Genomic DNA, 53,803 nt, shown 5'->3' on the forward strand with positions numbered 1-53,803 from the left:
CTTTTCCTCCGCATCGGCCTGCGCGCGTTCTGAATCGCGCACCGTCGCAGGGTCAATCTGCTGGACCAGCGGGGTGGAATTGCCAAGGCGGGCGCGGTCCTGCGCAAGCTGGGTGAGGGGTGTCTGGGCGTGGGCTTCGGGACTGCCGGCAGTGCAGCAGCCCAGTAATATGATGCGGGGCAGGTACCTGCGCACCCGCAGGGAATGAAAGAATTTCATCTACAAAAACATCCCGTCAGGATGGGTCTGGTCATAACCGGCCACCACGCGGCGTTAACCGGGTGTCTGGTCGGTGCGGAACTGGCAATACGGGATGTTAACTGGTCGGATACATTCTTTTATGCCCATCTCCGGGAATACCCGCCCGGCGATATGGTAGGTGGACAACGGCAGGTCTCCTGGCTTGCGGGTCATTGCATTTCATCTACCTTCCCGGCCGGAGCCAGTGGTTGCCGCCTGATGGCGACGCCAGATGAAATACTCTCCGCCTACAGTTGCGGGTACAGCTACCGACTGCGACCCCGGGCATTGCACCCTGCCGGGTCTACGGCATTCCCTCTTTTACCCGCTTGCACGGGACCGTTGACTGATGGGGCGGACTATAATGCCTGCCGCCCTGCATGCAAGCTCAGCCCGGTGTCCGGTCAAGCAGGCATGCGACTTCATCGGCGGTCGGTGCCGCTTCGGCCGCACCCGCTCGGGTGGTGGCCAGCGCCCCGCAGGCAGCCGCGTAGCGCACGGCTTCGCCCAGCGTCGCCCCACGCGCCAGCGCAGTCGCCAGTCCGGCGTTGAAACAGTCCCCGGCCGCGACCGTATCAATCGCCCTGACCGCGAAAGGTGGTACGAAACCCCGTGTCGTGGCGGTGGAATATACCACGCCCCGGTGCCCCAGCTTGATGATGGCCGTGTGCGTGCCGCGTTCATGCAGGATCCGGGCGGCGTGCAGGGCGGTAGCTTCATCGACGGGCAGGATACCGGTCAGTTCGCGCGTTTCGTTTTCATTGGGGGTCAGGATATCCGCCAGGGCGAATAAGGCGTCGGGCAGACCGGTTGCAGGCACCGGGGCCGGGTCCAGCACGACCGGTATGTTCCGGTCACGGGCCTGTCGTGCGACGGCCTGCACCAGCTCCGCATCCATTTCCATCTGCATCATGACTACTGCCGCATTGTCCAGCACCGGGGCCAGATGGGAACAGGCTTCGGCCCCATGGGCCATGTTGGCGCCGCCATCCACCAGAATCTGGTTTTCCCCCGCATGGTTGATGGTAATGAAGGCCCGGCCCGTGCCCGCCTGCGGATCGGCCAGAAGCCAGCGCGCGTTCACCCCGGCATCGTGCAGGGTGGTGCGCGCCATTTCGGCCAGCATGTCGGTTCCGGTCCAGCCAGCCAGTGCCACGTCCTGTCCCAGCCGCGCCACCGCAACCGCCTGATTTGCGCCCTTGCCCCCCAGCCCGGTCGTGGAGGAATGGACATGCAGCGTTTCACCGGGATGCGGGAAACGCTCGACATGCGTGACAAAATCAATGTTCGTGCTGCCGATCACGGCAATATGGGCGGGGGACGTGGACATGGCGGACCTGACATGATGCAACGGATGACAACAGTCATATCAGCATGTCGCCGGACAGAAAAATATATGGTGCTGGCATGATGCCGCCATGGGGGATGGGAAATCATGAACGTATTGCCGGTTGCAGCGGGCGATCCAGCCCCACGGTTTGTGCAGCGCTGTACAACGCGGTGGGGTCATTACAGCTTTGACATGGCGGCGGGCCGATACAGCATTCTGTTCTTCTTTCCCTCCACCCTTGATCCGGGCGCTGCTCGCGCCCTGTCGGTCATGCGGGCGCGGGCCGCGCAGCAGGCGGACGGTGCGGTCGGTTTTTTTGGCGTCAGCGCGGACAGTGCGGATGAAACCCGTATCCCGGTTGTAACAGGCGGGGAATCCATCCGGTTTTTCCGGGATGCCGACCGCAGGGTGCATGACCTGTACGGGATCGGGGTGGGGCAATGCTTCTGGGTCGTGGTCGATCCCATGCTGCGTGTATGCCTCAGCATGCCCGATGCGCCGGATGTGGCGGCGCGCGTGCTCGATCATGTCATGCGCCTGCCGCCCGTGCAGGATGGGCCGGTTCCCGCACTCATGCTGCCTGCCGTGCTGGAACCGGCGTTCTGTCAGGTACTGATGGATTATTACCACACGCACGAATCCCGTCCGTCTGCCGTGCTGACGCGCGGGGCGGATGGAAAGCCGGTCAATATAATTGATTCTGGGTTCAAGAGCCGACGTGACTGCCTGTTACGCGACGGTGATCTTGTCCGGCAGTTACAGGCGCGCATCATCCGGCGTGTGGTGCCCGAAATTACCCGTGTGTTCCAGTGCACCGTGACCCGCATGGACCGCATGGTGCTGGGCCGGTACGATGCGGCGGAGGGTGGATGCTTCGGTCCGCATCGTGACAATACGGTGCCGGGGGCAGCCCACAGGCTGTTCGCCATCTCGATCACGCTGAACGATGATTATGGGGGCGGGGAACTCTCCTTCCCCGAATTTTCGTCGCGCGGCCTGCGGCCGCCTGCTGGTGGCGCGGTGGTGTTTTCATGTGCGCTGCTGCATGCGGTCCGCCCGGTAACGCAGGGGGTGCGGTATGCGTGCCTGCCCTTTGCGTTCAACGAGGCGTCCATGGCGGCGGCACGGGAAGCTAGCGCTCCGCTTACGGGTTGAGGGCGGACTGGAACCTGCGTTCGCGTATCCATGTATCAAGTGATTCAGCATCCATTGGATGGGCGAAATAGTACCCCTGTATCACGTCACAGCCGATGGCGCGTAGCTGGATGCACTGTTCGGCTTCTTCCACGCCTTCGGCAATTACGGTCATGCCCAGCGTATGGCCAATGCGGATGATGGCGGTCACCACCTGCCGTACATTGCCGGTGCTGCCGAAGCCCTTCATGAAACTGCGGTCGATCTTGACCTCGTTTATGGGCAGGCTGGCAAGGTTGGCCAGGCTGGAATAACCGGTTCCGAAATCATCCATGGACAGGCCGATCCCCAGATTGCGGATCGCGACCGCCGTGGTCATGGTCTGCTCGAAATTCTCGATCATGGTGGTTTCGGTCAGTTCCACGATCAGCCGTTCCGGCGGGACGTTGGTCTGGTGCAGCACGGTGGCAAGCTGGGAAACCAGTTCGGGGTCCTGAAACTGTATGGCGGACAGGTTGACCGACACGGTCGGCACCGCCACGCCGCGTGCAATCCATTCGGCCATCTGTTCACATGCCACCCGTAACGACCATGCACCCAGCGCGCGGATCTGGCCGGTTTCTTCCGCCACGGGAATGAACCGCCCCGGCGGGATCGTGCCCAGCACCGGGTCGGTCCAGCGTGACAGGGCTTCCACCCCGTGCAGCCTGCCGGTCAGCACGTTCACCTGCGGCTGGTAGACAAGGTTCAGCCGTCTGTCGGCAATCGCTTCACGCAGGCTGGATGCCAGTATGACATGGTCATCGGCCTGCCGGGTCATGGACGGATGGAAGAAACGGTAGCAGCCGCGGCCCGCCTTCTTGGCCTGTGCCAGCGCGGTATAGGCCTGACGGAGGGTTTCCTCCATGTCCTGATCGTCGATATGGGTGCAGATGCCGATACTGCCCGAAATGCTGACCGGGATGCCATCCACGGTAAACGGTTCTTCAAGGTTATGGATGATGCGTTCGGCCAGAAGGGTAACGTCGGGCGCGTTTTCTTCGGTAATGATGACGAACTCGTCCCCTTCCGTGCGGATCAGGACATCGCGCCCGGCAATGCCGTGGCGCAGGCGGCGGGAGAGTTCCAGAAGTAGCTGGTCGGCCCGGCCCTGTCCCAGTGCCTCCACAATCTTGCGGAAGCGGTCGAGATCGATGATCATGAGGCTGATCGGGGCGGCGGGCTGGCGGTTATCAAGTTCCTGCATGCGGCGGTTGAGCCACATGCGGTTGGGCAGGCTGGTCAGCCGGTCCGTATAGGACAGGCGTATGATGGATTCACGGCTGCGCTGCTGTTCGATGGCCAGCATGGCCAGATGCACGCAGGCGCTGACGATGCGGCGGTGCCAGACATCAGGTGCGCCGGGATTGCGGAAATACAGTGAAAAACTGCCCGCCACATCGCCGTTGCGCAGGATAATGGGCACGGCCCATTCCGCTGCAATCCCATGCGCGCGCATGGTGGCGCGCAGTTCGGGCCAGCGGGTTTCGGTGGTGAAATCCGCCACGACCACTTCTTCCGCCGTGGCCATGGCCGTGCCACAGGCCCCGCCTGTCGTGCTGGCCTCCAGCCCCTCAAGAGCGTGGAGCATGGGCAGCGGAATATTGCCATGACCGCCCGGACGCACCGTCGGGCCACTGCCCAGCATGGCCACGGCCATGCAGTCGGGCGCGATCAGTTCGATCCGGCGGCACATGAAGTCCAGCATGACATCCAGCGGGAACTGGTCCGTCAGGGCTTCCACCACATCGCGTTGCAGTTCGCGTAACTGCTGGTCATGGGTGATGTCGTGCAGGACGACGATAATATCGCTTAACGTTTCATTCGTCGCGTAATGGGGGGTGACCGCGCAACGCAGCCGCAGTTCCCTGCCCTGCGGGGTGCGCGTGCGCATATCCAGTTCGAAGCCGGTGCGGTGCGAGAGGTGCTGCTGGAACTGGCGCAGGGTTTCGATATCGCCCTGCGTGTCGGACAGCAGGGAACTGAAGGCCATGCCGTGCAGCACATCCGCTTCCGTGCCAAGCAGGGCGAGGATGGCGCGGTTGGCATGGGTGATGCGGTATTGCGGGTCAAGAACCAGAATGCCCCGGTCGGTCGCATGGACGATCAGTTTGCTGATCTCCACTTCCTCGCGGTTGCGTTCCTCCTCCGTCCGGTCGTGCAGGCAGACCAGTTCGTAGGAATGGCCGTTCCAGTTTATGCCCTCACGGCACAGATGCACCGGCACGCCCAGCCCGTCCCGGCGGCGCAGGGTGGTGTGGCATTTGCGCGCCCCCTCCACCGGCATGGGTTCGCAGGCGTGGGACAGGTCGGGAAACAGCCGGCCCAGCCGCGTGTCGGCCATTTCGGCCTCATTATGGCCGGTCATCTCGCGGGCCGGGGAATTGCTGTAGACGATACGACCCGACCCGTCCGCTATCATCACGGCAAGCGACAGCTTCTCCAGCAAGGGTGAAGACATCTGTGAGATGTCCGACATGGTCGCCTCTTTCACTATGTGTCGTCTCACTTCACCAGGGGTAGCGGATGGGGTCGTCACGGCATGAAGGGCAGGAGTGTGGAACGGCGCAGGCTGTCAGGCAACAGCGATCACCAAAATATATTTCCTGTTGCCCTCACGGAATCGTTTTCGTGTACCTTGTTGTTTTTTAAACACAAATAACGTTATTGCGATTTCGCAACAGTCTGTATCAGTATTCCGGTTTTTCCCCTTTTGCGGGAACGGAGGTCGGTGTGCCCGGTGTGCCGGCATAGGTCAGCAGCAGGACGGTCCGTGTTTCCCCCGTTTCGCCGCGATGGGTATCGTTGACTGATTCGGCAAAGGCCTGCCCTTGATGGAAGGTCTGCGTTTTGCCCGTTTCCCGGTCATGGATTGTCAACTGCCCTTCCAGCACATACCCCGCGTTCGGTACCGGATGGGTATGCCATGGCAGGGCGGTATGCGCGGGAATGGTCAGCCGGATCATGGTCAGTTCCGGTTGTGTGGTGGGGTATTTTTCATACGTCATGCCATTCCATGCGTGATCGGCCTGAAGCAGGATATCCCGATGGCCGGACGCAACCGACTGCGCATGTCCCGCCGTGCTGGCGGTAACGGCAATTGACAGACAGGCGGCAAGAATGGGGATTGACCGTAGCATCTGTATCTTTCCATTTGGTTGTCATTCTGAAATATAGCGCACGGTATGGTCAGGCGTTGCCATAATAATAGGAAAATGGTCGGCCCTATCGGATATTATCGGCCAAATACTTAAAATATCATTATATTACAATATGTTACAAACAATATAGAAATAATGATTCGTAGAGTAAAATAATGGTTCATTCTGGACGGAAATATAATCGACAATATTAAGTAAATATCAATCAATGCAGAAGCGAAGTTATGGGAATAATTTTCATAAATTCATTCGGAATGGAAGGCATCTGATGGGATGTATCGTTTTCATTATGTCAAAAAAATGAAAACGAAGGAAAAATTCATAATCTGACAGTAATGAATGGCGCGCACGGGGTGTATCCCGCGCCTGCGCAGGTTGCATGACCGAAGTCGTCCTGCCCGTCAGACGTGGATTCCGTGTGTACCGCCCGTGCCCCACGTGCGTTGCCGCCACGGAACGGCCCTGCGCATGGATTGCTGCCAGACCGTTACCGGCACAGGTGAGCGACCGCGTGTAGCGGTAAGACCTGATATTATATTGAGAAAGGAGAATGGTGGAGGGAGTTGGATTCGAACCAACGTAGGCGTACACCAGCGGATTTACAGTCCGCCCCCTTTAGCCACTCGGGCATCCCTCCGGGTTGGCGGGGTAATTAAGGGGTATGGCGGGGGGTGTCAATAGGTTTGGCGAAAAACTTCGCCCGCGTGCATTTCGGGGAATGACGCAGCCCGTCGTTAGGCTTAAAGAACGGGCATGAACATGCGCGCTCCCCGTCGTCGCGGCCATTCGCCTGCGGCCCCTTCCGCTTCGTCTTCCCGATCCGGACCTGACCGGGGTGGTCGGGGGGGGCGTGGGGCGGCCTCAGCCCCGCGTGGCACCTGCTGGCTGTATGGGCTGCATGCCGTACAGGCGGCGCTGGAAAACCCGGATCGCAAGCTGCGCCAGCTTCTGGTGACAGCCGAAGCCGAGGAAACGCTGGCCGAAAAGCTGGAAGGCGGTTTTCCCATCCAGCCCGTGCGGACCGAACGCGCGCGGCTGGACATGCTGTGTGGCGCCGATGCGGTTCATCAGGGCATGGCCCTGCTGGCCGATGCCCTGACCGCGCCTGATCTTGATACCGTGCTGGAACAGCCCGGACCGGTTCTGGTGCTCGATCAGGTGACCGACCCGCGTAATGTGGGGGCCATCCTGCGTTCGGCGGCGGCGTTTGGTGCGGTGGCTGTTGTCATGCAGGACCGTAACGCGCCGGAAGAAACCGGCACGCTTGCGCGCGCGGCATCCGGTGCGCTGGAAATCGTGCCGCTGATCCGTGTGGTCAACCTGTCGCGCGTGCTGGACGCGCTCAAGACCCGTGGGCTGTGGGTCGTGGGGCTGGATGCGGGCGGTGGCGTACTGGATGGCGCATCCTTCCATCAGCGTCGCGTCGCACTGGTGCTGGGGGCCGAAGGGGCCGGACTGCGACGGCTGACGCGCGAGCATTGTGACGAGATTGCCGGTCTGGCCATGAGCAGCCAGATGGAAAGCCTGAATGTATCCAATGCGGCGGCGGTCGCGTTGTACGAGATGTTCCGCCACCGCTGATTCCCGCCCGCGCAACTGTCACGAGGTTTCGCTTGCGCATCGGGTGGGCAGGGGTGCCAGGCGGGTGACGCACCAACTCATATCGTTTCCATCCACGCCATGATCGGTTAGGCCAGCAGGGGCAGCCATGCCTGCGAGCATAACGAATCCCAGCACGGAAGGACCTTCATATGACCATTACACGCCTGCAACCCGAAGAAAGGCTGACCGGCGCCGTCGTGCATGGTGGCGTGGTCTATCTGGCCGGACAGGTGGCCGACGATCCCGACCTTGATGCACAGGGCCAGACGGCGGACATCCTGCGCCAGATTGACGCCCTGCTGGTGGAAGCGGGCACAAGCAGTGCGCGCCTGCTGTCAGTCCAGATTTTCCTGAGCGACATGAACGATATGGCGGCCATGAACCGTGCATGGGATGCGTGGCTTGATCCCGCGTGCAAGCCCGCGCGCGCCACGGTGGAAGCCCGCCTGGCCGATCCGCGCTGGAAGGTCGAGATCACCGGAATCGCAGCCCTGCCCTGATCCGCACGCAGGCAGAAAACGCGCCCGGCAGGCAACCCTGCGGCGGCGAAGGGTGTTCTGGTCTGTAAACAGGGTGTCAGCACCCCACAGACAGGGAGCATTCCATCATGCCTGATGACATGCATCATTCTTCATCCCGCCGGACGGTCCTGACGGGTGTGGCGGCCGGTCTTGTCACGGTCGCCGCCGCGTCGGGCCGGGCGCAGGGCGCGGAAATGACCGCCCCGCACGCCGCGCTGGTCGATCCGGAAAACGCCTATCCCCGCCCCCCGTTTCCCGAACAGTCACAGCCATGGCCCGGCCTTGCGGGCAAGATGACGCCACGGCCCGACCATGGGGAAACCAGCTATCGCGGGTCCGGTCGGCTGGCGGGGCGCAAGGCGCTGATTACGGGCGGGGATTCCGGCATCGGTCGTGCTGCGGCCATCGCCTATGCGCGGGAGGGGGCGGATGTCGCCATCGCCTACCTGCCACAGGAAGAACCCGATGCGCGCGAGGTTGTCGCCCTGATCCGGGAGGCCGGACGGAAAGCGGTGGCACTCCCCGGCGACCTGCGGGACAGGAAATACTGTACCTCGCTGGTTGAACGGGCGCATAGCGAACTGGGCGGGCTGGATATACTGGTCAGCAATGCGGGCCGCCAGCGTCATCAGGATTCCATCCTTGATATCAGCGACGAACAGTTTGACGAAACCTTCCGCACCAATATCTATGCGCTGTTTTACCTCAGCAAGGCGGCGATCCCGCTTATGCCGCGTGGCGGCGCGATTATTGCCACGGCTTCGGTCAACGCGTTCAATCCGTCCGAAATCCTGCTGGATTATTCCGCGACCAAGGGGGCCATTGTCGCCTTTGTCAAATCACTGGCCAAGCAGATGGTGCAGCGCGGCATAAGGGTCAATGCCGTCGCCCCTGGCCCGTTCTGGACCGCACTGCAGATCAGTGGTGGCCAGACGGAGGAGAACATCCACAATTTTGGCGGCAATACCCCCATGGGCCGTGCCGGGCAGCCTGCGGAACTGGCCCCGGTCTATGTGCTGCTGGCATCGGCCGAGGCCAGCTACATTACCGGTCAGGTCTACGGGGCAGCGGGCGGTACGGGCGTGGGTTGACGGCAGGTGGCCACCGCGTCTTGTCGCCTTACGGGATCGGTGGCACATGGCATGGATGCGTGTGATCCTGTCCTGCCTGCTGATGCTGCTGGGTATCGTGGTGTGCTACTTTGCCATGGGCATGGTGGTGGATACCGGGCGTTTCATATCAGACGCGCACCCCTGGTAACGGGTGCCGTCCTGCCCTTGCGGAGGGTGTGATGCACTGTCAGTGGATGAATACGCATGGCCTCGCCGGCCTGTTATGGCCCCGTCGGCGTGGGTGCTATCAGCGGGTTTCGCTATGGTTCCGGCCGGATATGGCATGGATGGAACGCCCGCGCCCGCTGGATATATAAGGGGCCTGCGTACCGGGTCTGATAATGATTTGTATTGCATGACCGGTACGTTCATGCATCACATAAACATTCACTGCGTAAACATTACATCAACAATAAAGTATTGCATGCAGGCAGTATTCTGTAGTGGAGGTTGATATGGTCCGTTTTTTCGCCCTGCCCGCCCTTCTTGCGGCGAGCATCGCGGTCGCTTCTCCCGTTATGGCGGCAACCATGCGGCTGGAAGGTCATTTCCAGCCCGAACATGCAACGACCTCCCACCCCGAAGGTACGGTCCGGGCCACGCTCGATACCCACAGCAATCTGGTCAAATATACGCTGACATGGACCGGGCTGAGCGGGCCGGTCGTCGCCGCCCATTTCCATGGCCCCGCTTCGGCCAGTGAGGAAGCGGGCGTGCTCGTGCCCATTCCCGCCCCCTACAAATCCGGCCAGCACGGCTCCGTCCTGCTTTCATCCGAACAGGCGCAGGCCCTTCAGAACGGACAGGTTTACGTGAACCTGCACACAGCGGCCCTGCCCAATGGGGAAGCGCGCGCGCAACTGGCCCCGGTCACGCCCGGCGGGGCGAAATAAACTGAAGCTGAAGCGGTACATGTCCATGATATAATTTGCATGGCTGGTATTTGTGCGGCACTCTCAACGTGTGACATGGAAACCATGTCGGCCATGTAAGGATATGGGGCGACACCGTTCGCCGGAAGTCATGGAGTCTGCTTTGCGCCTTGCATCTCTGGCCGCCGCGGCGGTCGTTATGTCCGTGTCCTCTATCGGCCCTGTCACGTATGCTCATGCAGCCGATGCGCTGGGTGATCACACGGGAACCATTGCCTTTACCCTGTCAGCGGCGGATCTGGGGGCGGGTGTTTCGTGGGGGAAGGGTATCCTGACGTTTGAAGGGCACGACTATCCCTTCCGTATTCATGGTGGCTCCGGTGCCGCCATCGGCTTTTCCAGAACACGGGCTACGGGCACCGTCTATAACCTGTACCGCCTGCAGGATATCGAAGGGACATACTGGTCCGTTCAGGGCGAAGCGACGGTGGGCGCGGGCAAGGGCGGCGCCGTCATGGAAAACAATAACGGCATATACATCAAGTTTACATCCAGCAGCAGCGGGGCGCGGCTGGCCTTTTCAGTGGAACGCCTGACCCTGAAACTCAGACCTGCCAATGGGGACAAAGGCGCGCCTGCTCCGCTCACATCTGCTTCAACCGCGCATCAGTAGGCAGGGACCACCCTGATCGTGCATGGTGGCCCATCATGAAATGGATGGAGCCACCGGCATGACTGACGATACCCACACATTCGGCGATGGTGTTCTGGGCGCAACCGTAAGCGCCCACGGGGCGGAACTTCGTGCCCTGCGCGCCGGTAGCCGCGACCTGCTGTGGAGCGGGCAGGAACCGTGGCGGCGGCATTCCCCCGTGCTGTTTCCCATTGTGGGGCGGCTGGTGGATGATACCGCGTGGATCGACGGGCGCGGGTATCACATGACCCAGCACGGTTTCGCACGCGACAGTGCCTTTCGCTGGCTGGAGCGTGATGAAACCGGTTGCCGTCTGGAACTGGTTGATACGGCGCAGACGCGCGAAGTCTTTCCTTTTGCCTTCAGCCTCGTCATTGAATACCGCATCACGCAGGGCAGGCTGTCCGTGGGGTATTGCGTCACCAACCCTGATGTGCAGCGCGTCCTGTCCGCATCGCTGGGGGCGCATCCGGCCTTTATCTGGCCGCTGGCGCCCGATGTGCCCAAGGATCGCCATGTCATCGAATTCGATCAGCCCGAACCTGAAGACGTACGCAGGCTGGACGGGGGGCTGCTGCTGCCCGATCCACTTCCCACCCCGGTACGGGGGCGTATGCTCCATCTGGATGAGGCGCTGTTCACGCATGATGCCCTGATTATGGACCGCCCCGCCAGCCGGGGCCTGACATACCGCATTCCCGATGGTCCCGGCCTGCGGCTGACATGGGAAGGGTTTGCGCAACTGGGCATATGGATGAAGCCGGGGGCTGATTTCCTGTGCATCGAACCGTGGTACGGGCTGGCCAGTCCTGTCGGATTCAAGGGTGAATTTTCCACCCGTCCCGCAGTGTTCCATCTACAGCCGGGGCAGGAATGGCGGGCTTCGTGGCAGATTGGCTGTATCTGAGGAAACGGACGTTCCGGCAGGTGCATTTTTCATGCAACACCTGCCGGAAAAAGCCCTGCGAAAAAAGCATGGATCGGCCCGGAAATCTGCGAAAATATTATATTTGCAAGCATCGGGTTGCGGCGTAGCGTGCGCGGCAGGAGCAGCATGCGGCAAGCGCGCCCGCTAGGCTCACGGGAAACGCCTCGATGCGTAGTTTTTCTCCTGTCCCTGCCATGGGATTTTCCCCGTCTCCCGCCTTCCTTTCCATCCGTACCAGGGCCCGGCGCGTCGTCGCGTGGGTTGGTGCCGCGTATCGGAAACAGGGAATGATGCTGCTGGCCACGCTGCCCAGTATCGCCGTGCCGTCCGGTTGCCATGCCGGGATTGAGGGAGCGCCTTCCCTGCTGGCCCTGCGGGGTTGGGACCGGAACTGACCTGCGGCGGTGGTCAGTCCTGCCGGATATATTCTGATATGGCGGCGCATTCCGGTGCGCCGCCATATTCATATCTGCACGGTGGCATCCCCATATGGCGGGCGTGCCGTGGCCACCCAGGGATTGGGGACGTGACAGACGGGCCGCAATGAACGAAAGAGAACGGCATGACGACCATGCCCGAATTCTCTCCCGTCTTCATGGACCAGTTGGACGACCTGTTTCGCTGGCGGCGGGATGTACGGCACTTCCGCCGCGAACCCGTGCCCGAACCGGTTCTGGATGAATTGCTGCGTATTGCCTGCCTCGCGCCATCGGTCGGACTGAGCGAGCCATGGCGTTTCGTCCGCGTGGACGACCCGCAGCGGCGTCAGGCCGTGCGGCAGGACTTCATGCGCTGCAATGCCGAAGCGCTGGCCGATCGCACCGGGCCGGATGCGCAGCATTACGCACGCCTGAAACTGGCGGGTCTGGACGATGCCCCGCACCATATTGCCGTGCTGTCCCACCCCGAACCGGCGCAGGGACGCGGGCTGGGGCGCGGCACCATGCCGCAGACGACAACATGGTCCACCGTCATGGCCATCCATACGTTCTGGCTGGCGGCGACGGCAAAGGGAATCGGGGTTGGATGGGTGTCGATCATCGACCCGGACCAGATCATGCGCGTACTGGATGTGGAACCGACGCTGGAACTGGTGGCGTATCTATGTGTCGGCTACCCGGCGGAACCGGCCAGCACGCCGGAACTGGAACGCCGGGGGTGGGAGCGCCGCGCACCCGAACGGCGGGAATGGATACAGCGGTAAGTGATGCGGCAGGGTTGCTGTGCCGTTTTCTGAAACTTTTTGAAAAAAGCTTCACCAAAAACGTCTTTATGATTTGTGGCATGACCCCTGTTGCGCTGGCGCGGTTCGGTGCGATCCAGAAAACGGGGGGCAGATATTCACTAAATCCGGTTTTGCTCCGGGGCCGTTTCACCCATTGTGCCAGCCGGATTTCAGTCGGGTAATCGACATGCGCAGTTCCGGTGACCGCATGCCGGGCGGGGTTCAGGTCCGGCGCGCAATTCCTGCTCCGGCGGGGCTGGCATATGAAGCCGTGCATGATTTTCCCGAACGGAGGAGCGGACACTGCTGCATCATTTTGAATATCTGTTCCAGCACTACGGTTACGGGGTCATTACCCTGATCGTGATGCTTGAAAGCATGGGGCTTCCGCTACCGGCCGAGACCCTGATCATTTCAGCCTCCATCTACTGTGCCGCCACGCAGCGGCTAGATATCCAGTGGGTCGCGCTGGCGGCGGTGACGGGTGCCGTGATCGGGGACAATATCGGCTATCTCATCGGGCGGAAGGTCGGCCTGCCCCTGTTGCAGAAATACGGCCCGCGCATTCGCCTTACGCCGGACCGGCTTCTGCTGGGCCGTTTCCTGTTTCGCCATCATGGCAGCGCCATCGTATTCTTCGGTCGGTTCGTTGCCCTTCTGCGCGTTTTCGTTGCGCTGCTCGCGGGGGCCAACCATATGCCATGGCCGCGTTTCATGCTGTTCAATGCGCTGGGCGGGCTGTGCTGGGCCGGCGGGTATGCCACGGGCGCCTATTATCTGGGCCGCAAGGTAACGCAGGTTTCCGGCCCGGCCAGTATCGCAATGGGTATCGCGGTGGCGGTGGGGCTGATCGCCAGCGCGCTTTTCCTGCGCCGTAACGAAGAACGCCTGACGCAGCAGGCCCTGCGGGAAGCCCGCATGGACGATGCGGCGAAGGGGGCTGACGCGGCGTAATCGGGCGTAGGGCGGGAACGGATCAGGTAATCCGTTTCAGTGCGCGTCCGGTTTCACGCTTTCATGCCGCGCCGGTGCGGCGGGCGCTTCCATCATGCGGTCCATCATCGCCAGCATGAGACCCGATACGACAAAGGCCAGATGGATGCCGACGCTCCATGCCAGTGTCCGGCTTGGGATCGTGTCCACCCGGATGAAATCCGCCAGAACATGAATGGCGGACATGGCCACGATGGAGGCCATGAGCTTGATCTTGATGTCCCCGAACGTGACGTGGCCGATCCAGTCCGGAAAGTCGCGGTGGTTGCGCACATCCAGCTTGGAGACGAAATTCTCGTACCCTGCGAACATCACGATCAGCAGCAGGTTGGCCAGCAGCACAAGGTCGATCATGTCCAGGATGCCGACGAATACATCGTCGAATTGCAGCGTGTAGCTGTCGCGCAGCAGCCCCCACATGGTCTGGAGGAACTTGACCAGAATGACCACCAGACCCGCTGTCAGGCCCAGATAAAGCGGCGCGCATAACCACCGCGCGCGAAAGAAAAGCTGTTCCAGCGTGCCTTCCAGCCACGGCGTTTTCTGCGCGGTGGGGGATGGGGGCGTTACGGCGGGTGGATGGTCGTCGTGCATGACCATCATATAATCACGCCCCCATCCCGACAGGTAGGCGCATCTGCGCGCATGGATGATTTTTCATCCATGCGGCGCGTCCGCGTGTTCAGCTACGCGACAGGGCGGTGCGCAGCTTCGTGTCCAGCACGTCGAGGAAGGGCTGGGTATCGAGCCATTTCGTATCGGGGCCGACCAGCAGGGCCAGATCCTTTGTCATCTGGCCCCCTTCGACCGTTTCGATGCACACGCGTTCCAGCGTGTTGGCGAAGTGGGTCACATCGGGGGTATCGTCAAACCGCCCGCGATAGGCCAGTCCGCGCGTCCATGCGAAGATGGAGGCGATGGGATTGGTGCTGGTCGGGCGTCCCTTTTCATGTTCGCGGAAATGGCGGGTCACGGTGCCATGTGCTGCTTCCGCTTCCACCACGTCGCCCGTCGGGTTCAGCAGGACCGATGTCATGAGACCGAGGCTGCCGAAACCCTGCGCCACGATGTCGCTTTCCACATCGCCGTCATAGTTCTTGCACGCCCAGACATAACCGCCCTTCCACTTCAGCGCGCAGGCGACCATGTCATCAATCAGGCGATGTTCGTAGGTCAGACCCAGCTTCTCGAAATCGGCGCGGAATTCCCGTTCGTACACTTCCTGGAACACATCCTTGAACATGCCGTCATAGGCCTTGAGGATGGTGTTCTTGGTGGACAGGTAGACCGGCAGCTTGCGGTCGCGCCCGTAGGACAGCGATGCGCGCGCGAACCCTTCGATGGATGCACGGGTATTGTGCATGCCCAGCGCCACGCCGGGGCCGGTGAAGTCATGCACGTCCAGCACCTGTTCCGGGCCGCCATCGGCCGGGGCGTAGCGCAGCGTCACCTTGCCGGGGCCGGGAATGCGGGTTTCGGCGGCGCGGTAGATGTCGCCATAGGCATGGCGGCCGATCACGATCGGCTGGGTCCAGTGGGGGACAAGCCGCGGCACGTTGGAACAGATGATCGGTTCGCGGAAAATCGTGCCATCAAGGATGTTGCGGATCGTGCCGTTGGGCGAACGCCACATCTTCTTCAGGCCGAATTCCTCCACCCGTGCCTCGTCAGGGGTGATGGTGGCGCATTTCACGCCCACGCCGTAGCGGCGCACGGCTTCCGCCGCCTCCACCGTTACGCGGTCGTCCGTCTCGTCACGATGGCGGATGCCCAGATCATAATATTTCAGATCGATGTCCAGATACGGCAGGATCAGCCGTTCGCGGATGAAATGCCAGATAATGCGGGTCATCTCGTCGCCATCCATCTCGACAACGGGATTCCTGACCTTGATCTTTGCCATAATACGTTTGTCTGCCTTTATGATTCCGGTTTTCTGGTAACCGTTTTTTATCAACGACTGTTCTTCTGGCACCCGTCTGCGCGGGCCTCCCGGGGGGCGCATTATTAGGCGTCCGGACGGGGGATAAAAAGCGTTGCCGCGCGCCGGTTCATTCACAAACGTGCCATCGCCTGTTCTCGCCCCGGTACCATGGGGCTACCGGCAGGGGCCGCCCCATGGCATGAAACGTCCATGACGATCCCGCCCAGCCCGCCTGCCAGATCCCGCTGGCGTCTTCCGTGCCGACAGGCATGGCCTGATGCGTTGCTGGCCATCATGGGAGTACTGGCCCTTCTGCCCGCCTGTACGGCGTTGCAGGGCGTCATCCGCGCGGTGGTGCTCTGGGCGGTCGTGGCGCTGCTGTTCAACAGCAGGCGGGTGCTGCTGGCGCTGTTCCTGCCGGTGGTCATGCTGTTTCCGGCCGCCGTGTATTACATCAGCATAAGCGGGACACCGCCGGGCTATCCGCTGTGGCTGATCCTGTTTTACTGCTCCGTGCCCGTTGTTGTGGGTTATGTGCGCCCGGTGCTGCCGTGGCTGTGTGTGTGGATCGGGATATGGACGGTGCTGGCGGGGTTCTATCTCGCCCGCCCGCGCGGGCCGGTGGTGCGATGGGGGATTCCCGCGCGTCTGGGTGCGGTCGCCGCGCTGCTGACATGGATTGTCGTGCCGACGGTGCGGTTATGGCAGCATCTGCCGCCCACGCGCGGGGGCACCGAAAATCCCATGGTGGCCATTCATTCACGTTTCGACCGGGCATGGCCGTGGGGCATGGCGACGGGTTATGTCGCGGCGCGGCGCGAAACCCGCCGTGTAACCGACATGGCGCGGCGGATCAGCCATGAACCGATCCATTTCCTCACGCCCCCGCGTATGGAACCGCGACAGGTTATCGTGCTGGTGATCGGGGAAAGCGCGCGCCGCGACCATCACCACATTTACGGCTACGGACCGCCAACCACCCCGGAAATGGAGCAGGTGGACAGCCTGCTGCATTTCGATGACATGGTGACACCCTTCGACTACACGGTCGGCGCGGTGCCGGTCATCCTGTCGGGCTATGACCGGCTGCGGCCGGGCAGTGGGCCGGGGCATGATCTGGTCTCGGTCTTCAACGCCGCGGGATATGATACCTGGTGGATCAGCAACCATCCCCGGCTTGGCCCCTATGACAGCGTGATCGGCGCCTATTCGGAACAGGCGCACCACATCGCCTATACCACCGTGCATGACGGACTGATGAGCAGCCCGGTGCTGGATGAACGGATGCTGCCGGTAGTGGATGAGGCGATTACCGGCGCGAAAGGTCCGGTCTTTATCGTGCTGCACCTGTTCGGCAGCCATGAAAACGCGGGTGATCGTTATCCCCGCGGTTTCGGGGGGTTGGGCACGGCCTATGACAACAGTATTGCCTATACCGACCATATGCTGGCCCATGTCGTATCCACCCTGCATGCCCATGGCGGTCCGGCAGTGCTGTTTTACGTCTCGGACCACGGGGTGCGCGTAAGTGAGTGTTCGGGCGGGATTCCGGCGCATGGGGATGTGCGCGCGGCCTATGAAATCCCGTTCTATCTGTGGGCGTCCGCCGCGTGGCGGGCAACCCATCCGCAGGCGGATCAGGCGGCGCACGACAACCTGCACGCGCCCTTCATGCTTTCCGCCATTCCCGGCAGCGTGCTGGATGCAGCCGACCTGCATTACGTGGGGGACGGGCGGGAGCAGTCCGTCCTGTCAGCCCGTCCCGCCCGCCCGCGCCGCATCATCCATGGCGACAGCAGCGCCAACCAGAATGTTGATTACGACCACAGCCATGATGACGAGCGCTGCCATATCGCCCCGGACTGATGTGGGGCAGGCGGCGATCAGTGTCCCGCCGGATGCTTTTTGCGCCATGCTTCGTAGCGGCGGCTGTCCAGACAGTAGGCAAGGTTCTTGTATAGCTGGATGTGGCGGATATGGGTCACGTCTTCCTGACAGGCGATCTTGTCGCTGTCCGTATATTCATCCCATGCGGGCTGCAGGACCAGCGCGCGTTCCTTTTCCCCCGTGACGCAGGCATTGGTGACCGCATCGCCGAATTCGGTCGTGCAGTCATCCACCACCGGATAGTTCGGGAAGGAAAGGGCAGGGGCGGGCAACTGCACTTCGGGGCGGATATACAGGGAATTGAGTTCCCCTTCGGGCACATCGGCGCGGGCGGCGGGAGCGCAGGCCACGGCCAGTATGCCCAGCAGGGCACAGGGGATGATCTTTTTCATGTCTGCATGCCTTGTTTCAGAAAACGGAACCAGCCGTCATGGCGGGTAATGTGGCAAGCATGGCCGCTGCTGCCAAGCGTCATGATGGGACGCGCAGCGGGGACACCGCGCCCATCCATTTCCGCCATGCGGGCCAGTCGTGAACCAGCCGGGCCAGTTCGGCATATCCGCCGCCCGTGGGATGGAATCCGTCGCCGCGCGCGATTTCCGCACACCACAGGGGGCGCGCGCGCAGGGGTTTCCATATCGGCAGGAAGGGTATCTTCATATCCGCGCATAGCCGGGCCATGGCGTCCGACAGGGCGCGGATGCGCCAGTCATGGTCCTCATGCCCCACGGGCGGCGGCCCGACCATAAGCACGGGCCATGTCTGCCGCGCCTGTTCCAGTATGCCCCGGGTGGCGCGCATGCTGTCCGCCCATGTAACCCGGGTCTGTCCACGCGGCGTGGTGGTGCAGTCATTGACCCCGAAGGACAGGACCACGCCGCCATCATGCCGCCCGTCCAGCCGGGAGCGGGTTTCGGTCAGCCAGCGCCGGGCGATGTCGCAACTGGTCTGTCCGCGCACGCCCAGATTGTACAGCGTGACATCCCGCCCGCCCCGCCGTTCCATGGCGCATAGTCGTCCGGCCCAGCCCTGGCAGGTCTGATCGCCCGTTCCCGTGACATAGCTGTCACCGATAAAGCAGAGTCGCATGTGCGGTATATTACGCGCCTGACGGCCCTGATGCCATGGCGTAAGTGACTGGGGTTTCCGTACTTTCCTATTTTGTTCTCATGCTCTAGTCTCGCCCCGTAACCAAAGCCAGGGGGCGATAACGGAAAGATGGGTGCAGGGATCATGCCATGGCTGTGGTGCGGGTTGCTGCTGGCCCCTGTTCCCGCGCGCGCGGCGTCGGAAGCCTGTTACGTACCGCCCGCATCCGTGGGCTGCGCACAGCCGGGCGCGCTGCACCGGGCGGATAATCTGCCCGCCGGGCCGGGGCAGGCCCATGCGCTGGCCCAGTTGCATTGCCAGCGCGTGGCCACGGGCGGGGAATGGGAACTGCTCGGTCATCATGCGGATACCGTGCTGCTGCGCCATCTGCCGGCGTCTCGTGGCGCGATCTCCCTCTATTTTCTCGCAAGTACTGTCCGGCCTGCGTCGGGTCTGGCGGTGGGGCTGATGCGGCTTGTGCTGGTCGGGATCGCGGCCACGCTTCTCTGGCCCTTCATGCGGTATGGCTGGCGGTGGCTGCGGCGTCGCCGGGCATGGCGGCTGTGTATCCGCATGGTCAACCGGCATGCCGACGCGCTGCGCATACGGCGCAGGCAGCTTGTACAGATCAACAGCTATGGTGTGGAACGCACGGGCCGGTGGCGGCGTGAACAGGCGGAATTCATCAAGACGGTCATCCAGCCAGCCCTGCGCCGCAGTCGGCTGGAAGGCGTATGGCCCAGCATTGCCTGGACCGTGCTTGCCCGTATCGAACAGGTTGCCCGCCAGCCGCTGGCCGGTGCGGGTAACAGGCATGAGGACGCCCGCTATACGCCTGACATGGACCCCATCGCCTATGAACGCTTTTGCGCGGCCAGCCTGCGGGCTGCCGGATGGGACGCGCGCGCAACCCAGCCGGGCAGCGATCAGGGGGCGGATGTGATCGCCACGCGCGGCAGGCTGCGGCTGGTCGTGCAGTGCAAGCTGTATCGCAGTGCTGTGGGGAATGAGGCGGTGCAGCAGGTATCAGCCGCGCGGATGCATTACCGGGGTAATGTGGCGGCTGTCGTTTCCAATGCTGATTATACGGCTTCGGCCCGTGCGCTGGCGCGGTCCAATGACGTGTTTCTGCTCCATCATGAGGAACTGCCCGCCTTCGCGGCCCGTCTGGCGCGGGCACGCGGCAAGGCGTTCATGTCATAACATGTCAGATAGGGGATGGCCGCCCCGTCCCGGCTTCGGTTCATCAGCCCTTTCGGGGCTGTGAAACCGGCACGGAAGGCTGATTGCGCGTACTCAGACGGGCCGTGATCAGCAGATGGGCGATCATACGTGCAGAGTTGCTCATGTATCATACCTCCTATCTTCCCTATACATGAAGCGTTTCGGGAAAGCGAAGGTTTCCTGCAACATTGCAAACAGTTTCCGCGCCGGTTGCGATTCAGGCGTGGCCTGCCCATCTTTGTTGGCAGATAATGGCCGTATGGGGGAAAAGTTGCGACGACATCGTGTAATGCTGGACGGACGCGAACTCTATGCAGGGGCACAGTGGACCCATGTCCAGCGCTTTGCCGAAGCCCTGCGCACGCGCGGGCAGGATGCGGTGGCGATTCGTGATGAAACGCCCCGTCCCCCACGCCAGCCGCGCCCCCGTATGGCCGGGCTGCCGCCGCGTGCCACGCCCGCGTCCACACAGGACTGAACGGCATGGCCTATTTCTATCTGGCCCTCGCCATCGTGGCGGAGGTTACGGCCACGTTCTGCCTGACGCTGTCCAATGGTTTCACCCGGCTGGCGCCGTCCTGTGTGACGGTGGTGGGCTATACGGCGGCTTTCTATTCGCTATCGCTGGCTTTGCGCAGCATTCCTGCCGGCATGGCCTATGCCATCTGGTCGGGCGTGGGCACCGTGCTCATCACACTGGTATGCCGTGTGGTGCTGGGGCAGAAGCTGGATATGGCCGCCGTGCTGGGCATGACCCTTATCGTGGGCGGGGTGCTGGTCATGAACCTGCTGTCAGGTGCGGGAGAGCATGGATGAAAAAGGCTGGCCCCGTCGGGAGCCAGCCATCAGGTCAGTGTCGACCGCCGCCGCCGTGACCACCACCTCCACCGTGACCGCCCCCGCCGCCGGGTCCACCGTGGCCACCACCACCGGGTCCCCCGCCGGGGCCACGTCCACCGCCCCCGCCACCGGGACCGCCCCCGGGACCGCCATGTCCGCCACCCCCGCCGGGGCCGCGTCCGCCAAAATGTCCCCCGCCACGCGGGCCGCCACGACCGCCCCGTCCCATATATATGGGAGCGCCCCCGTAATAATCGCCATACCCGCTGTAATAGCCGCCATCATAACCATAACCGCCATATCCCCCGTAATAGTAGGGCGGCGGACCATCGGCGCAGGCGGCCAGAGTGCTGGCCAGCGCCAGTGCGCCCAAGGGCCGGATCAGTCGTTTCATGGGCAGGCAGTTCCTTTTTTCCAATACGGCGTTCCGTCCTGATCTTGTCAGGTTCATTCTGTATAAAGAAAAAAGGTGGCAGGACGATGCAGGCCGATTTTCATGAAAATCGGCCAGACGACAGGGGCGATGCACATTTGTCCGTACATCGCCCCCGCGCTGACCGTTATGCAGGCTTATTTCAGCCCGTCGGCCTTGGCCAGTTCCTTGACCCGGCGCAGAAGGGAGACGGCGTAATCCTCCCCTTCCATCTTGGAGCTGAAACCGGAGATGGTGCCGGTCAGGCCACCAATATTGACCTCAAGACTGAATTTGCCCTGCGCATCGGGACCACTGGTCGTGACGTTGCTCATGATCGTCTCCTGTCGTGTTGTGACATGCGGGTCCCATATTGGGGTCCGGTTTTCTAGACATAGGATGAATGGGCCGCGATCCAAGATCTCCCCCCGCATGCCTGCATACCGGTCGGCTGGCTTGACAGGGCAGGTCAGGATACCGGTCCCGCCTGTCATGGTCATGCCCCACGGTTTTGCACTGTCTGGCATGTTTCTGTTACAACCCTGATCCTCTCATGGCGTGGCTGAAGGCGGCGTCCTTCATTCCTCAGACCTTTGGCCGCTTACGCTTATGATGACACGCCTGCCCGGCTTTTTTCAGATGGCCCGCCTGTTCGACCTGTTCGAGGAGGGGGTGATGCTGATCCTGACCCTGCTGATCGTCGCCATTGCCGGGACATCGCTTGTGCATGTGGTGGTGGCGGTCTGGCGCATGCTGGTTTCAAGTGGTCTGAACCCAACCAGCCCCGATGTGCTGCAAAGTATTTTCGACATGTTCTTTACGGTGCTGATCGCGCTGGAATTCAAGCATTCCATTCTGGTGCTGCCCGATGCACAGCCGCACAGCATGATCCGCATGCGCTCCGTGCTGCTGATCGGCATGCTGGCCACGGTGCGTAAATTCATTGTCATCGACCTCAAGGAGGTCAACGTGATGGAGTTGCTTTCGCTGTCGGCTGCCATCCTGTCACTGGGTATCGTCTACTGGCTGGTGCGGGCGCCACAGCCCGCCACCGTCAGAACGGATGACCAGGCAGCTTCCGTAACCGCTGGCACCGGGAACTGACGGATCAGGCCCCGGCAACCGGTCACGCCATTATTTCTGGCGCGCCAGTTCGGCTTCCAGCTTGTGGATGCGCTGTTCGAGCGCGCGGGCGTGTTCCGGTCGGTCCTTCAGCGCAATGTCATGCTCACGCCGGACCTGTTCCAGTTCGCGTGCCAGATCGGTGGCGGAAGGAAGATGATGTTCTGATGCCATTGTTCAGGTTCCTGTATGAAAAAGGGTTTCCTGACATGTCGGCACGTATCCGCCCGTCACAACCTGCTGTTTATGCGCAGGAGATATGTCGGGGCGGGTCAATGCTTGCAGCGCCCGATATGACTGGCATGATAACCGCGGCCATGAACCCGGAACCGGGGTGCCGGAGCGTAGGCAGCAAGTACTCCGGCGCAGGCCACCGTCACGACCGGAAAGGGAGATCAGCGGATGGATTTCAAGATGGGCGATATTGTCGCAGTCAGGGATGACGCGTCAGTCAAACCCCAACTGCGTGGCGTCAAGGGCACTATTGTCGAAATGATCGATAATGGTCAGGTCCGCGTGCGCAATGACAGTACCGGTAATGACGAATGGTTTCCCGCAAACGCCTTGCAGCAGGAATAGGCGGCCGGGTGGACTCAGTCCCCTTCCCAAAGGTGTATGAAGGCGTAAGGGTAGGTCAGGCAGGTCCGGACAAGATGCCGCATCTGCGTGGTCCACTGCTGTGGGGTGCGCAACGGTGTCATGATCTGGCCTCCTTGTCGTGTAACGGTAGCGCGTCGGGGCAGGGGGACCATGCCCCTCGTCGTGTGCCGTAAAGACAGGGAAGCATGGAAAATGCAGTGGCAGGGATCACGTATGCATGAGCATGCGCCTGTTGCGCGGCAGGCGCATTGCCGCTGCGCATGCCATGTTTGGACGATTGTGTAACCACGGTGATACAAGGCAGGGAGAGGGTTCCCGTCGGAAACCGGACCGAGAGACAGCGAAGAGATTGATGAACCGCGGCAAGATTGTGAAATGGGCGACCATCGTGTCCCTGCTGCTAATGATTGGCAGCGTTGGCGTTCTGGTGCGTGGTATGACGGCCGACGGGATCGGCCCGGTTTCGTGGATGGTGGCTGAAGGGCTGGCGGGTCTGGGCCTGCTGGGCCTTGGTCTGGTCAATATCAGTGGCGGGCGCGATTAGGCTCCACGCGCCCGCATGGGCATGCCTTATCCCCCCATGCCCGGTCCGCCGGAGCCACCAGGGCCATCACCGGGTCCATCCTGACCGGGGGAACCGGTCATCCCGCCCACGCCGCCGCTCTGGCTCGGGTCGCTGGGTGCATGGCCGGATTCGCACGCCGTAAGTCCGGCCAGAAGCAGCAGCACGGAAAATATCCTCATGGGGTCCTGTATCCTTCGATCACGCTTGAGTGATGTATTTAAGGGGTCATCCCGAGGAATCAACGTTTTCGTCCCTTATCGCTAAGGCTGCATGCGCCCGGTCGGTTCCACGCCAAGACGGTATATGGTCGTTTCGTCGTAAGTCTGCCCCGGCCTGAGTACGATGCTGGGAAAATCCGGATGGCTGGGACTGTCGGGGTAATGTTCGGCTTCCAGCGCCACGGCATCGGTCTGCCGGTAGGTATGACCGGAAGGACCGGCGTACCGCCCGTCGAGCGCATTGCCGGTATAGACCTGCAGTCCCGGCTGCGTTGTCAGCACATCCATCATCCGCCCCGATGCGGGATCAGCCAGACGGGCTGCAAGTACCGGCGTGGATGAAAGCTGTCCGTTGACGATCCAGTTCTGGTCATAGCCATGTGTGTACATCATCTGTGGATCGCTACTGCGCAATCCGGCGCCAATGCGGTGTGGCGTGCGGAAATCCAGCGGTGTTCCCGCCACCGATGCGATGGTGCCAAGGGGCAGCGAGTGGGAATCGGTCGGGGTGTAGGTCCCGGCATTGATCTGCAGGATATGGTTTTCGACCGATCCGCTGCCTTCTCCCGCCAGATTGAAATAGCTGTGGTTCGTCAGGTTCACCACGGTCGGGCGGTCGGTCGTTGCGCGATAATGCAGCACCAGCGCGTTGTGCTGGTCCAGCGTGAAGGTGACATGTACCCGCAATGTGCCCGGAAAGCCTTCATCCCCGTCCGGGCTGACCAGTCCAAGTGTGACGCTGGCATGATCCGGCGTGGTGTCCGTGTCCTCCACCGTCCAGACATGCTTGTCGAACCCCTTGCGGCCACCATGCAGCGCGCTGGTCCCCTCGGTCTGGGGGATATGGTGGATCTGGCCATCCAGCCGGAAACTGCCATTGGCGATGCGGTTGGCCACACGTCCGACGGTCGATCCGAAAAACAGTCCGCCCTGTGCGCTGTCCCTGGTGTAGCCCTCCAGTGTCGGGAAACCCAGCACCACGTCATCGACATGGCCGTTACGGTCAGGGGCATCAATGGCGGCCACGGTCGCGCCATAGGTCAGGATCTTCACGCGCATGCCATGCGTGTTGGAAAGCGTGAATGCTTCCACCTGCTGTCCATCCGGCGTGAGGCCGAACGGCGCGCGTGTGAGTGTGGGGGCGTCCGGCGCGGCATGGGCATCGGGTAGCATCACGCCGATCAGCATCGCCAGTAACAGGGTGCGGTTTATGTGTGAAAAACGGGGGTACATGAACGCTTTCCGTCATTATGGGTTCAGGATGATCCCGTATTGTCCAGACATGCCTTGCTGCTACTGGCCCGATCCTGCAAAACAGTGACAGGAATGCGGGGCCCGGATGGTGCCTGCGCGGATGAAAGGGAGAAAATGGGATACAGGGTTGTGGTGGCGGTGCTGGCCGCGGGTATCGCCTGCGGCGGCATGGCGGACGATGCGCGGGCGGCACAGGAGCAGCCGCTTTCCCCATCCGCGCATCCGGCGGCGAATTTGCAGAAACTGCCCCCCTACCAGAACAAGGTGAACGAATATATCGACCTTGCTTCCGTTCAGGTACACGGCACGCATGCCACCGCCGCCTTCATTCAGGATTTTGACGAGGAGATGATCCGTCACGGCCTGCCTTTCGCTTCGGTCAGGTTTTCGGTCGTCTATAACTGCGCGGCGGATACCTATCGCACCCTGTCCTATTCCACATGGTCGGCCCATATGGGCACGGGCCACAGGATAGCCGATGGCCCGGTGCCGCGTGGCGAGATGGCTGTGGACCCGTCCCTGCGGGATGGCAGGCGGATTGCCTGTTCCCATGTGGCGGGAAAGCATGAAGGGGACAATTGAGTCCTCCATCTGTGGATAATGCGGTAAATCATGTGGATAACGGCGTGGATGAGTCGCATGCTTATCCCATGAATGGCCGGGGAAACAGGTAAAAACAGGCATTCCCCCTTCTGTGGACAGACGCTGGCCTGACCGGGTTGCGCGGGTAAGACCCTGCGGCGTTGATGCAGGGCGGCTGGTCCCTGCCATAACGCATCTGATTGCGTGCGGGTTTGACGCGCCTGTTTTTATGTATGGGCCATCAGGGGGAAGTCAGGGCCTGGGTGTGGCGGCGGCATTGCCGTTCTTGGCGGGCAGGATGTCGTCACTGCCGCTGGACCCGGACACAAGCTGCCACTGCCGGCGGTCATCCTGATAGCGTGACAGGCACATGAACAGCGCCTGATATTTTTCCAGTCGTCCCGGATCGGTCACAAGGGAAAGGCAGGCCGCGCGCAGGTCGCTGTCATACTGCGTCCACTGGGCGGTCAGGCTGGCCTGACTGCCCTGTTCGGCGGTGATGCATTCTCCATCCGTGTCCTGCATTTCGATATGGGCGCGGTCGCAATTGGCGGCGATGTCGTAATGCGGCAGCGCGACCCGGCGACCATGCTGGGTGTCATACGGGTGGTGGGCCAGTTTTTCTATGTCCAGTCCCGGTGTGGCGGCTGCCTGCGCGGGGGCTGGTTCCAGCGGCGGCGGCAGGCTTTCGCCATGCGCCAGCGCGTATTTCGCCATATCGTCCAGCGCCGCCCATCCGCCCTTGAGGGAGAAGGAAACGGGGTCATGTTCAAAGGGGATCAGCGTGCCCGTTTGCGCCGTTTTCAGCGCGTTGACCAGATCGAGCATACTGTCCGCCTTAAGGTCGCCACCCGCCGTGTCCCATTTCTGGCCGGTCTGGAAGGTCTGTAGCGCTACGCTGAATTTGGGGCCGATCATGACCACGGCTGTCTGTATGCCCGCCGGGTTGCGGTAGCGGCCATGGCGCTGGTGAACGGCAAGGCCGAGTGTCCCGCTGGCGGAGCGGTAGAACATGATATCCAGCGAACCCTGATGGGACATGATCATGGGCTGGCCGCCCGCACCGCCATTGGCGAAAACCCAGTCCGGGTCAGCCGCCCGGGCATGCGATGTGGCGCAGAGGGTCCCGATTGCCAGGATGGCAGCAGGTAACAGGCGCATCCCGGCTTTTTCCTTCCATAATCCGCAGGTTGTATGGTCCGCCATGATAACGGTGCGTGACCCACTGGCCAATGCCGCCTGCCGCTGTGCAGGGCTGCGGGCAGGAAAATGAAAATCTTCTTTACTATTATTGTCGGCGACGACGTGGCAGGGATCGCGTTCGGGAGCAGACACACTTTGTCGTAGATCAGCCATGATGCCGCGCCGGGATGTATCATCTTCCTATTGGGGAAAACCGGTCATGCGCTCATGAGCTTCTGCCTTGTGCATAATTATGACAATATGTGTCAATATCACGTTCCAGCGATAGACAGACTTACCCTCCACTCCGATTCGTCGGTCTTTGTTGCAATGGGGATTGTTGCAAAGTGAACAGGAAACAGAATTTTCTACTGGCCTGCCTGGTGATTGCCAGCGTGCCCGCGATGGCACGGGCGCAGTCCTATGACGCAAGCCCGCAGGCGGTGCCCGTGGCCATGCAGCCCGAAGATGAGAACCGTGGCCCCAGCCCGTCGCAGATGCTGGTGGATGAGCGTGCGGGCGGCTGGGTCGCCATCCATCACACGCCCGATGCGGGCGTGCATACGGATCTGTGCATCGCCGGATCGGAGAGCGAGATCCTGATGTTCCGCGCCGATGCCGACTCGCTTCAGGTACGCAGCGCCGATGACCACTGGACATTGGGCACGGGCCAGAAAGGCGACATGACCGTAACGGTCGGCGCCTACAGCACGGTGTTCCACATGCAGGCCAATGACGCCACGACCCTTGTGGCGGATATTACGCCAGCGAACCTGACCACCCTGCTCAATGCAATGGCGCATACGCACATGGCGGTGGTGAAGTTTGGCGATCACACCACCCTCAGCGTCAATCTTGCGGGTAGCGTGCCGGTGCTTGACCGCTTCCGCGGGTGCGCGGAAACCCAGCATTTCGCTGATCTGGGGCAGGGTGCCGGACAGAAGGCGTCGCCTTTCTAGCAGCCCGCCCGGCTGTCGCGCGCATGGCAGCCCGCACGTTGCCTTGTGGTGACATGGGCGGCGTGTATGGCAGAAACTTCCCTCCGGATCGTCAGCGCGGGCTGATGCTGAAAGAGAAGGAAGACAGGACGTGAGGCGAGGTTTGCATGTGGGCGCGCTGGCCGGGCTGGCCATCATGGCTGCGGGAATGACCCCGGCCGCCACCATGGCCCGGGAAGCGAAGACACGGCACGAAGCGGCCCCCCCGGCTGCGGCAACGATGGATGTGGCGGCGTTCCAGACCCAGGCGGGCCAGTATGTGGGCAGGCTGGTGCATGTATCCGGGTGCTACATCACCTCCGCCAATTCGGGTGGGGCGGACTGCGCTGCGTTCCGTATCGCCGACCTGCCCGGTCAGGTGGACTGGAACGGGTCCGTGCCGCTTGATGGCCCCACGATGGAGGAATCATCCTTCCGCAGGGCGCAGCAGATCTGTGGCGATACCGGCCAGCATGAACAGTGCCGGGCCGAGGTTAGCGGCGTGGTGTATGACCCGTTTGGCGATATGGGCGTGCAGGGGCAGCGTAATTTCGAACTGCGTAATGTCCGCATCCAGTGGCTGGCCGAACCCACGGCCCACCCGGCGGAAAAAACGCATGGCGGACATCACGCCGCTCACTGAAACATCGTCCGTGCATGAAAGGGTGATACAGCCCTTTCGGGTGACGTGCGGGCGGGCGGCAGGTTTCCCCCATCCATGAAATCCGGATGGATCAGCCCCTGAAAACAGTCGTCGTGTGACGGACGGCACTGTTTTTCCGGCATGGCAGCGTTGCGGGCTGTTGCGGGATGCCCGATAAGGTCGGAAGGGTCAGGCGGTGCTGGCCGTTCTTCTGCACGGGATTCGCCCATGACGTCGCTCGCGCTGATACTGACCGGTACCGGCTCCATTGCCGTATTGCTGCTGCTTATCCTTCGGCTGCGGCTGCATCCTTTCGTGGCCCTGCTGGTCGTGGCGATTGGCGTGGCGCTGCTGACCGGCATGCCCGTGGCAAAACTGACCGATGCGATTCAGGGCAGCATGGGCCGGACTATGGGCCATATCGCCATTATCGTGGCGCTTGGGGCCATGATCGGCCGTATGATCGACCTGTCTGGCGGGGCTGCCGTGGTGGCCGACGGGCTGGTCCGCCGCGTGGGGGCGGCCCATGTGCCGCTGGCGCTGGTCATCGCCGCCTTCGGGGTGGGCATTCCCGTATTTTTTGAAGTCGGCGTCATCATGCTGATGCCGCTGGTCTATGGCATGGCGCGGCAGACAGGCCGCGCGCCCGCCATATTCGGTATTCCGATGGCAGTGACCATGCTGACCGTGCATGCGCTGCTGCCGCCCCATCCCGGTGCCGTGGCGGTGGCGGGTGCGCTGGGGGTCGGGGCGGGCCGCATGCTGCTGCTGGGGTTGCCGCTGGCGGCTGTGGTGACGCTGCTGACCTATGTGGTCACGCGCCCGATCATGGCGCAGCCCTTTGGCTGCACGCCCGATATCCGCGCCGTGGTGGATGAGGCACGGACCGCAGCCCACAACCATGATGCGGCGGATGAACCGGCCCGGTCCTTCATGCAGGCATGCCAGCGCAACCCGGTCAGCGGAATGGAGATCGTGTCCGTCATTGCCGTGCCGGTGGTACTGATGGTGGCGGGCACGCTGGCGGGGGATCTCATGTCGCCCGGTCGCCTGCGCAGTGTGCTGGTGTTCGCGGGCATTCCCTTTGTCGCCCTTGGGCTGGATGTGCTGCTATGTGCGTGGCTGCTGGGGCTGCGCCGTGGCATGGCGCTTGCCACCGTGTCCGATGTGGTGGCGGCCGCATTGCCGGGTACGGCCATCATCATCCTGATTACCGGCGCGGGGGGCGCGTTCGCGCAGGTGCTGGTTGGCAGTGGCGTGGGCGATGCGCTGGGTGGGTTGCTGGCGGCTACGGGGCTGCCGCTTCTGGTGCTGGCCTTTGTCCTGACCATGATCCTGCGCGTGGCGCAGGGGCCGACCACCGTGGCGCTGATGACCACGGCGGGTATTCTTGGCCCCATGATCGGGCGGATGAATCTGGACCAGACGCATCTTGCCCTCGTGGCGCTGGCCATGGGGGCGGGGGGCATGGCCCTTTCCCATGTCAATGATGCCGGGTTCTGGATTGTGACCCGTCTGTGCGGTGTCAGCGTGCGTGAGGGACTGCAAAGCTGGAGCCTCATGACGCTGGTTGCCGCCCTTCTCGCTTTCGCGGGCGTCGCTACGCTGTGGGGCGTGCTGCCTGCCTGATCGGCATGGCGCCGCCCCTGGGTCTTGAGCATTCGGGCAAAGCACTGAAGGCGTTAGAAAACGCTGTCTCCCGACACGCCTTCAGCCCGTCAGCGGTAGCAGGAAGGGGGCAGTCTGGCTGGCCGGGTCATGCGCGACTGCCTGCGGCGTGCCCGTGGCGACAATCCGCCCCCCCGCATCGCCCGCGCCCGGTCCCATGTCGATTATCCAGTCTCCCCGTGCTGCGACGCGCATGTCATGTTCGGCCACCACCACGCTATGCCCTGCATCGACCAGCGATTGCAGGTGAACCTGCAGCCGGTCCACATCGGCGGGGTGCAGGCCGGTGGTCGGTTCATCAAGGATATACAGGGTATGTCCCCGGCGCTGTTTCTGCAGTTCGGTGGCAAGCTTGATGCGCTGGGCCTCACCGCCAGACAGTTCGGTCGCAGGCTGCCCCAGTTTGAGATAACCAAGCCCGCCCTGCTGCAATGTTCCAAGTGCCGCCGACAGGGCCGGGGTCTGCGCGAAGAATGTGGCGGCTTCATCCACAGTCATGTCCAGCACATCGGCAATGGACCTGCCCCGTATCGTGATTTCCAGCACTTCCGGCTGGTAGCGCGTGCCGTGGCAGGTGGGGCAGGGTGAATAGACACTGGGCAGGAACAGCAGTTCCACCATGACCGATCCGGCCCCTTCGCATGTGGGACAGCGCCCTTTCGGCAGGTTGAAGGAAAAGCGGCCAGCATCGTATCGACGCGACTTGGCCAGATCGGTGGCCGCGTACATCTGCCGGATCGTATCGAACAGGCCGGTATAGGTCGCAAGGTTGGAGCGTGGTGTGCGGCCAATCGGTTTCTGGTCGATCATGACCAGCCGTTTCAGTGGCCCTGTCCCCCCGACCACATGCCCCTGCGGCGTGCCGACGGGGCGGTCCGCGATATCGTCCCCATCCGTGTCCGCAGCCAGTTTCTGTCCCAGCGCGCTGGCGACAAGGATGGGAAGCGCCTGACTGACCAGACTGGACTTGCCCGAACCCGACAGGCCGGTCACGGTTACGAAACAGCCCAGCGGGATATCGATGCCCAGGTCATGCAGGTTGTTCCATGTCACCCCCGCCAGTTTCAGCCAGCGTGTGGGTGTGCGTGGCGTGCCCGCGATGGGGGTGTCACTGGCGAACAGATACGGGGCGGTGCGGGAGAGGGGGACATCACGCAGGCCCTCCGGCGGCCCGCTATACAGCACTTCACCGCCGCGCGTGCCCGCATCGGGGCCGACATCAACAATCCAGTCCGCCCGGCGGATCAGGTAGAGGTTGTGTTCAACGATAAACAGCGAATTTCCAGCCGCTTTCAGCCCTTCCAGCGCATCAAGCAGGTTATGGGCATCGGCGGGATGCAACCCGCTGGACGGTTCATCAAGCACATAGACCACCCCGAACAGGCTGGAGCGGATCTGGGTGCCCAGCCGCAGGCGCTGGTATTCCCCCGGCGAAAGCGTCGTAACGGAACGGTCGGCCTGCAGGTATCCCAGCCCCAGATGTTCCAGCACCGCGATGCGCCCGATCAGGTCTGCCGCCATGCGGTGTGCGGCGATGGCCGTGGCGTCCCCTGCCTGCGGGGTATCGTCCAGCGTTGCCGCACCTTCGGCCAGTGGGGCAAGCGTGCGCGCGATGGTGGACAGGGTCTGGCCGGTCATCTGCGCAATATTCATCCCCGCCAGCGTCACGCGCAGGGCGTCGGGATTAAGACGCTGGCCATGGCAGGTGGGGCATGGTGTCGCGGTCAGGAAGCTTTCGGCCCGCCTGCGCATGCTGGCGCTTTGTGACGTGGCGAAGGTATGCAGCACATAGCGCCGCGCGCCGGTGAAGGTGCCGTTATACGATGGCGGGATATCATGGCGGATGGCGCGCTGTACCTCCGCATGGTCCAGCCCCGGATAGACGGGATAGGTCGGGGTTTCGTCCGTATACAGGATCCAGTCGCGTGTTGCCTGTGGCAGGTCGCGCCAGGGGCAGTCCACATCCACCCCTTTTGTAATCAGGATATCGCGCAGGTTCTGGCCCTGCCACGCGGTGGGCCACGCGGCGACGGCGCGCTGACGGATGGAAAGACTGTCATCGGGCACCAGCAGCCCGGTGGTGGTGTCCATGATGCGGCCCTGTCCATGGCATTGGGGACAGGCACCGGCAGGGGTGTTGGTGGAAAAGGATTCCGCTTCCAGCCGCTTCATGCCCGCCGGGTAACGGCCCGCGCGCGAATAGAGCATGCGCAGCAGGTTGGACAGCGTGGTGATGCTTCCTACGGACGAGCGTCCCGTCCCTGTCCCGCGCTGCTGTTGCAGGGCGATGGCGGGGGGCAGGCCCTCGATTGCGGTGACATCGGGCACCGGCATCTGCCGGAACAGCCGCCTTGCGTAAGGGGAGACGGAGTCCAGATACCGGCGCTGTGCCTCGGCATACAGCGTGCCGAACGCCAGTGATGACTTGCCCGACCCCGAAACCCCCGTGAATACCACCAGCCGGTCACGCGGCATGGCCACGTCCACATCCTTCAGGTTGTGTTCACGCGCGCCACGGACATGCACGAAATTGGCCTGATCCTGCGGGGCGGATGGAACCGGGACGGTTGTGGGGCGCTGCGGCATGAAAGCGGGCCTTTGTGCAATGGGTCGTCAGCGGCGCCTGCGTTACGGCACCATTATGAACGGTGTTAGATGAATTCGTGCTGCCCGAACAGGTCATTGGAATTATCGAACGTTATGTATTTGATTTAGCCATGATCAACGTCCCCCTGCTTGACCGATGGAGACGGGCAGCGCATCAGAAAGATCGGGTTGTAACAATCTAAATGATGGGATCAGGCAGAAGCATGAACAGGTTCATCATACTGGGGGCATCCCTATGCCTGTATTCCGTGGGCCAGCCTGTGGTGCAGGCCCATGCGGCGGCGCAGGGCGGGGGGAACGCCACCATCATAGCGGAGGCCGAACGCCACGCGGCGGCCACGCTGCCGGACCCGCACACGGCCACGTTCCGTAATGTCGCGGTTCACGCCATGGATGGGGCATCCGTGGTGTGTGGTGAAATGGCACAGCACAATCCGCCGCCCGATGGCGTGTTCAGGAAATTCGGCTACGTGCAGGGGCAGGATGATCCGGTCGTGTTCAGTGGCCGCGACGTACCCACGAAAATCGCGTTCAATGATGTCAATTCCTGGCTGAATGACAGCATCAAGCTCGAGGATCTGGAAGAAATGGGTTGCGTGCCCAAGGGAACCTACAACCGCTACAATGCGCAGTTGAATCAGGTCATGTCGCAGCGCAAACAGTTTGGCGTGAACTGAGGCGGATACAACTTCCGTCCCTGCCGCGCGTTACGCTGGGGCGGCCATCCGGGCGCCCTGTTCCGCGCGATCAGGGCAGGCGCAGGCCGGAAAAACATGGGGCACGATATGGAACGGCCCCGTGCGTGACAGCGAAAGGGAAATGATGACAGATGTAACGCAGGCCATGGTGGGTCAGGACGTAATAGCGTCAGGTTCAGGCCGGATGGGTACCCTTACGGCTGTCAATTCCGATGCGACGATCCAGATCACGGTCGATGGACCGGCGGAAAGTACGTTTACCGTTCCCCAGTCATGGGTGCAGTCCACCGATAATGGCAAGATCCTGCTCGGCCACACGGTCGAAGATGTGCAGTCCTACACCCCGCCATCATAAACCCGGCGTGTCGGGCATCAGCCTGTCGTGGCACGGACGCGGGCTGAAAGGCCGCGCCCGGTCATGACGGGGGCAGGGGACGATACATTCCGGGCGCCGTTGCAACTGGCCCCCGACATATTGCTGGAACGCGCGGCGGCGGCGCGGATGCCCACCTTTCCGGTCGCGCGCAAACCTGCCGACATGGTGGAAATCACGCGGATTGATCCAGCGATCCGGCTGGATATCCGCTACGCCACGGCAGGGAATTTTCTGGGTTTTCCGGTCTATTCCGAAGCGCGGGCCTTCCTGCAGCGACCGGCGGCTATGGCGTTGTCACATGCCCGCAGCCTTGCCGCGCAACATGGATACGGCCTGCTGGTTTATGATGCCTACCGCCCGTGGCATGTAAGCTACCTGTTCCGTCAGGCCGTGTCCGAAACGCTGTATGATTTTGTGGGCGATCCCGCTACCGGGTCACGGCATAACCGTGGCTGTGCGGTTGACCTGACCCTGTGGAACCTGTCCGATGGCAGGGCTGTTGCCATGCCATCCGGATTTGATGAAATGACGCCGCGCGCCCATACCAGCTACGCTGGCGGCTGCGCCGAAGCGCGGGCCGCGCGTGATCTGCTGGCGCGTATCATGTGCGCGTCCGGCTTTGTGCCGCTGGCGGAAGAATGGTGGCATTTCGATTACGCGGACTGGCAGGACTATCCGGTCATGAACCTGTCCTTTGCCGCGATCGGGCGTGGTGTCACGCCCTGAGCCCGGTGTTCGGTTCAGTCGTTGTGCAGGGTGCGGTCAATCGAACGTCCCGCTTTTTCTGCCGGTCCCTTGGGCGGGTCGAACGTGTCCTGCACCTTGTCCCCGAAGTGGTCCACTTTTTCCCCGACCGTTTCGGGATGGCGCTTGCACGCGGTCAGACCCTGACTGGCCAGCACAAGGGCAAGGGCCATCATGGCAAAGGAACGCACGCTGCGCGTAACGGGGCGCGCGGTGTCGCGGGTATCCGTTCTGGCGGTTTCATTCTGATGATGCAGGGCCAGACGGATCTGGATGCGGTTGTCGTCGGTATCGATGCCTGAAGCGGTAGTCGGGGGAAGAAGAGGCATGTGTGTATCCATGTCCGGAGGGCTGACCTTGATGGGTTGGAAAGTCTGAAACTGGCGGTCCGGTTGCGGATGCACGGAAATGTGAAGCGGGTTAACCGAACATTGTCCGGCATTCGGGACACAGGCGCAGGAAGCGGCCATCGGCGACAAAGGCGCTGTCGCAGTTCAGGCAGTTGCGCCGGACCTGATCGGGTCTGTCCAGCGGGATGGCGTGGCGCAGGCGATGGCGGCGCAGATGGGCCTCCAGCGTTTTGACGTTCAGGCCCAGCCTGCGTGCGGTTTCGCGGGTGGAATAACCCTGTGTGCGAAGATTTTCAACGGAAGGGGCGAGTGTGCGCCAGTTCACACGGGGTGGACGGGTGCGACGGGCAGGAGTCTCGGCTGCCGCAAGGGTGTGCGTATTTTTCATACTTAATTTGTGTCTAAAAACCACACATGCAGCAAGAAAATAATTGCACGTGGCGGAATTTTTCCGTGCCTGCCTCTAATTTGTATATTTTTTTCATACAAATGAAGGAGGCAGTCATGCCCGATCCGTATCTGCCCGATGGTTGTAGTCCCGCTGCCATCGATGCCCGATTCGAGGCGGACGAACCCGCCTGGGTCGCCCGCTACGTAGCGCAGCTTGAACAGCGGCTTGCCCGTCTGGCCGCCATCCGCGCGGAACTGGCGGCCATCCGTTTCGATGGCGCCTATGACGGTGCGGATATTCTGGGATATCTGGATGACGAGATGGAAACGGTTACAATGGCCATGGCCCATCCACGACAGACTTAGATGCAGGGTGCCGCCCTGTATGGAAGAAGTCCACAGATCGACCGGCGTATGGTGGAGCAGCCTGTCGGAATGGGTTCGGATGTCCTGTTATCGCGCGGAAGCGGTTCCTCGCGCCGTAGCATGGCTCGTTTCAGAGAATTGTGTCAGTACTCTTTCTACGGATGAATATTGGCGTGTACAGGTGGCTTGTCCGACCGTGCTTCAACCTGCTCGTCTACTGAACGGAAAGCTCCGACGTTCAGAAACAGAAAATCTGGATTGCTCTACCACGCGGTCCCGCTCGCTCACTATGTAAGCCATAAAGCTCCGGTCCCCTGCCGGGTCAGGGCAAGCACCAGTGGCACGACACAACAGGCACCATGCCATCCGTGCCTGTTCATGTCAGAAACGTAACTGTTGTGCCCGGTATGGAGCGGTATATCGGACGGTATGGTGGGATGGTGGCGGTAGGGAAGGCGATCATTCTTCGGTCGTGCGGCCCGCATTTGTAACCCGTTCGCGTGGGATCAGGGATTGCGCCAGGCTTTTGAAAAGCCATAGTGGGACGCCGCAACGGCAACAGATATTTTTTACGGATAAGCAATGACTGATACCGCGCGTCTGCCCGATCTCGATCATGAACATTTCCTGCGGCAGGCTTTTGCCGTGGCCGAACGGTCGCGGCAGGCAGGCGATCATCCCTTCGGCTGCATTCTGGTCGATGCGCAGGGCGAAGTGGTGCTGGAGCAGGGTAATGGCTATACGGCGGAAGGCGGTGACATGACCGCGCACGCCGAACGGCTGCTGGCCACGCGGGCTTCCAGGAAATTTCCACCGGCTGCACTGGCGTCATGCACGATGTACACATCGGCCGAGCCATGTGCGATGTGTGCGGGTGCGGTGTACTGGACCGGCATCGGTCGGGTGGTGTTTGGACAGAGCGAGCATAACCTGAAGGAAATGACCGGCAATCATCCGGAAAACCCCACGCTGGACCTGCCGTGCCGTACCGTATTCGCAGCGGGCCAGCGCATGGTGGATGTCATTGGCCCCCTGCTGGAATCCGAGGCGGCGGAACTGCAGCGCAGTTTCTGGAGCAGGCGGGACGACGCCGGAAAGACTGACTGAAAACAGTTTTACCGGGAACGCTCAGAACCCGGTTACGGTCCGCTGTCCGGTGGCCATGGAATAGGAGCACGCGCGTTCCCCATCGGTCACCACCAGCCAGATGATGTTGCGCAGCCCGGTATAGAACTGTCCCGCATCGCGCAGCGATGTATAGCCATGATGGCGGAACCACGACGCGATGATGGTGGTCGGCTGGTTTCCGAAGGATTTATGGACGGTATCAAGCAGCCTGTCGCACTGGTCGCGGGTAAAGCTGTCGTGGTTTTCGTACCAGATGCCAACAAGGATGCTGTTGCGCCGGGGATCGAAATCGGCCACCGGCGCCATGTCGCTGTCATAGCTGTCGGGCAGGGTATCAATTTCATGCTGCATGGCGCGTTCGGCACGGATCAGGCCCAGATCCATCATGGTCAGCTTGTCGGAAAACAATGTGCTGATGACCTGCGCCGCCGGGGTCTGGGCAGAAGCCGGAACACAATAACCGCCGACAAGAACAAGTAGAATAAACAGGTAGCGCAAGGAATCCCCCATGGCAGGATTGGTATGGGCCATTCCTGTCAGGAATGGACCCTGCCCGGTGCGTGTGGGCGGGTATGGATTTCATGTCATGACATGAATTCCGTAAAAATAACCCTTTAAGCCCGCTGACTGGTCTTGAAAGTCATGCATTTAAATCTTATCTGCCATGAGGAAGATGACTGACTTGGTGGAGAGAAGGAAACGTGCGGGACATGACACGGATGAAACTTGCCCTGCGTGGCTGGTTGCAGGTGCTGCGGGGTCAGATCGTGCGTGAGATGGGTTACGCCATTGCCAGTGACCGCCTGCAGCGTCGTGGCGTGCTGATTGAAAAACTGGGTCATGGGCTGCTTTACCGCGCCCACCGCATGGGCGCGCCTGCTGCCACCCCGCAGCCTGATCCCTACACGATCCCGCCGGGCATCTGACCCGGCAGCCCCGCCATGAAAATACAGGCGGGCCGATGGGGCGCGAATTCAGCCCTTTCTTTCACGAGTCGTTGTGAACACCCACGTTATCCCCGTTTGCTGATGGGTCTGTCCACAGGGTTGCCCGGATATTCGTCCCCTGAATCTGTGGATAACGGATGTGACGCACTGTCTAGCGGTGACCGACCAGATGCTGGATGTCATCGCCCACATGGCGCAGCGCATCGCGGATGGACATATGGCGGCGGTTACCCGCTGCCGACACCACGGTAACGGTCGTGGTCATGCCCGCAGCCAGTACCAGATCGGGCGGCACACGGTCGATATGCACGCGCACGGGAATACGCTGCGCCAGCCGCACCCAGGTATAGATCGGGTCTACCGCTGGCAGTCCCTGCGTGGACGTGGCGGCATTGTTGCTGGCGATGCCACGCGTAATGCTTTCCACATGACCGAACAGGGGTTCATGGAACCCCATGAGATCAAGCCGGACCGGGTCGCCGGTTTTGATGGCGTGGATTTTCGTTTCCTCGAAATACCCGTCCACCCAGTAGGAATCGGCATCGATCACCTGCACGTTCACCTGTCCCGCATTGGCGTAATCGCCCGCGCGCATGGTCAGGTTGGTGACGTAACCGTTGATCGAGCTGCGTACTTCGGTGCGTTCAAGGTTGATGCGGGCCTGCCGCAGGTCCGCCAGTGCAGCGGCATACTGCGCTTCCGCCTGCTGGGCCACGGCCTCGAACTGCTGTTTTTCCTCACCCGATACGGCCACGCCGGAAATGCTCTGCCGGCGTTCATATTGCGATGTCTTGAATTCCAGATCCGCCCTGCGTTCGTTCACCGCAGCCGTGGCGATATCCACTTTCACCCGGAAATCGAACGGGTCGATGACATACAGGATGTCGCCCGTATGGACGAACTGGTTGTCATGCACGCGCACTTCATTGATCTGTCCCGAAACGCGCGGTGCGATATTGGCAACCTGCGCACGTACCTGTCCGTTACGGGTCCAGGGGGAGGCCGTGTAGTAATCCCACAGCACCACGGCCACGATGACTGCTACAAGCAGGATGACAAGGGTAATGGCCAGACGCACAAGGCGGTTTGCATAAGCGAACACGTCAGTATTCTTTCACAGGATCAGTGTATACAGGCCGACAAGGCAGATCAGCAGCCCGAATTGCGCCAGTGGCGGGTTCCATATGAACCGCCACAGGTTGAGCCATGACAGCAGGCCACGCAGCACCAGCAGCGTGCACAGCGCCAGCCCCAGATTCATGACGAAGGCCGAAACCAGCACGCCTTCCACATCGACAACCTGCCGCATCACAGCCCCTTCTTCATGTTGACGATGCCGTAATGGCGCAGGCGGGGCAGGGCGACCTGCCATGCACGCAGCGCGGCGTTCAGCCCGGCCAGCAGGTTTATGGCCGCAACCTGTGTCGGTAACGGCTGGTCCACCGCAGGGGCGGGAACGGCATCCAGCGCCCTGTGTATCTGCTCGTTCATGGCCATCGGGGCGTGTACCACCAGTTCGCGTTCCGCCATTTCGGCGGCGGGACGCAGTGCTGCAATGTCGCGTGCCTGCCTTGCATAGGCGCGGGCGCGTGCAAGGGCCATGTCCAGCTCCGCAAGGGCGGTAAAGCTTTCGATCTGGTTGCGGCTGCTGCCGGTGGCGGGCAGCCGCTCGGTCCAGAACTGCATCTGCGCCAGCCGGTCAAAACTGCGGGTCAGATGGGCGGGACCCTGTACTTCGCCATGGCCCTTCATCTGGCGCTCCAGCGCACGCACGATGGTCGCGGCCATCCAGAACCGCTGCCTGCGCGGGGAAGGGGGAAACAGCAGGACAAGAATGATGAAGGCCAGCAGTGCCGCCAGCAGGTAGAAGATGTTGCGGTTGAGGAATTCGGTGGGGTTGTAGCTCTGGTGATTGTCCAGCCCCAGTATGGCGAAGAAGAAGACACCGTAATTGAACCCGATCGCAGCCGTTGCGGGCCGCATCAGCAGCAGGCACGCAATAAATGTCTGCGGCAGCAGGCTCAGCGCAAGGAACGGCATGTCCGCCCCGTGCAGCAGGACAATGAAGTTTAGCACGGCCGCGGCCAGCACGCTGCACGGGATGCCGATTACGGCCCCCATGCCAAAACGGGCCGTATCCACATTGGTTGCCGCCAGTGTCAGCGTCAGCGCGGTCTGGGCCAGCGCGACGGTCGCCCCCGGCAGGCCGGTTATTACGCATACACCCGCCGCGAACGAAAAGCCGATCAGTACCCGCAGCGCGCCGATCAGCGCCAGTCCGTAATTGGGCTGGGTGGCGATCGGGATGGTTCCGCAATGGGCATCCACCTTCTTTGTGCCCGCCAGCATGGCTTGGCCCACATGGGAATTGATGCGTGCGGCCAGCATGCGCGCCGCGCGTTCGATGGCGAAGGCTTCGTCCGCATTGGGCACATGACCGGGCAGATCCGCGCGGATGGTATTGAGGATATGGATGGTGAAAGCCACCTGATCGCCGCGCAGTTCCCGTTGCCGGGCGGTCCGGGCAATGGCGTCGTCAATCACGGGGTCGATGTTGGCGCGACCGGCCTGCCGCCCCAGTCCGCGCGCGCAGTCCAGTACGTTGAGCATCGACACCATGGCCAGACGCGCTCCGTTGGCGCGTGCGCCACCCCGTTCCAGTTCCGTGCGGGCATAGGACAGGCGCGTGGTCAGGGCGAGAATGCGTGACCCCAGCTTCACGTCCGCCTGTGCCCCCCGGTCATACAGATGCAGCAGGGCGGCGCGTGCCGTGGCACTGATGGGCTGGGTCAGCTTTTCAAGCCCGTCCGCAAGGCCACGCCATGCCTCGGGCGAGCCGGAGAGGATATTGACCACCGCCACCGCGAACACCCCGATGGAAATGGCTGAAGCCCGGGAGACGGCCACGTTGAAAACATTCTGGGGCGTGTCGATGCAGTTTACCGCCACAAGGGCGACGGTATAGCCCGACAGCAGCGCGCCATAGGAACGGAAGTCGCGTTCCAGCGAGCCGACAAACGCGCAGGCGGCAAGCCACAGCGCGACCCCGCCAAGGAATGGCCCACGCTGTTCATTCCACACCGCCACAAGCACGATGGACACACCCATGCCCACCACGGTACCCAGCAGCCGGTAAAACGCCTTGGACAGGGCCTGTCCCCGCAATGGCTGGGCCAGGATCATGACCGTAACGCCGACCAGAAGCGGGTTGTCGATCTGGACCCAGAAAGCGGTCGCCAGCCCGAGGACAAGCGAACACCATGTGCGCAGGCTGAAACCCATCCAGCCGGGGGGAAGGCGATCTATCCATGGTAAGAACGCGCGGGCGACAGCGTGTGCGCTGCGTGCGTTTCCTGCCGGTAAGTCTGGCATGGCCTCCCTGACCGTTCAGTGGCTCATTGCGCTCAATACAATGAAAGTTGCCGTAAATTCATAACAAATCGTGTACGGCAGCACCGTGGCGTCATGCGGTCAGGCGGGAGAAATGACCCGGTGCCGGACGACTTCCCCCACGATTATCAGCGCCGGACTGCCCACGCCTGCGCTTGCGGCCTGCCGGGGCAGGCTGGCGAGGGTGCCGGTCAGCACACGCTGGTCCGCCCTTGTGCCGCGTTCGACAATGGCGGCGGGCCAGTCGGCGGGCAATCCATGTTCCTCAAGTCTGGCGCACAGCGCGGGCAGGGCGGATACGCCCATGTAGATCACCACGGTCTGTCCCGGTCGGGCCATGCTGTCCCATGGCAGGTGCAGCGTCCCGTCGGCACGGGCATGGCCGGTCACGAACATGCACGCCTGCGCGCAGTCGCGGTGGGTCAGCGGGATACCGGCATAGGCCGCGCAGCCATTGGCGGCGGTAATGCCGGGCACGACCTGAAACGGTATGGCGGATTCCAGCAGGGCCTCGATTTCCTCGCCCCCCCGCCCGAACACGAACGGGTCGCCACCCTTCAGCCGCAGCACGCGCTGGCCCGCCTGCGCACGGCGTACCAGCTCGGCGTTTATTTCTTCCTGCGGCATGGTGTGCCGGTTGCGGCGCTTGCCCACGAACACCAGTTCCGCATCCCGCCGTACCCGGTCCAGCAGGGCGGGGGAGAGTAACTGGTCATACAGCACGGAATCGGCGTTCTGCATCATGTGCAGCGCGCGCAGCGTCAGAAGGTCCGGGTCCCCCGGCCCCGCGCCAACCAGCCAGACCTCACCACGCGTGGTGGTGCCGGCGATGATGTCATCCAGTATGGCGCGCGCGCGGGCTGTCTCGTTCTGCCGGGCGGCCTGCGCGCCCGCACCATCGAGGAAGGTTTCCCATACCCGCCTGCGGCGTGAAATGTCGGGGCAGGCCTGCCCCACATATTCGCGCTGCTGCTGCATGAAGATGGCCAGTTCGCCCGTGCCTTCGGGTATGGAGCTTTCGACCTGCTCGCGCAGGCGGCGGGCCAGTACCGGGGCCGCGCCGCCGGTCGATATGGCGATGCGGACAAGGCCGCGATGGATCTGGGCCGGGGTGATGAAGGTGGAAGGCTGCGGGTCGTCCACCGCGCAGACGGGAATGTTCATCTCACGCGCGATGGCGGCCACGGCGCGGTTGGTTTCGCGGTCGTCGGTTGCGGCATAGACCAGCCGGCAGCCCGGCAGGGCAGTGCGCAGGGCGCCTTCATCGGCAGTGGTGGCGATATGGGTGATCGTGCCGTCTTCCCCCCACCGCCGCATTTCATCGTCCAGACGGGTGGCGATGACATCCACCTTCGCCCGGTGGGCCAGCAGAAGCCGGACCTTGTTCGCCGCGATCATGCCGCCGCCCACCACCAGCACCCGGACATCGTCCAGCCGCAGCGCGATGGGGAACCATGCGGGTTCGGAAGTATCGGTCATACAGTCAAGCAGCCGGCAGAACCGGCATCCCGTAGCTGAAGGTAAGGCAGGGCAGTCATGTAACGTGCGGCAGGCAAAGAGGGCCGCGTTAGTGGGAGGCGGCGTTCTTCACCCCTTCGGCATAGCCCCAGCGTGCCCATGTCGAACGGTCCCTGACCGATCCCGGCGTATTGCTGGCGCATGCCGCCAGTGACAGCACAATGCCGCAGAGAGCAAGAACGGGAAGAAAACGGGCCAAAAAAACCTCCTGCATGACGCAAGGGTGGACATAGCAGAAAAGCCATCCCTTCACCACGCCCTTCACATGGGGGGGGACAATGGTGTTAAGCAGCACACGCCCGCCATGCACCCGCATGTTGCGGGATGTGGATAAGGAACCGGGTGAATGCAGCCGATGGAAACCCTCAGCACCGTGGCCACATTGCGCGCGCGGGTCAGGGCATGGAAACAGGCAGGGGAACGTGTGGCGGTGGTCCCGACAATGGGTGCGTTGCACGCGGGTCACCTGTCCCTTGTCCATGCCGCGCGGCAGCAGGCGGACCGCGTGATCGTGACGGTGTTTGTCAATCCGATCCAGTTCGACAATGCCGATGATCTCGCAACCTATCCCCGCACGCTTGAGGCGGATTCGCGCCTTCTGTCCGATGCGGGCGTGGACGTGCTGTACGCCCCGACGGCAGCGCAGATGTACCCGCCCGGCTTCGCCACGCGCATAACCGTATCCGGCGTGTCGGAGGGATTGTGCGGCGGCATGCGTCCCGGCCATTTCGATGGCGTGGCGACGGTTGTGTGCAAGCTGCTGATGCAGACGCTGGCCGATCGCGCCTTTTTCGGGGAGAAGGATTTCCAGCAGGTGCAGGTCATCCGTCGCATGGTGACCGACCTTGACCTGCCCGTCGAGATCATATCCTGCCCCACCCTGCGCGAAGCGGACGGGCTGGCCCTGTCATCGCGCAATCGCCGGCTGGGCGCGTCCATGCGGCAGGCGGCGGTGGCCCTGCCGCGTGCGCTTGAAGCCTGCGCACGGGCAATCGCGGGCGGCGCGGAGGTCGTCCCCGCATTGGCGAAAGTCGCGCAGGACCTGACGGCGGCAGGATTTGAACGCGTGGAATATGTCGAACTGCGCGCCGAGGCCGACCTGCAGCCCCTGACTGCCCTTCCACCGGGCATGTCCGCGCGCCTGCTGGCGGCGGCATGGCTGGATGGCGTGCGTCTGATCGACGGTATGCCGGTGCCCCCGGCGGCGTAAAACCATGAAACTGACTGCCGGTTCCGTGTCCCTGACTGGAGACACGGGCGGCAGGGCTGTGGTTCAGGCGTCCAGTCGGCGGGCTTCGTCGGGCAGCATGATGGGAATGCCATCGCGGACCGGAAAGGCCAGTCCGGCGCGCTTGCTGATCAGTTCGCCAGCCTCGCGGTCATAGACCAGCGGCCCCTTGGTCACGGGGCAGACAAGGACGGACAGCAGCCGGGGATCAAGTGGCGGTGCGGGTGGCTTTTCAGTCATGGCGGCATATCCCGTGCAGGTTGCAGTATTACATGCGACATCAGTTACGAGGGGGATGCACCCTCATCGGGTTCGTGTCCAGCCCCGTCCAGCAGATTGCGCAGGATCTGCGCGCGCGCGGCCGGGGTGGGCGCTTCCAGCATCATCTGCCGGGGCGCCGTGCCGAACGGGCAGATCATGGGCAGCGTGACCAGCAGGGCGGCATCATCCATCTGGCGCAGGGCTTCCCAATGCGTGCTCACGCCCTGTGCCTCACAGAAATCATGCAGCGCGTTCAGCAGCCCTTCCCGGTCAAAGGGAATGTCATCCCCGCTATCCGTCAGGTCCGATACGAAGGAGGATACGTCGATCCGTCCCACCCGATAGCCCCGGCGCAGCGCCGTCTCGCGCAGCAGGCGGAAACGCGCGATGCCGGTCAGCGTAATGGCGTAGGTGCCATCCACCCGTTCGGTCATGGCGGTGATCCGCCCCACGCACCCGATTCCATACAGGGGCGGGGTATCGCTGTAGCCGTCATCCATGCCGGGATCGGTGACGGTATCGTCACCGGGACCGGTATCCCCCATCCCTTCCAGCGGGCGGGGCTGGATCATGCCGATCAGGCGGTTGCTGGCCAGCGCGTCTTCAACCAGCGCGACATAGCGGGGTTCGAACACGTTCAGCGGCAGGCGGCCCTGCGGCAGCAGCAGCGCTTCATCAAGCGGGAACAGCCCCAGTTCCGCCGGGAAATCCGCCAGCGTGATGTCGCCAAGCTGCGGAATGTGACGGGGAATGTCATCATGGATGATGACACTTCCCCTGTTGTCATGCCGCGTCACGAAAACAGCAGCGAGGACATGCGCCGCCGCGCGGCGATGGTGTCGGGGTCCGTCTGGCCCCATGCCTCGAACAGGCGGATCAGTTGCAGGCGGGCCGCGTCGTCATTCCACGTCCGGTCCGCCTTCATGATGGTCAGCAGTTCATCGGCGGCCTGCGCGCGCTTGCCTGCCGCGTTCAGGGCGGCGGCCAGTTCAAAGCGGGCTGCGTAATCCCTGGGGTTGGCTGCCAGACGGGCACGGATCTCCTCCGCTTCCTCGGCGGCCTTGCGGCCTTCGCGCTTGAGTTCCAGCGCAGCCCTGGCACCCGTGATCTCGGCATGGCTGGCGATGGACGCGGGCGCATCCTGAAGCGCCGTCTCAGCCCCCTCCTCATCGCCCATTTCAATCAGCGCGCGGGCAAGGCCGCCCCATGCGGCAGGGTTCTCGGGCTCGATTTCCAGAACCTGCGAAAACAGCCCGGCAGCGGCTTCCGCCCGGCCTTCCTCCATCGCGGCACGGGCCGCATCGATCAGGTCGGCGGCAGGCAGGGCGCCGCCGCCTGCCTTCAGCACGTTTTCGATGAAGCGGCGCACTTCGCTTTCCGGTTTGGCGCCCTGAAACAGGTCCAGTATCTGTCCCTGCCAGAAAGCCGCGACCAGCGGCACGGACTGCACCGGCAGCCCGATCTGCCCAAGCTGCTGCACCAGCGCCTGGTTGGCGTCCACATCCACCTTCACCAGCCGCACGCGCCCGCCTGCGGCACGCACCACCTTTTCCAGAACAGGCGTAAGCTGTTTGCACGGCTTGCACCATGTCGCCCAGAAATCGACCAGCACCGGCAGGTTACGACTGGCTTCCACCACATCGCGCATGAAGGTGTTCTGCGTGCCGTCCATGACCGGGTCCGGTGCGCCAGCGGGGCTGGCGGCTGCGGGACCGGAACTGGCAGGCCGGGGTGTCTGGCCGATAATGTAGTCCATCTGGTTCTGTATCCTGTCGGTGTGCGGCCACCATGGGGTGGGTGCTGTGGCCCGGATACCCATGGGGACTGATTCATATCGCTGCGTAATAGATTGGCATTCCGGGCCGTACCCGCAACCGCCTTCTGCCCCGATGAAAAAAACTTCGAAAAAAGCATTTTACCCCCTTGCGCACCCTGCGGCATTGGCTTAGAAACCGCCTCACCGACGCGGAGCGCGGGCGTAGCTCAGGGGTAGAGCACAACCTTGCCAAGGTTGGGGTCGTGGGTTCGAATCCCATCGCCCGCTCCAGATCTTCTACGGAAGATCAGCGGATTAAAAGACGGCCTTTCGGGGCCGTTTTTTGCGTTTGGGCCTCAATTCAATCCATTAAGGGTTCTTCCGCCTGCGGGGCGCAGCATTCGGCATCGCGGCCATCCCGTAATCATGGCCTGTCACTACAGCCCCATACGGCGCCTATGCCCTTCATGACATCATGCCGGGCAGGGGCCTGCTATCGTCGACATGAGGGGCGCTGCGCCCTGATCTGGCATGCAGGCCGGTCTTTCAGGCAGCCCGTCTGTTGCCCGCCTAGAGCAGTTTCATGACCTTGAGCAGCAGCCACGTAATCATCATGAACAGGAAGCAGATCCCACCGGCCTCCACCGTGCCCATCGCGCCGGATGCCAGGAACATGCCCCCTGTATTCATGCCGAAAAAGCCGGTGACGAATGTGGCGGGCAGCATGAGGGTGGTCACGATCGACACGGTATAAAGGCGGCGGTTGGTTTCTTCCGCCTGTCCCGATGCCAGTTCGTCCTGTAGCGAGCGCGCGCGGTCCTGTAGCGCCAGAAGGTCATCAAGCGCCGCGTGGATCTGGCGTTGCGACCGGTCGCGTATGTCATCTTCCGCCCATTCGGGCAGTTCCAGATCCTCGTTATGGAAAATGCGGTCCACGGGCGAAATCACGCGCCGCAGTTCGGTCGAACGGCGACGGACCCGACCGATCAGTCCGCTTATGCGACCGAAATCCGTGTGCTGGTCCAGTGTCAGCAGCAGGTCTTCCGCGCGGTCCAACTGGTCATCGAGCATGGCGATGTTGCGGCGGACGGTATCGGCGAATTCCAGCAGTGTATAATCGACCACTTCCGCAGGGGAATTAAAGGATTCGATGCGCTGGAGCGTGCGATAGACCACTCCCAGCGCCGGCACCGGCTGTCGGCGGGTGGTGATGAGCAGGGTCGGCAGGACCGCGAAACGCCATGCGGAAAGGTTCTTGTCATCTTCCGACATGGCATCGTCAAAGCCGGGCAGCGCGCCATATACGATGTCGCCCTCGGCTTCCACATTCGTACCCCGGTCCGTGCTGCCAAGCGCCAGACGCACTTCTTCGGGCAGGCAGGGTATGGCCTGTATGTGGGCACGGGTGGATGTATGGACGATATCGTAATGCAGCCAGACCCATGTCCCCGGTGTGGCGGGGTCGCCACCTTCAAGCGCGCGGGCGATCTGTTCATCGGTCAGGCGTTCAGGCTTCTGGCCTGCGCGGCAGGCAATGGCCCAGACCAGACCGTTGGACACGGAAGAGGCTGATGACATGCCCGACGACAGGGTTGCGCTGTCCGTCATGGGAAAATCGGGCACGGTCTCCATCGCGTATCCTTCCGTCATGCCGCGTATCGTGGCGGCTGTCGTGTCGCTTGGTGGGGCCGGTATGCAAAACGGGCGCGCGATGGCTGGCTGCCACGCGCGCCCGTCCCGCCTGGCGTCATTTCATCAGGTCGGGGGAGACCTTGCCGCCATTCTGCGCCAGTTTCTGCATCACCTGGGCATGCAGCCAGATGTTCATGGACGCGGAATCACTGGTGTCGCCGGTGTAGTGCAGTTCCGACGCCAGTTCCTTGCGCGCGGCAAGGGAACTGTCCAGCCCGAGCAGCTTCATCAGATCGACAATGGATGTCTGCCAGTTCAGCTTTTCGGGGTTCCTGGCGGCCATGGCGGCCAGAACCGCATCCACGTCCACCGGCTGGGCCGGGGCGGCGGAAGCAGCCGGAGCCGCAGCGGCGGCCGGGGCAGCAGCGGGCGCTGCCGCCGGTGTCGCGGCATCAGCGTGGCTGAGTCCCGTATATTCGAAGATCTTGGACATGATTGAACCGAAGATGCTCATATTCTCTCTCCATCGCAGGGTCCGGCCCGGCGGGTGCCGGACCGGTCAAGCGTATATCAGGGACTCTGGCGGTGCTTAGTAACGGTACAGGTCGTTCTTGAACGGGCCGTTTACGGGCACGTCAATGTAGGCTGCCTGTTCCTTGGTCATCCGGGACAGGTGGGCACCCACCTTCGCCAGATGGAGTGCGGCAACCTTTTCGTCCAGTACCTTGGGCAGGGTGTAGACCTTGTTTTCGTATTTGCCCGCCGGTGCCGTCCACAGTTCGATCTGCGCCAGCGTCTGGTTGGTGAAGGACGCGGACATCACGAAGGACGGGTGGCCCGTCGCGTTGCCCAGGTTCACCAGACGGCCTTCGGACAGCACGATCAGGCGCTTGCCATCGGGGAAGACGACCTCATCCACCTGCGGCTTGATGTTGTCCCACGTGAAGTTGCGCAGGGCGCCGATCTGGATTTCGGAATCGAAGTGACCGATGTTGCACACGATGGCGCGGTGCTTCATCTCGCGCATGTGGTCGAGCGTGATGATGTCCACATTGCCCGTGGCGGTTACGAAGATGTCGCCACGCGGGGCGGCTTCTTCCATCGTCACGACCTCGTAGCCTTCCATCGCGGCCTGCAGCGCGCAGATGGGGTCCACTTCGGTCACCAGCACGCGGCAGCCCGCGTTGCGCAGGGACGCGGCGGAACCCTTGCCCACATCGCCATAACCGGCAACGACGGCAACCTTGCCGGCCATCATCACGTCCGTGCCACGGCGGATGGCGTCCACCAGGCTTTCGCGGCAGCCATACAGGTTGTCGAACTTGGACTTGGTCACGCTGTCATTGACGTTGATGGCGGGAACCTTGAGCGTGCCCTTCTTTTCCATTTCCCACAGGCGATGGACGCCCGTTGTCGTCTCTTCCGACAGGCCGCGCACGTCCTTGAGCAGCTCGGGATACTTGTCGTGCATGAGGACGGTCAGGTCGCCGCCATCATCCAGGATCATGTTCGGCGTCCAGCCATCGGGACCGCGGACGGTCTGCTCGATGCACCAGTTGAATTCGTCTTCCGTCAGGCCCTTCCATGCGAAGACGGGCACGCCCGTGGCTGCGATGGCCGCCGCGGCCTGATCCTGCGTCGAGAAGATGTTGCATGACGACCAGCGGACCGTGGCCCCCAGCGCCGTCAGGGTCTCGATCAGGACGGCGGTCTGGATCGTCATGTGCAGGCACCCCGCGATCCGCGCGCCCTTCAGCGGCTGGGACGCGCCGTATTCCTCACGGAGCGCCATGAGGCCGGGCATTTCGCCTTCCGCGATCGAGATTTCCTTGCGTCCCCACTCGGCAAGCGAGAGATCCTTGACCTTGTAGTCAGTGCTGGTGGTCATTTCTTGTTCCATATTCGGTCAGTACGGCACAGGATATAGCCCGTTGGGCGCGCGTGATCCAGAGCGGGCGGGATATGACGGTCACGCGATCGTGTCCGCCACCTCTTCCGCCTGCTTCATGATGCGCAGGAAATTCTCTCCCCACAGCGCCGCGATCTGGTCGCGATCATAGCCGCGCCGCAGCAGTTCGGCGGTCAGGTTGCCGGATTCAGCAGCATTGGCCCAGCCGCGTATTCCGCCGCCGCCATCGAAATCGGACGAGATGCCGACATGTTCGATACCGATTCGCTGCACGGCGTAATCGATATGGTCCACGAAATCCGCCACGGTCACGGCCCGCGTGTCGCGCACGTCGCGCGGGCGCAGGAAAGCGTCCATGGCGGTAATGTGGATCACTCCGCCACACGCCTTCAGCGCGTCAAGCTGCGTATCATCAAGGTTGCGCGGATGATCGCACAGGGCACGCACGCAGGAATGGCTGGCGAATACCGGCGCGCGTGACAGTTCGACGGCCTGCATCATCGTGCTGCGCGCGGTGTGGGAAACATCGACCAGCATGCCAAGGCGGTTCATTTCCGCCACCGCGTCGCGGCCCAGCGCCGACAGGCCGCCATGGATGCTTTCGGGGTCCTGCAGGTGCTGCATCGGCCGGGCCGAATCGGCCAGACGGTTATGCCCGTTATGGGTCAGCGTCATGTACCGCGCGCCCAGTTTGCGGAACGCGGCGATCAGGGACAGGTTCTCGCCGATCGTGTAGCCGTTTTCGACGGCGGGAATAATGACGATGTCACCCGCCGCATGGGCGGCGCGTACGCCCTCGACTGTATCGCATACCCGCACGCCCGGTATCTGGCCGGTGTCCGCGATTACGCGCAGCATGGCCAGCGCCCGGTCCGACGCCGCGGCATGACCCGCCGCATCGCACGCGCCCTGTCCCACATAGGCCACAAGGCACGCCGCCCCCAGCCCACCGGCGCGCATGCGCGGCAGGTCCACCCGGCGCGACGGCGCGCCAGTGGCGAAATCGTTCCGGTCGGGCCACGGGATGTCGATATGCGTATCGATCGTCAGGATCGTGTGGTGAAGATCGGCGGCAGGCGGGGTGGGGGTATCGGTCATGTCTGTCCTTTCTGAGCGGGGACAATGAACCATATGCAGCCCAGTAATGAAAACTGGGCATAAACCAAACGGGGCCGGGCATCGTTACCCTGACCATAGGCGACACGTCCTGCCCCGGCCAGATCGCCGCCCCGCCGCCCGCGCGGGGTCAGTTGCTGCCGGGAGCGTCTGGCGAAGGAATGACCATGACCACGATTCCCCTGCTTACCCTCAATGACGGATACAGGATTCCCGCGATCGGTTTCGGCACCTATCCACTGGATAACCCGCAGGCCGAAGCGGCGGTGCGTGAAGCGCTGGCGGCGGGGTACAGGCTGTTCGATACCGCGGCGCGTTACGGCAATGAAAGCGGGGTGGGTACGGGGCTGCTCAGTTTCGATGTCGGGCGTGAGGATATTTTCGTCACCACCAAGCTACGCGGGGCCGACCATGGCTTCGACAGCACCCTGCGCGCGTTCGAACGCAGCCTTGAACGGCTCAAGATGAGTTATGTCGACCTCTACCTCATCCACTGGCCGCTTCCGGCCAAGGACCTGTATGTGGAAAGCTGGAAGGCAATGATCCAGTTGCAGAAGGATGGCCATGTACGCTCCATCGGGGTGTCCAACTTCCTGCCCGAACACATCCAGCGCCTGATTGACGAAACCGGCGTGGTGCCCGCCGTCAACCAGATCGAGATGCACGTCGATTTCGCGCAGTCGGGCCTGCGCGCCATGCACCGCAAGCACGGTATCCTGACCGAAGCGTGGAGTCCGCTGGGCCGGGGTGCGGTGATGGAGAATCCGGTCCTCAACCGTGTGGCGGAACGTCATGGCAAGACCCCCGCACAGGTCATGCTGCGCTGGATAGTACAGACCGGCTCGGTGCCCATTCCCAAAAGTGCACATCCCGAACGCATGCGCGCCAACCTGCAGACATTCAGCTTCAAGCTGACGGATGAGGACATGCGTGACCTTGCGGCACTGGACAGCCCCAGCCACCGCACCGGTCCCGACCCCGCGACCTGCACCGAGGAATAACTTCCTTTAATTCCGGGCGGGAAATGGCATGTACGCAGCCTGCGCATCAGGATTGCGCAAGCCGGAGCCGCGCTGTTATGGTGCGGCCCTCCCGTCGGATGGGGCCATGCTGGCATGTCCACCATGGGAACATGGGCATGAGCGGGATAACGGCAGGACATGGCAACAGCGCAGGCAGTAGTGGAACCGGCATCTGACGAATGTGGGCAGGCGGCCCCGGTCGCCCGGTCCACCACTACGCGCGGGGCCGTGCGGTGGCTGGCGCTGGCATTCGCGGGTTTTCTGGCCGCCTGCGCGCAGGGGCCACGCCCCATGACCGAAGCGCAGATGATGGACGAAGCCGATACCTATCGCGCCCGCGCCCATACCAGCTATACCCCGCCCGGCCCGCCGGACGATCCATGGGGACCGTATATTACCGAGGCGTCGCAGCGCTTCGACGTGCCCGCCGTCTGGATCAGGCAGGTCATGCAGCGCGAATCCGGTGGCCAGCTTTACCGTAACGGGCAGTTCGTGACCTCGCTGCCCGGTGCGATGGGGCTCATGCAGCTCATGCCGCCCACTTATGACGAGATGCGCGCGCGCTACAGCCTCGGCCCCGATGCCTATGAACCCCATGACAACATCGTGGCAGGCACTGCCTACATCCGCGAGATGTACGACATTTACGGCTCCCCCGGCTTTCTTGCCGCCTATAACAGCGGGCCGGGACGGCTGGATGATTTTCTGGACCGCTACCACACCCTGCCCAAGGAAACCCGCGATTACGTAGCCTCCATCGGACCGAAGATCGCGGGCAGCACGCCGCTCAACCGCTCGCAGGCGGACCTGCTGGTGGAAGCGCGCGCACTGGCCCGCGCGCAGGCGGCGCAGAACAGCCGTGTCGGACGAAACCGCGCCCGCACCCTGATGGCCGCCGCACCGCAGGATACGGTAGCCGAGACCCCGTCGCCCGAAGCTGCCGCCGTCCGCGCGGCATGGAGCGCGCGTGAACAGAGCGGCGTGACCCCCATGACATCGGCTGCGGTGCATCCCGGGGTCATCAGCATGGCGGGTGGACATGACTGGGCGGTGCAGGTGGGCGCCTTCGGTTCCGCCGGGCAGGCCGAACATGCGGCGGGGCAGGCAAAGGCCAGGGTTTCCTACAGCGGGGTGCGCACGCAGGTCGCCAGCGTTGCATCGCAACGCGGTCATGTCTATCGTGCAAGGCTGACCGGCCTGTCGCACGCTGCTGCCGAACAGGTCTGTCAGCGACTGGGTGGCGGTGGCTGCCAGATCCTGCCGCCCGCCACATGATGGCTGGAACCCTGCTTTCAGGGTGTGAGGAAACATGAGGTATTTTTACAGGCGTTCGCGCTGGTGCATGCCGGGGCTGTGCCTGCCGCTGGCGGGGGTGCTGGCGTTTGCCGGGTTCGTGTGTTTCTCACCCGCGCGCGCGGCGTTGCCGGTGGGCAGCCAGGCCCCGATGTTTGATACCCAGGCCACGCGCAATGGCAGTGAATTCAGCTTCCATCTGGCCGATGCGCTGCGCAAGGGGCCGGTGGTGGTGTATTTCTATCCTGCGGCCTTTACCCGTGGCTGCACCATGGAAGCCCACGATTTTGCTGCCGCCATGGACCAGTACACGGCGCTGGGCGCCACGGTGATCGGCGTTTCGACCGATGACCTGCCCACCCTCGACCGTTTTTCCGTCAGCGAAGGCCATGGCCGCCTGATGGTCGCAACCGACCCGAAGGGGCAGATCGCGCGGCAGTATGACAGCCGCCTGCCGCTGCTGAACCGGGCCAACCGCACATCCTATGTGATCGCGCCCGATGGCAAGGTGATTTACGCCTATAGTGCGCTTTCGCCCGATGGCCATGTCGCCCATACGCTTGATGCGCTGCGGCAGTGGCGTGCGGCGCAGGGTCAGGCCAGCAGGGTGACGCTGCCGCAGTCCCCGGCCACGGCTGCGCCGTAGGCCGCGCGATATTGACTTGGATGCGGGCGCGGTATTGACTGCGCCCCTCGTGATCCACGGGAGGGAAGCCGGTGGGATTCCGGCACGGTCGCGCCACTGTACATCGCATGTCGTCATGCGGAAGTCAGACCTCTCCCGGTGGATAAAGAATAATTCCGTTGCGGGACGCGCTTTCCCGACAGGAGATCTGACAATGAATTTCCATTCCTCCCTTTCCGGTCGGGGGGCTGGCTGATGGCGGGCCGCCTTCTGTTGCGTGGCATGCTGGCTGGTATTCTTGCCGCCTGCCTTGCCTTCGTGTTCGCCCGCGTGTTCGGTGAACCGCAGGTCGCCCTTTCCATCGCTTATGAAGCGGCACAGGACGCGGCGGCAGGCGACGCGCCAGAGC

At 62.6% G+C, this 53,803-nt stretch carries 61 protein-coding genes, 2 tRNA genes, 1 pseudogene and 2 riboswitches (1 of these 66 cut by a window edge); of the genes and pseudogenes, 33 read left to right on the forward strand and 31 right to left on the reverse strand.

From position 1 onward, the window contains the following. Together CFR79_RS06100 and CFR79_RS06105 are read right to left on the reverse strand one after the other, a co-directional pair. A pseudogene (locus tag CFR79_RS06100) lies at window positions 1-219 on the reverse strand (carbohydrate porin); the annotation flags it as partial. A 152-nt stretch (window positions 220-371) separates the two neighbouring features. Then, window positions 372-599, reverse strand: a riboswitch (cobalamin riboswitch). 29 nt (window positions 600-628) lie between these two features. Beyond that, window positions 629-1,570, reverse strand: a complete 942-nt coding sequence (locus tag CFR79_RS06105; RefSeq protein ID WP_102325352.1) for a ribokinase — start codon at window positions 1,568-1,570, stop codon at window positions 629-631. Window positions 1,571-1,675: 105 nt separating this feature from the next. On the opposite strand from CFR79_RS06105, the gene CFR79_RS06110 reads away from it, so the two are divergent. Beyond that, entirely contained in the window at window positions 1,676-2,725 is a 1,050-nt protein-coding gene (locus CFR79_RS06110; RefSeq protein WP_110547264.1) for a redoxin domain-containing protein, read from the forward strand. Here CFR79_RS06110 and CFR79_RS06115 read toward each other — a convergent pair. From CFR79_RS06115 to CFR79_RS06125, 3 genes are all read right to left on the reverse strand, one after another. After that, the gene (locus tag CFR79_RS06115) at window positions 2,715-5,204 is read right to left on the reverse strand and encodes an EAL domain-containing protein (protein WP_258373429.1); all 2,490 of its coding nucleotides are present in this window, start codon (window positions 5,202-5,204) and stop codon (window positions 2,715-2,717) included. The two genes, CFR79_RS06110 and CFR79_RS06115, sit on opposite strands and share 11 nt — an antisense overlap. A gap of 229 nt (window positions 5,205-5,433) precedes the next feature. Next, on the reverse strand, window positions 5,434-5,883 hold the full coding sequence (locus CFR79_RS06120) for a cupin domain-containing protein (protein ID WP_110547266.1): 450 nt from the start codon (window positions 5,881-5,883) through the stop codon (window positions 5,434-5,436). Between the two features lie 572 nt (window positions 5,884-6,455). Beyond that, window positions 6,456-6,541 (reverse strand) — tRNA-Tyr (locus CFR79_RS06125). Between the two features lie 116 nt (window positions 6,542-6,657). On the opposite strand from CFR79_RS06125, the gene rlmB reads away from it, so the two are divergent. The 9 genes from rlmB (at window position 6,658) to CFR79_RS06170 (ending at window position 13,812) form a co-directional block, all read left to right on the forward strand. Continuing rightward, window positions 6,658-7,485, forward strand: coding sequence for a 23S rRNA (guanosine(2251)-2'-O)-methyltransferase RlmB (rlmB, locus tag CFR79_RS06130; protein ID WP_102325356.1), 828 nt, complete (start codon window positions 6,658-6,660; stop codon window positions 7,483-7,485). Window positions 7,486-7,655: 170 nt separating this feature from the next. Beyond that, window positions 7,656-8,006 carry a RidA family protein gene (locus CFR79_RS06135; RefSeq protein WP_102325357.1) on the forward strand — a complete coding sequence of 117 codons (351 nt, stop codon included), beginning with the start codon at window positions 7,656-7,658 and terminating at the stop codon, window positions 8,004-8,006. 107 nt (window positions 8,007-8,113) lie between these two features. After that, a complete protein-coding gene (locus CFR79_RS06140) occupies window positions 8,114-9,118 on the forward strand; it encodes an SDR family oxidoreductase (protein WP_305069206.1) in 1,005 nt (334 codons plus the stop codon). 46 nt (window positions 9,119-9,164) lie between these two features. Then, complete coding sequence (locus CFR79_RS16115; protein ID WP_257997648.1) at window positions 9,165-9,287, forward strand: hypothetical protein; 123 nt, start codon at window positions 9,165-9,167, stop codon at window positions 9,285-9,287. A 307-nt stretch (window positions 9,288-9,594) separates the two neighbouring features. Continuing rightward, window positions 9,595-10,032 (forward strand): CHRD domain-containing protein, encoded by a 438-nt coding sequence (locus CFR79_RS06145; protein ID WP_110547267.1) that lies wholly within the window; start codon window positions 9,595-9,597, stop codon window positions 10,030-10,032. 130 nt (window positions 10,033-10,162) lie between these two features. Further along, a complete protein-coding gene (locus CFR79_RS06150) occupies window positions 10,163-10,684 on the forward strand; it encodes a hypothetical protein (RefSeq protein ID WP_371207685.1) in 522 nt (173 codons plus the stop codon). Between the two features lie 58 nt (window positions 10,685-10,742). Next, window positions 10,743-11,612, forward strand: coding sequence for an aldose 1-epimerase family protein (locus CFR79_RS06155; RefSeq protein ID WP_110547316.1), 870 nt, complete (start codon window positions 10,743-10,745; stop codon window positions 11,610-11,612). Between the two features lie 583 nt (window positions 11,613-12,195). Beyond that, window positions 12,196-12,837, forward strand: coding sequence for a 5,6-dimethylbenzimidazole synthase (bluB, locus tag CFR79_RS06165; protein ID WP_174234092.1), 642 nt, complete (start codon window positions 12,196-12,198; stop codon window positions 12,835-12,837). A gap of 387 nt (window positions 12,838-13,224) precedes the next feature. After that, entirely contained in the window at window positions 13,225-13,812 is a 588-nt protein-coding gene (locus tag CFR79_RS06170) for a DedA family protein (RefSeq protein WP_110547268.1), read from the forward strand. Between the two features lie 36 nt (window positions 13,813-13,848). On the opposite strand, the gene CFR79_RS06175 is transcribed toward CFR79_RS06170, so the two are convergent. Both CFR79_RS06175 and CFR79_RS06180 read right to left on the reverse strand, forming a co-directional pair. Then, complete coding sequence (locus CFR79_RS06175) at window positions 13,849-14,445, reverse strand: TIGR00645 family protein (RefSeq protein ID WP_110547317.1); 597 nt, start codon at window positions 14,443-14,445, stop codon at window positions 13,849-13,851. An 88-nt stretch (window positions 14,446-14,533) separates the two neighbouring features. Then, window positions 14,534-15,754 (reverse strand): NADP-dependent isocitrate dehydrogenase, encoded by a 1,221-nt coding sequence (locus CFR79_RS06180; protein ID WP_110547269.1) that lies wholly within the window; start codon window positions 15,752-15,754, stop codon window positions 14,534-14,536. A 231-nt stretch (window positions 15,755-15,985) separates the two neighbouring features. On the opposite strand from CFR79_RS06180, the gene CFR79_RS06185 reads away from it, so the two are divergent. Next, entirely contained in the window at window positions 15,986-17,641 is a 1,656-nt protein-coding gene (locus CFR79_RS06185; protein WP_110547270.1) for a phosphoethanolamine transferase, read from the forward strand. Window positions 17,642-17,658: 17 nt separating this feature from the next. Here CFR79_RS06185 and CFR79_RS06190 read toward each other — a convergent pair whose 3' ends face one another. Further along, window positions 17,659-18,054: a hypothetical protein gene (locus CFR79_RS06190; protein WP_102325363.1), complete on the reverse strand. Its 396-nt coding sequence runs from the start codon at window positions 18,052-18,054 to the stop codon at window positions 17,659-17,661. 79 nt (window positions 18,055-18,133) lie between these two features. Further along, window positions 18,134-18,751: a GDSL-type esterase/lipase family protein gene (locus tag CFR79_RS06195; protein ID WP_110547271.1), complete on the reverse strand. Its 618-nt coding sequence runs from the start codon at window positions 18,749-18,751 to the stop codon at window positions 18,134-18,136. A 129-nt stretch (window positions 18,752-18,880) separates the two neighbouring features. On the opposite strand from CFR79_RS06195, the gene CFR79_RS06200 reads away from it, so the two are divergent. From CFR79_RS06200 to CFR79_RS06210, 3 genes are all read left to right on the forward strand, one after another. Beyond that, window positions 18,881-19,954, forward strand: coding sequence for a restriction endonuclease (locus CFR79_RS06200; RefSeq protein WP_110547272.1), 1,074 nt, complete (start codon window positions 18,881-18,883; stop codon window positions 19,952-19,954). Between the two features lie 292 nt (window positions 19,955-20,246). Then, window positions 20,247-20,453: a hypothetical protein gene (locus tag CFR79_RS06205; protein WP_258373430.1), complete on the forward strand. Its 207-nt coding sequence runs from the start codon at window positions 20,247-20,249 to the stop codon at window positions 20,451-20,453. 5 nt (window positions 20,454-20,458) lie between these two features. Then, window positions 20,459-20,791 (forward strand): DMT family transporter, encoded by a 333-nt coding sequence (locus tag CFR79_RS06210; protein ID WP_102325366.1) that lies wholly within the window; start codon window positions 20,459-20,461, stop codon window positions 20,789-20,791. Here the strand turns inward: CFR79_RS06210 and CFR79_RS15800 are convergent. Together CFR79_RS15800 and CFR79_RS15805 are read right to left on the reverse strand one after the other, a co-directional pair. After that, a complete protein-coding gene (locus tag CFR79_RS15800) occupies window positions 20,768-21,100 on the reverse strand; it encodes a hypothetical protein (RefSeq protein WP_181417370.1) in 333 nt (110 codons plus the stop codon). The genes CFR79_RS06210 and CFR79_RS15800 overlap by 24 nt on opposite strands. 285 nt (window positions 21,101-21,385) lie before the next feature. After that, window positions 21,386-21,562, reverse strand: a complete 177-nt coding sequence (locus CFR79_RS15805) for a hypothetical protein (RefSeq protein ID WP_162900420.1) — start codon at window positions 21,560-21,562, stop codon at window positions 21,386-21,388. A gap of 274 nt (window positions 21,563-21,836) precedes the next feature. Between CFR79_RS15805 and CFR79_RS06220 the strand changes: the two genes are divergently transcribed. Beyond that, on the forward strand, window positions 21,837-22,331 hold the full coding sequence (locus tag CFR79_RS06220) for a phosphate-starvation-inducible PsiE family protein (RefSeq protein ID WP_110547318.1): 495 nt from the start codon (window positions 21,837-21,839) through the stop codon (window positions 22,329-22,331). A gap of 30 nt (window positions 22,332-22,361) precedes the next feature. Here CFR79_RS06220 and CFR79_RS15810 read toward each other — a convergent pair whose 3' ends face one another. Continuing rightward, window positions 22,362-22,523: a hypothetical protein gene (locus tag CFR79_RS15810; protein ID WP_162900421.1), complete on the reverse strand. Its 162-nt coding sequence runs from the start codon at window positions 22,521-22,523 to the stop codon at window positions 22,362-22,364. Window positions 22,524-22,751: 228 nt separating this feature from the next. Here CFR79_RS15810 and CFR79_RS15815 point away from each other — a divergent pair, with 228 nt between their 5' ends. Then, on the forward strand, window positions 22,752-22,928 hold the full coding sequence (locus CFR79_RS15815) for a hypothetical protein (protein ID WP_162900422.1): 177 nt from the start codon (window positions 22,752-22,754) through the stop codon (window positions 22,926-22,928). Between the two features lie 373 nt (window positions 22,929-23,301). Then, window positions 23,302-23,493, forward strand: coding sequence for a hypothetical protein (locus tag CFR79_RS06225; RefSeq protein WP_102325369.1), 192 nt, complete (start codon window positions 23,302-23,304; stop codon window positions 23,491-23,493). Window positions 23,494-23,519: 26 nt separating this feature from the next. Here CFR79_RS06225 and CFR79_RS15820 read toward each other — a convergent pair whose 3' ends face one another. Both CFR79_RS15820 and CFR79_RS06230 read right to left on the reverse strand, forming a co-directional pair. Continuing rightward, window positions 23,520-23,693, reverse strand: a complete 174-nt coding sequence (locus tag CFR79_RS15820) for a hypothetical protein (RefSeq protein ID WP_162900423.1) — start codon at window positions 23,691-23,693, stop codon at window positions 23,520-23,522. 81 nt (window positions 23,694-23,774) lie between these two features. Further along, complete coding sequence (locus CFR79_RS06230; protein ID WP_110547274.1) at window positions 23,775-24,965, reverse strand: aldose epimerase family protein; 1,191 nt, start codon at window positions 24,963-24,965, stop codon at window positions 23,775-23,777. Window positions 24,966-25,100: 135 nt separating this feature from the next. Between CFR79_RS06230 and CFR79_RS06235 the strand changes: the two genes are divergently transcribed. Beyond that, window positions 25,101-25,568 (forward strand): surface-adhesin E family protein, encoded by a 468-nt coding sequence (locus CFR79_RS06235; protein ID WP_174234093.1) that lies wholly within the window; start codon window positions 25,101-25,103, stop codon window positions 25,566-25,568. Window positions 25,569-25,820: 252 nt separating this feature from the next. Here CFR79_RS06235 and CFR79_RS06240 read toward each other — a convergent pair whose 3' ends face one another. Beyond that, window positions 25,821-26,774, reverse strand: a complete 954-nt coding sequence (locus tag CFR79_RS06240; RefSeq protein ID WP_258373431.1) for a hypothetical protein — start codon at window positions 26,772-26,774, stop codon at window positions 25,821-25,823. 323 nt (window positions 26,775-27,097) lie between these two features. Here CFR79_RS06240 and CFR79_RS06245 point away from each other — a divergent pair, with 323 nt between their 5' ends. From CFR79_RS06245 to CFR79_RS06260, 3 genes are all read left to right on the forward strand, one after another. After that, window positions 27,098-27,709 (forward strand): hypothetical protein, encoded by a 612-nt coding sequence (locus CFR79_RS06245; RefSeq protein WP_258373432.1) that lies wholly within the window; start codon window positions 27,098-27,100, stop codon window positions 27,707-27,709. 130 nt (window positions 27,710-27,839) lie between these two features. After that, window positions 27,840-28,370, forward strand: a complete 531-nt coding sequence (locus tag CFR79_RS06250) for a hypothetical protein (RefSeq protein ID WP_181417371.1) — start codon at window positions 27,840-27,842, stop codon at window positions 28,368-28,370. Between the two features lie 228 nt (window positions 28,371-28,598). Then, window positions 28,599-29,999, forward strand: coding sequence for a GntT/GntP/DsdX family permease (locus CFR79_RS06260; protein WP_110547276.1), 1,401 nt, complete (start codon window positions 28,599-28,601; stop codon window positions 29,997-29,999). Window positions 30,000-30,080: 81 nt separating this feature from the next. Here the strand turns inward: CFR79_RS06260 and CFR79_RS06265 are convergent, their stop codons facing one another. Beyond that, entirely contained in the window at window positions 30,081-32,624 is a 2,544-nt protein-coding gene (locus tag CFR79_RS06265) for an excinuclease ABC subunit UvrA (protein ID WP_110547277.1), read from the reverse strand. 224 nt (window positions 32,625-32,848) lie between these two features. Here CFR79_RS06265 and CFR79_RS06270 point away from each other — a divergent pair, with 224 nt between their 5' ends. The 3 genes from CFR79_RS06270 to CFR79_RS06280 all read left to right on the forward strand — a co-directional run bounded on the left by CFR79_RS06270 (window position 32,849) and on the right by CFR79_RS06280 (window position 34,445). Beyond that, window positions 32,849-33,322: a hypothetical protein gene (locus tag CFR79_RS06270; RefSeq protein WP_243705159.1), complete on the forward strand. Its 474-nt coding sequence runs from the start codon at window positions 32,849-32,851 to the stop codon at window positions 33,320-33,322. A gap of 142 nt (window positions 33,323-33,464) precedes the next feature. Further along, window positions 33,465-33,698, forward strand: a complete 234-nt coding sequence (locus CFR79_RS06275; protein ID WP_243705158.1) for a DUF2171 domain-containing protein — start codon at window positions 33,465-33,467, stop codon at window positions 33,696-33,698. Between the two features lie 63 nt (window positions 33,699-33,761). Further along, window positions 33,762-34,445, forward strand: a complete 684-nt coding sequence (locus tag CFR79_RS06280; protein WP_110547278.1) for a M15 family metallopeptidase — start codon at window positions 33,762-33,764, stop codon at window positions 34,443-34,445. A 14-nt stretch (window positions 34,446-34,459) separates the two neighbouring features. Here CFR79_RS06280 and CFR79_RS16120 read toward each other — a convergent pair whose 3' ends face one another. Continuing rightward, window positions 34,460-34,792 (reverse strand): hypothetical protein, encoded by a 333-nt coding sequence (locus tag CFR79_RS16120; protein WP_258373433.1) that lies wholly within the window; start codon window positions 34,790-34,792, stop codon window positions 34,460-34,462. Window positions 34,793-34,883: 91 nt separating this feature from the next. Continuing rightward, window positions 34,884-35,201 (reverse strand): helix-turn-helix domain-containing protein, encoded by a 318-nt coding sequence (locus CFR79_RS06290; protein WP_110547279.1) that lies wholly within the window; start codon window positions 35,199-35,201, stop codon window positions 34,884-34,886. Window positions 35,202-35,317: 116 nt separating this feature from the next. Here CFR79_RS06290 and CFR79_RS06295 point away from each other — a divergent pair, with 116 nt between their 5' ends. Together CFR79_RS06295 and CFR79_RS06300 are read left to right on the forward strand one after the other, a co-directional pair. Continuing rightward, the gene (locus tag CFR79_RS06295) at window positions 35,318-35,569 is read left to right on the forward strand and encodes a hypothetical protein (RefSeq protein WP_110547280.1); all 252 of its coding nucleotides are present in this window, start codon (window positions 35,318-35,320) and stop codon (window positions 35,567-35,569) included. A gap of 582 nt (window positions 35,570-36,151) precedes the next feature. Beyond that, window positions 36,152-36,676: a nucleoside deaminase gene (locus CFR79_RS06300; RefSeq protein ID WP_110547281.1), complete on the forward strand. Its 525-nt coding sequence runs from the start codon at window positions 36,152-36,154 to the stop codon at window positions 36,674-36,676. Between the two features lie 21 nt (window positions 36,677-36,697). Here CFR79_RS06300 and CFR79_RS06305 read toward each other — a convergent pair whose 3' ends face one another. After that, on the reverse strand, window positions 36,698-37,228 hold the full coding sequence (locus CFR79_RS06305) for a hypothetical protein (protein WP_254057989.1): 531 nt from the start codon (window positions 37,226-37,228) through the stop codon (window positions 36,698-36,700). Window positions 37,229-37,407: 179 nt separating this feature from the next. Between CFR79_RS06305 and CFR79_RS06310 the strand changes: the two genes are divergently transcribed. Further along, complete coding sequence (locus CFR79_RS06310; protein WP_102325380.1) at window positions 37,408-37,623, forward strand: hypothetical protein; 216 nt, start codon at window positions 37,408-37,410, stop codon at window positions 37,621-37,623. Between the two features lie 172 nt (window positions 37,624-37,795). Here CFR79_RS06310 and CFR79_RS06315 read toward each other — a convergent pair whose 3' ends face one another. The 5 genes from CFR79_RS06315 to CFR79_RS15825 form a co-directional block, all read right to left on the reverse strand. Further along, window positions 37,796-38,746 (reverse strand): efflux RND transporter periplasmic adaptor subunit, encoded by a 951-nt coding sequence (locus CFR79_RS06315; protein WP_110547282.1) that lies wholly within the window; start codon window positions 38,744-38,746, stop codon window positions 37,796-37,798. Window positions 38,747-38,758: 12 nt separating this feature from the next. After that, the gene (locus tag CFR79_RS06320; protein ID WP_102325382.1) at window positions 38,759-38,953 is read right to left on the reverse strand and encodes a DUF1656 domain-containing protein; all 195 of its coding nucleotides are present in this window, start codon (window positions 38,951-38,953) and stop codon (window positions 38,759-38,761) included. Continuing rightward, on the reverse strand, window positions 38,953-40,926 hold the full coding sequence (locus CFR79_RS06325; protein ID WP_258373434.1) for an FUSC family protein: 1,974 nt from the start codon (window positions 40,924-40,926) through the stop codon (window positions 38,953-38,955). Before CFR79_RS06325 ends, CFR79_RS06320 begins: the two co-directional genes overlap by 1 nt. 189 nt (window positions 40,927-41,115) lie before the next feature. Continuing rightward, window positions 41,116-42,513 carry a siroheme synthase CysG gene (gene cysG, locus CFR79_RS06330; protein ID WP_110547284.1) on the reverse strand — a complete coding sequence of 466 codons (1,398 nt, stop codon included), beginning with the start codon at window positions 42,511-42,513 and terminating at the stop codon, window positions 41,116-41,118. An 88-nt stretch (window positions 42,514-42,601) separates the two neighbouring features. Continuing rightward, window positions 42,602-42,751, reverse strand: a complete 150-nt coding sequence (locus CFR79_RS15825; protein WP_162900424.1) for a hypothetical protein — start codon at window positions 42,749-42,751, stop codon at window positions 42,602-42,604. 156 nt (window positions 42,752-42,907) lie between these two features. On the opposite strand from CFR79_RS15825, the gene panC reads away from it, so the two are divergent. Continuing rightward, window positions 42,908-43,762, forward strand: a complete 855-nt coding sequence (gene panC, locus CFR79_RS06340) for a pantoate--beta-alanine ligase (protein WP_110547322.1) — start codon at window positions 42,908-42,910, stop codon at window positions 43,760-43,762. A 63-nt stretch (window positions 43,763-43,825) separates the two neighbouring features. Here panC and CFR79_RS06345 read toward each other — a convergent pair whose 3' ends face one another. Genes CFR79_RS06345 through CFR79_RS06355 form a run of 3 tightly spaced genes read right to left on the reverse strand, consistent with a single transcriptional unit; the run spans window position 43,826 to window position 45,797 of the window. Next, window positions 43,826-44,020, reverse strand: coding sequence for a Trm112 family protein (locus CFR79_RS06345; RefSeq protein WP_102325386.1), 195 nt, complete (start codon window positions 44,018-44,020; stop codon window positions 43,826-43,828). 44 nt (window positions 44,021-44,064) lie between these two features. Next, entirely contained in the window at window positions 44,065-44,838 is a 774-nt protein-coding gene (locus tag CFR79_RS06350) for an LON peptidase substrate-binding domain-containing protein (RefSeq protein ID WP_102325387.1), read from the reverse strand. Then, complete coding sequence (locus CFR79_RS06355) at window positions 44,835-45,797, reverse strand: tetratricopeptide repeat protein (RefSeq protein WP_102325388.1); 963 nt, start codon at window positions 45,795-45,797, stop codon at window positions 44,835-44,837. The genes CFR79_RS06350 and CFR79_RS06355 overlap by 4 nt, the downstream gene beginning before the upstream one ends. 216 nt (window positions 45,798-46,013) lie before the next feature. Between CFR79_RS06355 and CFR79_RS06360 the strand changes: the two genes are divergently transcribed. Next, window positions 46,014-46,088, forward strand: a tRNA-Gly gene (locus CFR79_RS06360). Between the two features lie 279 nt (window positions 46,089-46,367). On the opposite strand, the gene CFR79_RS06365 is transcribed toward CFR79_RS06360, so the two are convergent. The 4 genes from CFR79_RS06365 to CFR79_RS06380 all read right to left on the reverse strand — a co-directional run bounded on the left by CFR79_RS06365 (window position 46,368) and on the right by CFR79_RS06380 (window position 50,436). After that, window positions 46,368-47,447 carry a transporter gene (locus CFR79_RS06365; RefSeq protein ID WP_110547286.1) on the reverse strand — a complete coding sequence of 360 codons (1,080 nt, stop codon included), beginning with the start codon at window positions 47,445-47,447 and terminating at the stop codon, window positions 46,368-46,370. A 97-nt stretch (window positions 47,448-47,544) separates the two neighbouring features. After that, window positions 47,545-47,943: a DUF3597 domain-containing protein gene (locus CFR79_RS06370; protein ID WP_102325390.1), complete on the reverse strand. Its 399-nt coding sequence runs from the start codon at window positions 47,941-47,943 to the stop codon at window positions 47,545-47,547. 75 nt (window positions 47,944-48,018) lie between these two features. Next, entirely contained in the window at window positions 48,019-49,317 is a 1,299-nt protein-coding gene (ahcY, locus tag CFR79_RS06375; RefSeq protein ID WP_110547323.1) for an adenosylhomocysteinase, read from the reverse strand. Window positions 49,318-49,398: 81 nt separating this feature from the next. Beyond that, entirely contained in the window at window positions 49,399-50,436 is a 1,038-nt protein-coding gene (locus CFR79_RS06380) for a dipeptidase (RefSeq protein ID WP_110547287.1), read from the reverse strand. 185 nt (window positions 50,437-50,621) lie between these two features. On the opposite strand from CFR79_RS06380, the gene CFR79_RS06385 reads away from it, so the two are divergent. The 4 genes from CFR79_RS06385 to CFR79_RS06400 all read left to right on the forward strand — a co-directional run. After that, window positions 50,622-51,455 (forward strand): aldo/keto reductase, encoded by an 834-nt coding sequence (locus CFR79_RS06385; protein WP_371207704.1) that lies wholly within the window; start codon window positions 50,622-50,624, stop codon window positions 51,453-51,455. A gap of 159 nt (window positions 51,456-51,614) precedes the next feature. Then, complete coding sequence (locus CFR79_RS06390) at window positions 51,615-52,751, forward strand: lytic transglycosylase domain-containing protein (protein WP_181417372.1); 1,137 nt, start codon at window positions 51,615-51,617, stop codon at window positions 52,749-52,751. A 34-nt stretch (window positions 52,752-52,785) separates the two neighbouring features. Continuing rightward, on the forward strand, window positions 52,786-53,415 hold the full coding sequence (locus CFR79_RS06395; RefSeq protein ID WP_102325394.1) for a peroxiredoxin: 630 nt from the start codon (window positions 52,786-52,788) through the stop codon (window positions 53,413-53,415). 18 nt (window positions 53,416-53,433) lie between these two features. Further along, window positions 53,434-53,624, forward strand: a riboswitch (cobalamin riboswitch). A gap of 25 nt (window positions 53,625-53,649) precedes the next feature. After that, window positions 53,650-53,803: the 5' end (the start) of a CbtA family protein gene (locus CFR79_RS06400; RefSeq protein ID WP_110547325.1), read on the forward strand. 572 nt of this gene lie beyond the right edge of the window; the window shows 154 of its 726 coding nt (coding positions 1-154); the start codon lies at window positions 53,650-53,652; its stop codon lies beyond the right edge, outside the window.

The organism is Komagataeibacter saccharivorans (assembly GCF_003207825.1).
Lineage (GTDB): Bacteria > Pseudomonadota > Alphaproteobacteria > Acetobacterales > Acetobacteraceae > Komagataeibacter > Komagataeibacter saccharivorans.

Excerpts from the sequence above, each read along its gene's own strand:
- CFR79_RS06195 (WP_110547271.1), bottom strand. The coding sequence starts at position 18,751 with ATGCGACTCTGCTTTATCGGTGACAGCTATGTCACGGGAACGGGCGAT.
- CFR79_RS06230 (WP_110547274.1), bottom strand. The coding sequence starts at position 24,965 with ATGTACCCCCGTTTTTCACACATAAACCGCACCCTGTTACTGGCGATG.
- rlmB (WP_102325356.1), top strand. The coding sequence starts at position 6,658 with ATGAACATGCGCGCTCCCCGTCGTCGCGGCCATTCGCCTGCGGCCCCT.
- ahcY (WP_110547323.1), bottom strand. The coding sequence starts at position 49,317 with ATGACCACCAGCACTGACTACAAGGTCAAGGATCTCTCGCTTGCCGAG.
- CFR79_RS15805 (WP_162900420.1), bottom strand. The coding sequence starts at position 21,562 with ATGAGCAACGTCACGACCAGTGGTCCCGATGCGCAGGGCAAATTCAGT.
- CFR79_RS15810 (WP_162900421.1), bottom strand. The coding sequence starts at position 22,523 with ATGGCATCAGAACATCATCTTCCTTCCGCCACCGATCTGGCACGCGAA.
- CFR79_RS15820 (WP_162900423.1), bottom strand. The coding sequence starts at position 23,693 with ATGAGGATATTTTCCGTGCTGCTGCTTCTGGCCGGACTTACGGCGTGC.
- CFR79_RS06210 (WP_102325366.1), top strand. The coding sequence starts at position 20,459 with ATGGCCTATTTCTATCTGGCCCTCGCCATCGTGGCGGAGGTTACGGCC.
- CFR79_RS06305 (WP_254057989.1), bottom strand. The coding sequence starts at position 37,228 with ATGGCCCATACCAATCCTGCCATGGGGGATTCCTTGCGCTACCTGTTT.
- CFR79_RS06265 (WP_110547277.1), bottom strand. The coding sequence starts at position 32,624 with ATGCCGCAGCGCCCCACAACCGTCCCGGTTCCATCCGCCCCGCAGGAT.
- CFR79_RS06390 (WP_181417372.1), top strand. The coding sequence starts at position 51,615 with ATGGCAACAGCGCAGGCAGTAGTGGAACCGGCATCTGACGAATGTGGG.
- CFR79_RS06275 (WP_243705158.1), top strand. The coding sequence starts at position 33,465 with ATGATGACAGATGTAACGCAGGCCATGGTGGGTCAGGACGTAATAGCG.
- CFR79_RS06225 (WP_102325369.1), top strand. The coding sequence starts at position 23,302 with ATGAACCGCGGCAAGATTGTGAAATGGGCGACCATCGTGTCCCTGCTG.
- CFR79_RS06240 (WP_258373431.1), bottom strand. The coding sequence starts at position 26,774 with ATGGCGGACCATACAACCTGCGGATTATGGAAGGAAAAAGCCGGGATG.
- CFR79_RS06380 (WP_110547287.1), bottom strand. The coding sequence starts at position 50,436 with ATGACCGATACCCCCACCCCGCCTGCCGCCGATCTTCACCACACGATC.
- panC (WP_110547322.1), top strand. The coding sequence starts at position 42,908 with ATGGAAACCCTCAGCACCGTGGCCACATTGCGCGCGCGGGTCAGGGCA.
- bluB (WP_174234092.1), top strand. The coding sequence starts at position 12,196 with ATGACGACCATGCCCGAATTCTCTCCCGTCTTCATGGACCAGTTGGAC.
- CFR79_RS06270 (WP_243705159.1), top strand. The coding sequence starts at position 32,849 with ATGAACAGGTTCATCATACTGGGGGCATCCCTATGCCTGTATTCCGTG.
- CFR79_RS15815 (WP_162900422.1), top strand. The coding sequence starts at position 22,752 with ATGGATTTCAAGATGGGCGATATTGTCGCAGTCAGGGATGACGCGTCA.
- CFR79_RS06105 (WP_102325352.1), bottom strand. The coding sequence starts at position 1,570 with ATGTCCACGTCCCCCGCCCATATTGCCGTGATCGGCAGCACGAACATT.
- CFR79_RS06120 (WP_110547266.1), bottom strand. The coding sequence starts at position 5,883 with ATGCTACGGTCAATCCCCATTCTTGCCGCCTGTCTGTCAATTGCCGTT.
- CFR79_RS06145 (WP_110547267.1), top strand. The coding sequence starts at position 9,595 with ATGGTCCGTTTTTTCGCCCTGCCCGCCCTTCTTGCGGCGAGCATCGCG.
- CFR79_RS06345 (WP_102325386.1), bottom strand. The coding sequence starts at position 44,020 with ATGACTGAAAAGCCACCCGCACCGCCACTTGATCCCCGGCTGCTGTCC.
- CFR79_RS06295 (WP_110547280.1), top strand. The coding sequence starts at position 35,318 with ATGCCCGATCCGTATCTGCCCGATGGTTGTAGTCCCGCTGCCATCGAT.
- CFR79_RS06190 (WP_102325363.1), bottom strand. The coding sequence starts at position 18,054 with ATGAAAAAGATCATCCCCTGTGCCCTGCTGGGCATACTGGCCGTGGCC.
- CFR79_RS06300 (WP_110547281.1), top strand. The coding sequence starts at position 36,152 with ATGACTGATACCGCGCGTCTGCCCGATCTCGATCATGAACATTTCCTG.
- CFR79_RS06310 (WP_102325380.1), top strand. The coding sequence starts at position 37,408 with ATGACACGGATGAAACTTGCCCTGCGTGGCTGGTTGCAGGTGCTGCGG.
- CFR79_RS06110 (WP_110547264.1), top strand. The coding sequence starts at position 1,676 with ATGAACGTATTGCCGGTTGCAGCGGGCGATCCAGCCCCACGGTTTGTG.
- CFR79_RS06385 (WP_371207704.1), top strand. The coding sequence starts at position 50,622 with ATGACCACGATTCCCCTGCTTACCCTCAATGACGGATACAGGATTCCC.
- CFR79_RS06355 (WP_102325388.1), bottom strand. The coding sequence starts at position 45,797 with ATGGACTACATTATCGGCCAGACACCCCGGCCTGCCAGTTCCGGTCCC.
- CFR79_RS16120 (WP_258373433.1), bottom strand. The coding sequence starts at position 34,792 with ATGCCTCTTCTTCCCCCGACTACCGCTTCAGGCATCGATACCGACGAC.
- CFR79_RS06235 (WP_174234093.1), top strand. The coding sequence starts at position 25,101 with ATGGGATACAGGGTTGTGGTGGCGGTGCTGGCCGCGGGTATCGCCTGC.
- CFR79_RS06175 (WP_110547317.1), bottom strand. The coding sequence starts at position 14,445 with ATGCACGACGACCATCCACCCGCCGTAACGCCCCCATCCCCCACCGCG.
- CFR79_RS06365 (WP_110547286.1), bottom strand. The coding sequence starts at position 47,447 with ATGACGGAAGGATACGCGATGGAGACCGTGCCCGATTTTCCCATGACG.
- CFR79_RS06155 (WP_110547316.1), top strand. The coding sequence starts at position 10,743 with ATGACTGACGATACCCACACATTCGGCGATGGTGTTCTGGGCGCAACC.
- CFR79_RS06220 (WP_110547318.1), top strand. The coding sequence starts at position 21,837 with ATGATGACACGCCTGCCCGGCTTTTTTCAGATGGCCCGCCTGTTCGAC.
- CFR79_RS06320 (WP_102325382.1), bottom strand. The coding sequence starts at position 38,953 with ATGCGGCAGGTTGTCGATGTGGAAGGCGTGCTGGTTTCGGCCTTCGTC.
- CFR79_RS06325 (WP_258373434.1), bottom strand. The coding sequence starts at position 40,926 with ATGGGTTTCAGCCTGCGCACATGGTGTTCGCTTGTCCTCGGGCTGGCG.
- CFR79_RS06180 (WP_110547269.1), bottom strand. The coding sequence starts at position 15,754 with ATGGCAAAGATCAAGGTCAGGAATCCCGTTGTCGAGATGGATGGCGAC.
- CFR79_RS16115 (WP_257997648.1), top strand. The coding sequence starts at position 9,165 with ATGGCATGGATGCGTGTGATCCTGTCCTGCCTGCTGATGCTGCTGGGT.
- CFR79_RS06150 (WP_371207685.1), top strand. The coding sequence starts at position 10,163 with ATGGAGTCTGCTTTGCGCCTTGCATCTCTGGCCGCCGCGGCGGTCGTT.
- CFR79_RS06260 (WP_110547276.1), top strand. The coding sequence starts at position 28,599 with ATGACGTCGCTCGCGCTGATACTGACCGGTACCGGCTCCATTGCCGTA.
- CFR79_RS06135 (WP_102325357.1), top strand. The coding sequence starts at position 7,656 with ATGACCATTACACGCCTGCAACCCGAAGAAAGGCTGACCGGCGCCGTC.
- CFR79_RS06140 (WP_305069206.1), top strand. The coding sequence starts at position 8,114 with ATGCCTGATGACATGCATCATTCTTCATCCCGCCGGACGGTCCTGACG.
- cysG (WP_110547284.1), bottom strand. The coding sequence starts at position 42,513 with ATGACCGATACTTCCGAACCCGCATGGTTCCCCATCGCGCTGCGGCTG.
- CFR79_RS06170 (WP_110547268.1), top strand. The coding sequence starts at position 13,225 with ATGCTTGAAAGCATGGGGCTTCCGCTACCGGCCGAGACCCTGATCATT.
- CFR79_RS06115 (WP_258373429.1), bottom strand. The coding sequence starts at position 5,204 with ATGTCTTCACCCTTGCTGGAGAAGCTGTCGCTTGCCGTGATGATAGCG.
- CFR79_RS06280 (WP_110547278.1), top strand. The coding sequence starts at position 33,762 with ATGACGGGGGCAGGGGACGATACATTCCGGGCGCCGTTGCAACTGGCC.
- CFR79_RS06290 (WP_110547279.1), bottom strand. The coding sequence starts at position 35,201 with ATGAAAAATACGCACACCCTTGCGGCAGCCGAGACTCCTGCCCGTCGC.
- CFR79_RS06185 (WP_110547270.1), top strand. The coding sequence starts at position 15,986 with ATGACGATCCCGCCCAGCCCGCCTGCCAGATCCCGCTGGCGTCTTCCG.
- CFR79_RS06200 (WP_110547272.1), top strand. The coding sequence starts at position 18,881 with ATGGGTGCAGGGATCATGCCATGGCTGTGGTGCGGGTTGCTGCTGGCC.
- CFR79_RS06395 (WP_102325394.1), top strand. The coding sequence starts at position 52,786 with ATGAGGTATTTTTACAGGCGTTCGCGCTGGTGCATGCCGGGGCTGTGC.
- CFR79_RS06370 (WP_102325390.1), bottom strand. The coding sequence starts at position 47,943 with ATGAGCATCTTCGGTTCAATCATGTCCAAGATCTTCGAATATACGGGA.
- CFR79_RS15800 (WP_181417370.1), bottom strand. The coding sequence starts at position 21,100 with ATGATGGCGGCTATTACAGCGGGTATGGCGATTATTACGGGGGCGCTC.